The 51,570-nt window shown below is 36.3% G+C and carries 45 protein-coding genes, 2 tRNA genes and 2 rRNA genes (2 of these 49 cut by a window edge); 27 read left to right on the forward strand and 22 right to left on the reverse strand.

What is annotated here, in order from left to right:
- The 3 genes in view from KBP46_RS16840 to KBP46_RS16850 are tightly spaced (at most 6 nt apart) and all read left to right on the forward strand, a layout consistent with a single transcriptional unit that may run on beyond the window.
- On the forward strand, positions 1-44 hold the 3' portion of the coding sequence (locus KBP46_RS16840) for a C45 family peptidase (protein WP_253297065.1). It extends 1,645 nt beyond the left edge of the window; 44 of the gene's 1,689 nt are visible here — the last part of the coding sequence; its start codon lies off the left edge, out of view; its stop codon occupies positions 42-44.
- On the forward strand, positions 41-406 hold the full coding sequence (locus tag KBP46_RS16845) for a hypothetical protein (RefSeq protein WP_216443750.1): 366 nt from the start codon (positions 41-43) through the stop codon (positions 404-406). Before KBP46_RS16840 ends, KBP46_RS16845 begins: the two co-directional genes overlap by 4 nt.
- Positions 407-412: 6 nt before the next feature.
- On the forward strand, positions 413-1,666 hold the full coding sequence (locus KBP46_RS16850; RefSeq protein WP_253297066.1) for a DUF3887 domain-containing protein: 1,254 nt from the start codon (positions 413-415) through the stop codon (positions 1,664-1,666).
- Positions 1,667-1,734: 68 nt separating this feature from the next.
- Here the strand turns inward: KBP46_RS16850 and KBP46_RS16855 are convergent, their stop codons facing one another.
- The 17 genes from KBP46_RS16855 to KBP46_RS16935 form a co-directional block, all read right to left on the reverse strand.
- Positions 1,735-2,907 (reverse strand): DUF2062 domain-containing protein, encoded by a 1,173-nt coding sequence (locus KBP46_RS16855; RefSeq protein ID WP_216443752.1) that lies wholly within the window; start codon positions 2,905-2,907, stop codon positions 1,735-1,737.
- Positions 2,908-2,911: 4 nt separating this feature from the next.
- Complete coding sequence (locus KBP46_RS16860; protein WP_062675959.1) at positions 2,912-3,388, reverse strand: hypothetical protein; 477 nt, start codon at positions 3,386-3,388, stop codon at positions 2,912-2,914.
- Positions 3,336-3,764: a 3-hydroxyacyl-ACP dehydratase gene (locus KBP46_RS16865; RefSeq protein ID WP_216443753.1), complete on the reverse strand. Its 429-nt coding sequence runs from the start codon at positions 3,762-3,764 to the stop codon at positions 3,336-3,338. The genes KBP46_RS16860 and KBP46_RS16865 overlap by 53 nt, the downstream gene beginning before the upstream one ends.
- 4 nt (positions 3,765-3,768) lie before the next feature.
- Positions 3,769-4,368 (reverse strand): outer membrane beta-barrel protein, encoded by a 600-nt coding sequence (locus KBP46_RS16870; protein ID WP_062675958.1) that lies wholly within the window; start codon positions 4,366-4,368, stop codon positions 3,769-3,771.
- Positions 4,369-4,375: 7 nt separating this feature from the next.
- Complete coding sequence (locus KBP46_RS16875; RefSeq protein ID WP_062675957.1) at positions 4,376-5,011, reverse strand: hypothetical protein; 636 nt, start codon at positions 5,009-5,011, stop codon at positions 4,376-4,378.
- The gene (locus KBP46_RS16880; RefSeq protein ID WP_216443754.1) at positions 4,977-5,603 is read right to left on the reverse strand and encodes an outer membrane lipoprotein carrier protein LolA; all 627 of its coding nucleotides are present in this window, start codon (positions 5,601-5,603) and stop codon (positions 4,977-4,979) included. Before KBP46_RS16880 ends, KBP46_RS16875 begins: the two co-directional genes overlap by 35 nt.
- Positions 5,596-6,351, reverse strand: a complete 756-nt coding sequence (locus KBP46_RS16885) for a polysaccharide deacetylase family protein (protein WP_216443755.1) — start codon at positions 6,349-6,351, stop codon at positions 5,596-5,598. The genes KBP46_RS16880 and KBP46_RS16885 overlap by 8 nt, the downstream gene beginning before the upstream one ends.
- 157 nt (positions 6,352-6,508) lie before the next feature.
- Positions 6,509-7,570: a beta-ketoacyl synthase N-terminal-like domain-containing protein gene (locus tag KBP46_RS16890; protein WP_216443756.1), complete on the reverse strand. Its 1,062-nt coding sequence runs from the start codon at positions 7,568-7,570 to the stop codon at positions 6,509-6,511.
- Positions 7,567-8,766, reverse strand: coding sequence for a beta-ketoacyl-[acyl-carrier-protein] synthase family protein (locus tag KBP46_RS16895; protein ID WP_216443757.1), 1,200 nt, complete (start codon positions 8,764-8,766; stop codon positions 7,567-7,569). Before KBP46_RS16895 ends, KBP46_RS16890 begins: the two co-directional genes overlap by 4 nt.
- Positions 8,767-8,850: 84 nt before the next feature.
- Positions 8,851-9,108 carry a phosphopantetheine-binding protein gene (locus KBP46_RS16900; protein WP_034692439.1) on the reverse strand — a complete coding sequence of 86 codons (258 nt, stop codon included), beginning with the start codon at positions 9,106-9,108 and terminating at the stop codon, positions 8,851-8,853.
- 99 nt (positions 9,109-9,207) lie between these two features.
- On the reverse strand, positions 9,208-9,747 hold the full coding sequence (locus KBP46_RS16905; RefSeq protein ID WP_120233325.1) for a 3-oxoacyl-ACP synthase: 540 nt from the start codon (positions 9,745-9,747) through the stop codon (positions 9,208-9,210).
- Between the two features lie 10 nt (positions 9,748-9,757).
- Positions 9,758-10,897 carry a beta-ketoacyl synthase N-terminal-like domain-containing protein gene (locus KBP46_RS16910; RefSeq protein ID WP_216443758.1) on the reverse strand — a complete coding sequence of 380 codons (1,140 nt, stop codon included), beginning with the start codon at positions 10,895-10,897 and terminating at the stop codon, positions 9,758-9,760.
- Complete coding sequence (locus KBP46_RS16915) at positions 10,894-11,322, reverse strand: thioesterase family protein (RefSeq protein WP_062675951.1); 429 nt, start codon at positions 11,320-11,322, stop codon at positions 10,894-10,896. Before KBP46_RS16915 ends, KBP46_RS16910 begins: the two co-directional genes overlap by 4 nt.
- The gene (locus KBP46_RS16920; RefSeq protein ID WP_216443759.1) at positions 11,312-12,580 is read right to left on the reverse strand and encodes an ABC transporter permease; all 1,269 of its coding nucleotides are present in this window, start codon (positions 12,578-12,580) and stop codon (positions 11,312-11,314) included. Before KBP46_RS16920 ends, KBP46_RS16915 begins: the two co-directional genes overlap by 11 nt.
- Positions 12,567-13,325 carry an ABC transporter ATP-binding protein gene (locus KBP46_RS16925; protein WP_062675949.1) on the reverse strand — a complete coding sequence of 253 codons (759 nt, stop codon included), beginning with the start codon at positions 13,323-13,325 and terminating at the stop codon, positions 12,567-12,569. The genes KBP46_RS16920 and KBP46_RS16925 overlap by 14 nt, the downstream gene beginning before the upstream one ends.
- 1 nt (position 13,326) lies before the next feature.
- Entirely contained in the window at positions 13,327-14,322 is a 996-nt protein-coding gene (locus tag KBP46_RS16930) for a BtrH N-terminal domain-containing protein (RefSeq protein ID WP_062675948.1), read from the reverse strand.
- 61 nt (positions 14,323-14,383) lie between these two features.
- Positions 14,384-14,788, reverse strand: a complete 405-nt coding sequence (locus tag KBP46_RS16935; protein WP_062675947.1) for a hypothetical protein — start codon at positions 14,786-14,788, stop codon at positions 14,384-14,386.
- A gap of 359 nt (positions 14,789-15,147) precedes the next feature.
- Here KBP46_RS16935 and KBP46_RS16940 point away from each other — a divergent pair, with 359 nt between their 5' ends.
- Positions 15,148-18,060, forward strand: a complete 2,913-nt coding sequence (locus KBP46_RS16940; protein WP_216443760.1) for a pitrilysin family protein — start codon at positions 15,148-15,150, stop codon at positions 18,058-18,060.
- Positions 18,061-18,508: 448 nt separating this feature from the next.
- Here the strand turns inward: KBP46_RS16940 and KBP46_RS16945 are convergent, their stop codons facing one another.
- From KBP46_RS16945 to KBP46_RS16965, 5 genes are read right to left on the reverse strand one after another with little or no spacing between them, the layout of a single operon-like run.
- A complete protein-coding gene (locus KBP46_RS16945; RefSeq protein ID WP_062675945.1) occupies positions 18,509-18,952 on the reverse strand; it encodes a hypothetical protein in 444 nt (147 codons plus the stop codon).
- A gap of 6 nt (positions 18,953-18,958) precedes the next feature.
- A complete protein-coding gene (locus KBP46_RS16950) occupies positions 18,959-19,390 on the reverse strand; it encodes a hypothetical protein (protein ID WP_062675944.1) in 432 nt (143 codons plus the stop codon).
- A complete protein-coding gene (locus KBP46_RS16955) occupies positions 19,390-20,529 on the reverse strand; it encodes a beta-ketoacyl-ACP synthase III (protein ID WP_062675943.1) in 1,140 nt (379 codons plus the stop codon). The genes KBP46_RS16950 and KBP46_RS16955 overlap by 1 nt, the downstream gene beginning before the upstream one ends.
- Position 20,530: 1 nt before the next feature.
- Positions 20,531-21,445 (reverse strand): dialkylrecorsinol condensing enzyme DarA, encoded by a 915-nt coding sequence (locus KBP46_RS16960; protein ID WP_216443761.1) that lies wholly within the window; start codon positions 21,443-21,445, stop codon positions 20,531-20,533.
- A gap of 42 nt (positions 21,446-21,487) precedes the next feature.
- On the reverse strand, positions 21,488-25,141 hold the full coding sequence (locus KBP46_RS16965; protein ID WP_216443762.1) for an MMPL family transporter: 3,654 nt from the start codon (positions 25,139-25,141) through the stop codon (positions 21,488-21,490).
- A gap of 193 nt (positions 25,142-25,334) precedes the next feature.
- Here KBP46_RS16965 and KBP46_RS16970 point away from each other — a divergent pair, with 193 nt between their 5' ends.
- The 23 genes from KBP46_RS16970 to KBP46_RS17075 all read left to right on the forward strand — a co-directional run.
- Complete coding sequence (locus KBP46_RS16970) at positions 25,335-25,754, forward strand: hypothetical protein (protein ID WP_216443763.1); 420 nt, start codon at positions 25,335-25,337, stop codon at positions 25,752-25,754.
- Positions 25,755-25,893: 139 nt separating this feature from the next.
- Entirely contained in the window at positions 25,894-26,340 is a 447-nt protein-coding gene (locus KBP46_RS16975) for a hypothetical protein (RefSeq protein ID WP_216443764.1), read from the forward strand.
- A gap of 1 nt (position 26,341) precedes the next feature.
- A complete protein-coding gene (locus KBP46_RS16980; protein ID WP_228436860.1) occupies positions 26,342-27,481 on the forward strand; it encodes an EpsG family protein in 1,140 nt (379 codons plus the stop codon).
- Between the two features lie 204 nt (positions 27,482-27,685).
- Positions 27,686-31,078 (forward strand): T9SS type A sorting domain-containing protein, encoded by a 3,393-nt coding sequence (locus tag KBP46_RS16985; RefSeq protein WP_216443765.1) that lies wholly within the window; start codon positions 27,686-27,688, stop codon positions 31,076-31,078.
- 275 nt (positions 31,079-31,353) lie between these two features.
- Positions 31,354-33,927 carry a type I DNA topoisomerase gene (topA, locus tag KBP46_RS16990; protein ID WP_216443766.1) on the forward strand — a complete coding sequence of 858 codons (2,574 nt, stop codon included), beginning with the start codon at positions 31,354-31,356 and terminating at the stop codon, positions 33,925-33,927.
- A gap of 147 nt (positions 33,928-34,074) precedes the next feature.
- The gene (locus KBP46_RS16995) at positions 34,075-35,145 is read left to right on the forward strand and encodes a formimidoylglutamase (protein ID WP_062675936.1); all 1,071 of its coding nucleotides are present in this window, start codon (positions 34,075-34,077) and stop codon (positions 35,143-35,145) included.
- Positions 35,146-35,148: 3 nt separating this feature from the next.
- Positions 35,149-36,150, forward strand: a complete 1,002-nt coding sequence (locus KBP46_RS17000) for a glycosyltransferase family 2 protein (protein WP_216443767.1) — start codon at positions 35,149-35,151, stop codon at positions 36,148-36,150.
- A 103-nt stretch (positions 36,151-36,253) separates the two neighbouring features.
- Positions 36,254-36,562 carry a hypothetical protein gene (locus KBP46_RS24140; RefSeq protein ID WP_367397880.1) on the forward strand — a complete coding sequence of 103 codons (309 nt, stop codon included), beginning with the start codon at positions 36,254-36,256 and terminating at the stop codon, positions 36,560-36,562.
- Entirely contained in the window at positions 36,562-37,371 is an 810-nt protein-coding gene (locus KBP46_RS17005) for an MraY family glycosyltransferase (protein WP_367397881.1), read from the forward strand. Before KBP46_RS24140 ends, KBP46_RS17005 begins: the two co-directional genes overlap by 1 nt.
- A gap of 36 nt (positions 37,372-37,407) precedes the next feature.
- A complete protein-coding gene (locus KBP46_RS17010; RefSeq protein ID WP_123277690.1) occupies positions 37,408-38,298 on the forward strand; it encodes a polysaccharide biosynthesis/export family protein in 891 nt (296 codons plus the stop codon).
- A 2-nt stretch (positions 38,299-38,300) separates the two neighbouring features.
- Positions 38,301-40,805 (forward strand): polysaccharide biosynthesis tyrosine autokinase, encoded by a 2,505-nt coding sequence (locus KBP46_RS17015; protein WP_216443768.1) that lies wholly within the window; start codon positions 38,301-38,303, stop codon positions 40,803-40,805.
- A 227-nt stretch (positions 40,806-41,032) separates the two neighbouring features.
- A complete protein-coding gene (locus tag KBP46_RS17020) occupies positions 41,033-41,908 on the forward strand; it encodes a DUF6089 family protein (RefSeq protein WP_216443769.1) in 876 nt (291 codons plus the stop codon).
- A 1-nt stretch (position 41,909) separates the two neighbouring features.
- Positions 41,910-42,659: an isoprenyl transferase gene (locus tag KBP46_RS17025; RefSeq protein ID WP_062675930.1), complete on the forward strand. Its 750-nt coding sequence runs from the start codon at positions 41,910-41,912 to the stop codon at positions 42,657-42,659.
- Positions 42,660-42,687: 28 nt separating this feature from the next.
- Entirely contained in the window at positions 42,688-45,222 is a 2,535-nt protein-coding gene (gene bamA / locus KBP46_RS17030; protein ID WP_123277696.1) for an outer membrane protein assembly factor BamA, read from the forward strand.
- 8 nt (positions 45,223-45,230) lie between these two features.
- Positions 45,231-45,785: an OmpH family outer membrane protein gene (locus KBP46_RS17035; RefSeq protein WP_120233324.1), complete on the forward strand. Its 555-nt coding sequence runs from the start codon at positions 45,231-45,233 to the stop codon at positions 45,783-45,785.
- A gap of 65 nt (positions 45,786-45,850) precedes the next feature.
- The gene (locus KBP46_RS17040) at positions 45,851-46,354 is read left to right on the forward strand and encodes an OmpH family outer membrane protein (protein ID WP_062675929.1); all 504 of its coding nucleotides are present in this window, start codon (positions 45,851-45,853) and stop codon (positions 46,352-46,354) included.
- Between the two features lie 70 nt (positions 46,355-46,424).
- Positions 46,425-46,910 carry a thioesterase family protein gene (locus tag KBP46_RS17045; RefSeq protein WP_062675928.1) on the forward strand — a complete coding sequence of 162 codons (486 nt, stop codon included), beginning with the start codon at positions 46,425-46,427 and terminating at the stop codon, positions 46,908-46,910.
- A gap of 47 nt (positions 46,911-46,957) precedes the next feature.
- Entirely contained in the window at positions 46,958-47,818 is an 861-nt protein-coding gene (gene rfbD / locus KBP46_RS17050) for a dTDP-4-dehydrorhamnose reductase (protein WP_062675927.1), read from the forward strand.
- Positions 47,819-47,828: 10 nt separating this feature from the next.
- Complete coding sequence (locus KBP46_RS17055) at positions 47,829-48,506, forward strand: hypothetical protein (protein WP_120233191.1); 678 nt, start codon at positions 47,829-47,831, stop codon at positions 48,504-48,506.
- A gap of 881 nt (positions 48,507-49,387) precedes the next feature.
- A 16S ribosomal RNA gene (locus KBP46_RS17060) occupies positions 49,388-50,904 on the forward strand.
- Positions 50,905-51,124: 220 nt separating this feature from the next.
- Positions 51,125-51,198 (forward strand) — tRNA-Ile (locus KBP46_RS17065).
- An 87-nt stretch (positions 51,199-51,285) separates the two neighbouring features.
- Positions 51,286-51,359 (forward strand) — tRNA-Ala (locus tag KBP46_RS17070).
- Between the two features lie 153 nt (positions 51,360-51,512).
- Positions 51,513-51,570 (forward strand): 23S ribosomal RNA (locus KBP46_RS17075) (it continues 2,697 nt past the right edge of the window).
- Together the 16S and 23S rRNA genes with 2 tRNA genes alongside form the textbook arrangement of a ribosomal RNA operon.

Raw genomic sequence — 51,570 nt, forward strand, 5'->3', positions numbered from 1 at the left:
ATGTTGAAAAATACCTGAAGAAAACTTTAAAGAAACTGAAATGATCCCCAAATATATAAAACTGCTGTTCTGTATTCCTTTTGTTATTATTATCTGTTATTCTGTGTATTTGTGCACCGTTTACAGCTCAATACCTGACACCATCACTATTCACGGGTACGGAAGTATGAAAGACAATTATGGAAGCAAAATCTTTCTTGTGTTTCCTGTAATGATGAATCTCGCTGTTCTTTTATTTATCTGGTTGATCATCAGAAGGCCTGATAAAATAAAATTTACTTTTGAAATCAATGAGGAAGAAAGAGAAAAAATATACCATATCACCCAGCTCGCCCTGGTTATTATTTCGATATTTGTTACCATAATGATGACACCACTATCATTCGCTGATGTGGTCTTTAAATAATTGATTATGAAAAAACTTTTAACCTTATTCTTTACCGCATTCGCTCTGTTATCATTTTCTCAGGACAGAAAAGATATCGGAAATACTTTCATTAAAGCCTTGCTGGTTGATAAAAATATAGAAAAAGCACATGCTTATTTTGATCCTACCGTAGCGGGACAAATTCCGGTGGAACAGCTCAAAGCGATTCCGCAACAACTTCAGGGGCAGATTGGAGGACTTAAAAATATCCTTGAAGTAAATAACGAAGGAAACACCTATTATTACTATTCTGAATTTGAAAAGGAAAAACTGGATGTTCAGCTTACTTTTAGTGAGAATAATAAATTGCTGGGTTTCTTCTTAGTTCCTCACAAAACATTTGAAAAAAGAGATGAAAAATCCACACTGAAAATAAAAAGTGATGCTATTGAGCTGAACGGAACATTATTAATTCCACCTTCCAACAATAAAAAGAGATTGGTTATTTTCGTTCACGGCTCCGGACCTCATGACAGAGATGAAACCATTGGAGAAAACAAGCCGTTTAAAGACATTGCAGAATATCTTTTAAACAACGGAATTGCTTCCTATCGATATGATAAAAGAACCTATTCCCACCCTGAAGCATTCACGGAAAAGTCTACTGTAGAAGAAGAAACCATCAATGATGCTGTAAACGCAGCTCTTTATTTTAAAAATAATGCTGATTACAAAGGATACCAGATTATCATTCTTGGGCATAGCCAGGGAGCATATATGATGCCTAAAATTGCAGAAAAGGCACAGGTTTCAAAATATGTTTTTATGGCCGGAAATGCAAGACCACTGCAAGACCTGCTTGTTGAGCAATATGAATACCTTCATACGATTGACCCGGCTAAAGTTCCAGCTGAAGCTGTTCAGGAAATTAAAAAGCAGGCTGCTTTTTTAAACTCATCCCAATTTAACTTACATTCTCCTTCATCAGAGCTTCCTTTGGGCCAGTCTGCCGCATATTGGAAGTATTTGAAGGATTACAATCAGCTTAACGAAGTTAAAAAAATAAAAGCTCCGATGTTTTTTGCACAAGGGGGAAGAGATTATCAGGTAACTGAGAAAGATTTCAGCCTTTGGAAAGAAACATTGAAAAATGATAAGACTGCTGTATTTAAGTTTTATCTTACATTAGGTCACTTATTTATTGCAGGTTCCGGAAAACCATCTCCAAAAGATTATGAAACAAAAGGAAAAGTGGATGAACAGTTTTTAAAAGATTTGGTTCAGTTTATTCTGCAATAATGTATTCCGTGTACAATAGAAAATAATAATTCATTGTGATAGGCCTGGAACTTTGTTCCGGGCTTTTTTTAATTGTTTTCCGGGCTTACCTTATTCAGAAACAGAAAAGAGGTCACTCCTGCAATGGCCGAAAGTGTAATACTTAAGATAAAACTACCAATCACATATTGCAAAAGATTGTTCTTGATCAGTTCGAAATTTAAATCCTGACTTAGAATATCGCTGTTTCCACTTACAAAGGGAGCTCCCAGAAACAGAGAAGCGGCAATAATGAAAGGGATAAAAGGAGGAAGACTCACATTGGAAGCTACAAATGCAAGGACTTTATTAAGCTTAAAAAGTACAGATAAACTGATCACCAGAAGCGTTTGGAATCCCCAGAAAGGAGAAAGCCCTATAAACACTCCCAAAGCTATGGAAAATGCTTTTGTTCGGTTACTTCCGTCACTTTCTAAGACATCTTCCTGTATGAATCTTTTAAAGCTTTTTTTTTTGAAATTATTCACGAAATTTCTCGGAATAATATAAAATAGAGTAATCGTTACCAGAATTGTATTCAGAATACTGATTCTTGTGAAATCTTTGAAAGGTCTGAAATGGGAAACCCGCTCCACCGGATCATATAAAACCTTGATTGGAACATTTTTTACCGGAACATGCCTCCATGCAGTTCTTACAATAATTTCTATTTCAAATTCAAACTTTGGGGTAAAATATTTCTTTGGAATTTTATGCAAAGGATAAAGTCTGTAGCCGGACTGTGTATCTTCAAGCCTGATACCGGTTTCAAACCAAAACCAGAAATTGGAAAAACGGTTTCCGAAACTACTTTTCTTAGGAATCCCATCCTGAGACATATTTCTGTTTCCGATAAGAAGAACTTCCTCTTTTTCCTGAAGAAGAGCTTCTACAAATACCGGAATATCATCCGGATAATGCTGACCATCCGAATCAATGGTGATGGCGTAATGATATCCTGATTTCTTTGCTGCTCTGAAACCCGTTTTTAGGCCGTTTCCTTTTCCTTTATTCTCCGATAAGGAAATTACAGTGATCTGAGGATATTGAGCAAGAAGCTGAGGCGTGGAATCCGTAGAACCATCATTGACCACAATAATACTTTCGGTGTAGTCCAGAACGCCGTCAATAACCCTCTTCAGGGTTTTTTCATTATTGTAGGTAGGGATTAAAACGCATATCTTCTTTTCAGAAATAGCATTTTGTACTTCAGCAAGAAACATTTTTTTATTTTAAAGTGGCTTTTTCCGCCTCTGTCATGGTTTTAGATTGCATTGCAAACCTTTTGATATAGCCCTTCAGAGCTGTATTCTGTTTGCTGTAATTATTCAGCAGGAAAGCTTTATCATCTTTCAAACTTCCACGATATCCTACAATTTTCGGAATATTTTCCTGAACACTCATTCTGATAAGACGAAGTTCTGCATTGTTAGGATTACTTTTAATAATGCCTTCAAGACTTGTAGCACCTGTCTTTACCAGAGCTTTTCTGTTGCTTTTGGCAATTTTGGCTTCCATAATCTTTGCTGCGGCCTTGTATCCTACAGTTACAGCATCAGAGCCGGATTGTTTTTCCGCAGTTTCAATAAAGCTCGCAGTATTGGTAGTGGATTCATTCGCCTTAGCATAGCTGTTTCTCAGCGTTTCAAGATCAGATTGAAAGAAAAAAACAAATGCTGCTATGAATGATAAGATTAGTTTCATGACGATATTTTTTATAGCTTACAGACAATTTCAATGCAATAGTCTCGCCAAAAGAAGTCGTGTTTTTTACTTTAACATCTTCTTCATTTTCAGCAATATCCAGTTGAAGTACCAGATCAGGGGTTTCAAAAGGATTGATAATCGCCATGAACTTTACATTGGAAGCTGTTTTCAGAAATAACTTTGAACCTGTAAATTCCTCAGTCAGTTCCTTAATAATTTGCATCATACAAACACCGGGAGTTACCGGATTTCCAGGAAAATGGCCTTTGAAAATATCATGGTCTTTATTAAGATGAATATTAGCAGTAAACTTTCCGTCTTCTGCCTTATCGTATGATGTTAAAGTATAAAAGTCTGTAAGAATCGTTTGCATGATCTTATTTTTTAAGATTAAATGTATAATACATTCCCATCTGGAATGTTACGTTGGTATTGTCATTGTTAATATGCACAAAACCTTTTTTAATTCGGGCCTCTACGCCTATATTTTTTGTAATATCATAACCGGCTCCAAATAACAGTCCCAAATCTGCCTCAATAGGCGAATCGATATTTTTATGATCTGTCAGAAGTTCCAAGGTCGGACCAAAATGAATATTAAACTTTTCAAAATAGAATTTATTCACTACTGCTCCTCCTACATAAGAAAGTGTCGCTGTTTTTGAAGAAACAGCAGGATTCTGGCTTTCAAATCTTGCGCCCTGGCGGGTATAATAAATTTCCGGCTGAAGAGCATAGAATTTTGCAAACCGGATATTGGCCTGGAAACCTATGTAGAAATCCACTTTTGATTTGATATCATAAGCATTGGTACCATAGTGATATCCCTGATTGTCATTATAATAAAAGGACTCATAAGCAGGTCCGTCAGATATATGTGAAATATTGGCACCTACTCTGATTCCCGGATTGAAAGTGACCTGGGCAAAAGATAAGGCGGAGAAAAGTGCAAAAAGCAAGAAATATATTTTTTTCATGTGAAATTTATTCCGTCTCGGTTATTTGAAATAGCTTTATATTGATCTTAAAGTCCTTATGCTGCAGGTTTAAGCTGTCTGCGAAGATAGGTTTTTTTGCATCAAAAGTGAAATCGATTTTCTCTTTGTTATTTTTCGTGTAAACAATCTCTTTCAGTAAGCCATTTTCTTTGCTGAAGAACAGATAGTAGCTCTTCTTATCGATTTTTGAAAGGTAGATTTTAGCATTTTTATTTTCAAAACTTTCACTGACCGGATATTTTCTTTTCAGAAGCTGCTGAAAGTCATTTTTTAGAAAGTTGATCACTATTTTTTTATCCAGATCAGGAAGTACATAATTCAGTCTGAAATCATTATCAGAGACTTCAAAATCTATCAGTTTATTCCCGAAATCAGAAGTTAAGGCGACACGGTGCGTTGTTTCATTCAGTTTTTTGATGATCAGAATTCCACTCACATGGTTTTTATATATGTCCATCTGGCATTTGTATACATAATCTTCAGTAGACGAAAAGTATAAATTTTCAACCATCTTTTCAGAAGAAGAAACAGGTTTTGCTTCTGTTAACTGGTATGTTTTACAGGAAACAGCCAGGATCAGAATCAGGCTATAAAGAAAACTCTGACGCAGGAATGGAAGCATTGATCTTGGTATTTTTGAAAACAATATTCGTAGTATCCCCGGAAGACTCCGTCATATTGACCTGTGAAACTGTCGACTGGTTTTTAGGGAAAAACAGTTCAATCTGTTTAATATATTTCAGCAACTGAGAAGTCTTTGGGATAAACTTTGCCACATTGTAATTTCCGTTCTTAAAGTAGGTGACGGTAAACTCAGGATCATTAAACATGGTTCCATTCGAACTTCCTACAATAAGTTTATTGATTTTTTCAAATGTTTTGCTCTTCGCATCTACAGAAGATTTTTTTCCCTGATCATTGATGAAGATTTTATTGCTTTTAAAAACAATACTGTACTGATACGGTTTAGTGTACTTCCAGCTCAGCATATTGGGCGTCTGCAAAGACATTTTCCCATAGGTGACAATGCTTTTATCAAGGAAATCCATTTTTTTGGTCTGGGTAAAATCGCTCTGTAACGTTTTAATTTCTTTCGTGTCTGAGGAAACCTTCGATACAAATGCTTTGGCTTCAGCTCCTGACATTGCTGTGTTTTGCGCAAAAAAGAATCCTGAAACCAGTAAGAATGCTCCGAAAGCAATATTTTTAATCATTTCTATTTGAATTTATCACTGTATCAACAGTAAAGGTTGAATATTTTTTATCCTTCAAAAATACTAATAAATTGGTCAGCACCCGAAAGGTCTTTTCCGAAGTGTCATGAAGAAGGATAATACTCCCATTTTTCAGACCTTTGGTCACTCTGTTGTAGATCTTTTTTTCATCATCAATGATGGTGTCCAAAGAGCGTACATTCCACCCGATGCTTACTTTATTGGTTTTTTTGATTGCTTTTGCAATATTAGGGTTCGTCACTCCGAACGGCGGTCTGTAGAGATTGGTCTTAATATTTCCCACGTTTTTCATGATCTTATCACACTTTTCAATCTCTGTAATCATTTTTGAAGTCGATAAAAATCCTGTAGAATTGGAATGTGATAAGGTATGATTTCCAATCGTATGACCTTCTGCAATAATTCTCTGAAACGTCTCAGGATATTTTTCAATCTGTTTTCCAATACAGAAAAAAGTTGCTTTTATCTGATGTTCTTTAAGCAGGTCTAAAAACTTTGGGGTAAATTCAGTAGGTCCGTCATCAAATGTAAGGGCCACTTCTTTTATTTTGGTACGCCTATGAGTAATACTGTTCACAAAATATCCCAGCTCAATGTCAAAAGAACCCCAGACAACTACTGCAGAAAAAGCAAAAAAACAAAACAGATATACCCAAATACTTCCGTGGAACGCATAAATAAAAACGTTACAGAAAAGGTAGAATAGGATGAAGGGATAATGTTTCATTGCTGATTGTTTTATTACAAGTTTTATAGTCGTAATATTTATTGTATACCATTGTCACACTCCGTAGGAGTCCAGACTAATTTCTAATTTAGATTCCACGCTTCACTGCGTTTCGCTCTGAATGACAAATAGACCGTATAATTTTCAATTTCAACAATTATGCCTTTTCCAATAACACCAGGCTGTGATCATCACCAGCCAGATGGTTGTAAAGAAGTATATTCTTTATACTTTCCTTTTTTTCTGCATTGATCATCATAATTTCCGGGATCTGCTGTTCCTTCAGGATATGACAGGCCATAAAGGTTGAAAAACCACTTGCTGTATTGAATTCTCCACTCAAATGTTTATAATACAGCTGTGCTGAATCCGGAAACAGATTCATTGCTTTTGTATAATACATATCTGATTGTGCATCTCCACTGAATCCTAAAATAACCGCATCAATATCATGAGTGGAAAGATTGTTTTGAACCAGGAAATTCTGGATAAAATCCTTTACTTCATTCAATTCAACCTTGTTGCTGATCTGGATATTCTTAAGCTTAGCGTAAGAGTTTTCGGTCTTATCTTTTCCAATTACAAAAAAGCTGGCTCCTTCGCCCCAGATTACGCCATTGGTATTAGAATTCAAATAATCTGCAGGAAGATCTGCTTCTTTTTTGATCGTATTATTTAAGCAGTAAAGTTCCATGGTTCTGTCCGTCTGTTCGTCTGTAGAACCTACCAGAACATTTTCTGCTTCTCCGTCATTGATCTGAAGCTGAGCGTCCAGTAACGAAAACTCCAGTGAAGAAGAAGTATTTACATACGTGAAGTTGTAAGCATGACACTGTAATCCCAGAGCAATCTGTCCTGCTACCGTATTGTGAGTAGACTGGATGAAAAAGGTAGGCGTAAGGAACTCTTCATGATTATCAATCACGTTTTTTAGGAACTTTTCAGAATCCTGAGAGCAGCCCATTCCGGTTCCTACAATGATAGCATCCGGTTTTTCAATTTCAGCTTCCTTCAATGCGTAGTGAGATGCTACGGAGCTCATTTTTACGGTTTTAGACATTCTTCTGATCATCGCAGGCGGAATGAACTCTTTGTAATTAGGTTCTATCGCTTTAATGATGTTTGAAGAATTTTTAACAGTAAGGTTTTGAAGAATATTGTCGTTTAAAGTGTCCTGAACCGAGATACAGGATGCACTGTTGATGTATACTGCACTCATGATTTTGAGAAAATTAAGGTGGAACAGTTTCCTCCAAATCCAAATGAATTGGAAAGCACATGATTGATGTTTTTCTCTTTCAATTCGGTAACAGGAGTAAGGTCAAACTCTTCCATTTTTGTTTTAAAATTCAGGTTCGGGAAAATCACACTGTTTTGCATGGCTAGAATTGAAAATACGGCTTCAATTCCTGCTGCTGCGGCCAAAGTATGTCCTGTAAATGCTTTTGTGGAGCTGAATTCAGGGACCCGATTTTCTCCGAAGATTCTTATCATGGCAATTCCCTCAGATAAATCGTTGTTAGGAGTAGCTGTTCCGTGAACGTTGATATAATCTATATGCTCTTTTTCCACGCCGGAAATTTTCAGGGCTTGCTGCATTGCTAAAAATGCGCCCTGTCCGTTTTCCGAAGATGCGGTCTGATGGTGGGCATCATTAGCATTTCCATATCCGGAAAGATAAGCGAGAACCTTTTTGTTTTCTTTTTTGACCATTTCTTCAGATTCAAGGACTAAGAAAGCCGCAGCTTCCCCAAGATTCAGCCCTTTTCTGTTGTTGTCAAAAGGAGTGTTGTAGGAATCCGTAAGAATCATCAGGGTATTGAATCCGTTCAAAGTAAATTTTGAAAGAGAATCTGTTCCTCCTACAATCACACGGTCCAAAACCCCGTTTTTGATGAGCTTTGCGCCCATCATAATAGCATTGGCTGCTGATGAGCAGGCTGTACTAATGGTAGAAACCATCCCTTTTAATCCCAGATAACCGGCAATCGCCAATGAGGAATTTCCGGCATCGTGTGCGTCAATATACTTTTGCTTTTCAGGGAAGTCTTCGTAAGAGTAGAAGTATTTTTCAGTGATATCCATTCCGCCTACACTGGTAGAAGAAATCAAGCCGGTTCTGTAACCATTGATATCTGAAATTCCTGCACTTTCTACAGCTTCCTTTGCAGCGATCATTCCCAATAAAGAAGTTCTTGTTACGTTATTGTCTTCATCAAGCTGAAGCTGTTGTACAAGTTCTTCATTGGATAATTTTATTTCACCCGTTTTAATGGCTCCGGCATGACGGGTTTCAAACATTTCGATATCTGAAATTCCATGTTTTCCGGATTGCAATGAAATAAAATTTTCCTCCACATTGTTTCCGATGGAGGAAATGATGCCCATTCCCGTTATGGCAATTTTTTGACTCATGGTATTCAATAATGTAACAATGTATCAATCGAATAATTTACCAATAATTGCTACATTGTTACACTGTTATATTGTTATATTAATTTATTTTGTTCTGTTGTCCTCGATGAATTTTGCCATCGTATCGATAGATTGGAAAATCTCTTTTCCTTTTTTAGGATCTGCTAATTTTATTCCATAGTCTTTATCAAGAAGAACGATCAGTTCCAAAGCGTCGATAGAATCTAATCCTAATCCACCTCCGAACAGTGGATCAGTATCTTTGATCTCTTCTACAGATACATCTTCAAGGTTAAGAACTTCGATAATTTTGTGTTTCAATTCTGTTTTTAAGTTTTCCATAAATAGTATTTTAATGTAACAATATATCAATGTACCAGTTGACCAATGGTTGTTATTGCCTTTAGCATTGGTACATTATTCGATTGGTACATTGTTAAATTATAATGTGAGCAAATATACAAAAGCTTTGTAATTTTCCTGATACAATTCCACCCAGCCACACAATACTTTGTCAGCTTTTCCGGATAGAAGAATCTGTTCAGAATAGTCATTCAAAAATTCTTCATCAAAATCATCCAGTACGAAAAAAGCATTTTCTGTCTGCATTTTGTGTTTAATGCTGATTTCACCTACACAGATGTTGGGTAAAGTATACACAAAAACGGCAGGACTCGGATAGAAATTATCCTGATCGTTGATGCTTTCCTGATATTTGAAATCCGTATCCAGACTGGACGATCTGTTGGCAAAAACAATGGCTGTTCTGCTGTGGTCTTCATCTTTCAAAATGGTTTCAGCGGAAAGAAAGGCCAATTTACTCAAATGATCCATTTTATGAAACTTTGGATAGCTGAGGTCTAAACTTTTATAGGCTTCTTTGGCAAATTCCTGAAAGGTTTCGCTTGGGCTTTCAAAAATAAGATTTCCGTCAACGGTTATTTTTGAATGTTCTATGGTACAGGTATTTATTTTCTTCATCACTTTCAGTTTAACATTTTTCCAGTACAACAGCTGCATTACATCCACCAAATCCAGAAGCGGTCTTTAGAATATATTTAATGTCTGCAGTTTGATTTTTCTTGATGATATTCAAAGGTTGGGTTACTCCCATTTCTTTAAAATTCTTTGAAGGAATCAAAATGCTGTGAAGAGCACTTTCCATAGAAATAATACTTTCCAAAAGACCGGAAGCACCCAGGCAATGTCCGTAATAGCCTTTCATACTGTTGAGAGGAATATTCTGGAGATCCATTCTGTTGAAGGCAATGGCTTCCATTTCGTCGTTATATAGAGTAGCCGTTCCATGGGCAGAAATAAAATCAATCTGTTCCGGAGAAACCTTCGCTTCAGTCATAGCATTTTTGATACTGGCATATAAACCGTCACCGGTTCTTGAAGGTCCGGAAATATGATTGGCATCATTCACTGCTGAATCTCCCAGTACTTTAAATCTGAATTTTTCGTTTCCTGTTGACATTGAAGTGATATAAGCAGCAGCTGCTGCTTCACCAATATTAATTCCGTTTCTGTTTTTATCATAAGGTTTACAAGGTCCTGATCCTATTGCCTGAAATGAATTGAATCCTGAAATAACAAATTCAGAAAGCTCATCACCTGCAATCACAAAAGCATCTTTATATTTTCCTGCCTGAATCATATTTTTAGCAACAGAAATCGCCATTACCCCTGAAACGCAGGCATTGGAAACAATAATCGGTTTGGTTTTAAATCCAAAGAAATAAGCAATTTTTTCTGCTAATTTTGATAAATAAACACCTTCCGGTAATTCCGGCTGGTTTTTTAACAGACTGATATTTCCTTTTGTTGTGGAAAGGATGAAAGCCGTACTTTCCGAAACGGTATGTTTTTCAACAAGAGGCTGTAAGCTTAAAAGAAGCATCTTCTCCAGTCTTGTGAAATCAATTGTATGCTGAGCGAAGAATCTGTTGAACTCTTCATTCAGTTCGTCAGAATCAATCATAGAAGCATAAAAAGCCTCCTGATTGTCTATAATTTTATGTAAAGCAACTCCTGACTGTCCTTCTAACAGAGCGTTCCAGTTGGAATCAACATTGAAACCTAAAGGAGTTACACAATTGTAGTCTGTGATATAAATTTCCTTTTTCATGATAATCCCATTTTATCTTTCCAGTTTTGAAAAAATTCCGGATTGTAAAGGCATAAGCTTCCATTGCTATCAAGAAATACCTGAATGGTTTCTCCGCTGCATACCAGTTGATCTTCCTGATTGAAAAGCTCATATCTGTAAATAAGTTTGGCAGATACAGAATTGATAAAAGTCGTTACGATCTTAAATGTCTCTCCATACTTTAAAGGAAGAAAATGCTCACAGGTACTTTTTACAATAGGCGTTACATATCCTGCATTCTGGATATCAAGATAGGTAAGACCATGCAGACGACCGAAAGCTTCTCTTCCGTCTTCAAAATACACGATATAATGCCCATGCCAGACAATGCCCAGCGGATCTGTTTCATTGAAGCGTACTCTCACTTCTTCAGTACAGGTTAATATATTTTCTTTAGACTGCATTTTGTTTTTTTTCGTAAAAAATAGAAATAGCTACAGTGGCAATATAGAATAAGAAGAGGAAAACCAGTTCTTTGGCAATTCCACCAATTCCGCTGTTTCTTAAAATAATATCATAATAGGCATTCAGCCCCCAGTTCATAGGAGAAAATTTAGCTACAGTCTGCATAAATTCCGGCATTAAAAATACAGGAACCCAAATCCCGCCAATAGCAGCTAAAACCACTACAGAGGTTGCTCCAAATGGGGCAGACTGTTCCTGCGTATCGGCTATAGTTCCCAATAGAACTCCAAATCCAATTGCGGCCAGTCCTGCAAATAGTGTTACTACCACAAGCTGGAACATTTTTCCGGATACATCAAAGGCCGGAAGATCCATATAAGGGAAAAGGTAAATTCCAACGGCAACCATCAGTAAAAACTGAATAAGGCAGATGATAAGATAGGTAAATGTTTTTCCTAAAATATGGACAAAGTAAGGAGTAGGGCTTATTCTTGCTCTTACACTTGTGCCCTGACTTTTTTCTTTTACCAGATTGATGGATAAAGGGACTACAATAAAGAAGATGGCAAAAAGTGTCCATGCAGGAACGTTGTGCTGAACAGAGTTCGGCATCACATCCATTTCTCCTTTTTTGGGAGTGATTTCTTTAAAACTGATCAGGTTTTTATTTTCGTCAAGATTTTCTGTTGTTCCCAGCTGCTCCTGAAATGCCTTGTAAATCTTTTTATTTTCAATCTCAAAAACCATTTTATTCACAGAATTCATCACGGAGTTTTTGAATCCGGCATTGGTAGCGGGATCAAAATACAAATGAATTTCTTTTGCCTTTGGAGCTGCTGTTTTTACTTTTGCCGAATCTCCTTCCAGTCCGAATGAGCTTACAATGGTCTGAACTTTAGAGTCAATATTGGAATTTAAATCTTTCGTTAAATTTTCAGGAATGACAATCGCCATCTGGTAATCTCCGGAGAAAACAGCATCCTGGGCCGACTTTTCATTGAAGTTGGTCAGCAGTTGAAATGTTTTGCTGTTTTCAAGCTCTGCTTTTATGTTTTTTGATACCTCAGATTTGTCCTGATCGATAAAAATAATAGGAATCTTTGATCCTTCAAGGTTTTTAAAGGTAGAATCCTGAATAAGGGTAATGGTGACAATCAAAAGCAAAGGCATCACAAAGATGATGACGATTCCTCCAATATCTCTTTTTAGCAGAAGAATTTCCTTAATAAAACTTCTCCACAGTTTATACAACAACATCTCTTAATTCTTTTCCGGTTAATGAAATGAAAACGTCTTCCAGGTTTTCGGCATTGGCAATCTGCGAAACAAGTTCTTCAGGGGTTCCTACAGCATGAATTTTTCCATGATCGATGATGGCAATTTTTGTGCAGAATTCTTCAGCCTCAGAAAGGTGATGGGAAGTATAAATAATGCACGTTCCCTGTTTATTTAAATCCAGAAGATAATCAATAATTGCTTTTTTAGATTGAACATCCACACCTACAGTAGGTTCATCCAGAAAGAGAACTTTAGGATTGTGAAGGGTGCCAGCGATGAGGTTGCAGCGGCGTTTCATTCCTCCTGAAAATTGCCCTACCTGCTTGTTGGCAAATTTTGAAAGCCCCATGATTTCAAGGGATTCATCAATGGCTTTTTTAAGCTGATTATGCTTTAAACCATACAGGCTTCCAAAAAACATGAGGTTTTCTTTGGCTGTAAGTGTTGGGTATAAGGCATATTCCTGTGGAACAATTCCGATAATCTGTCTGATTTTAAAGCCGTCCTTCTGTGGAGATAAACCATTGATGGTAAAATGTCCTGATGTAGGTTTGATTAATCCTGAAAGCATGGAAATCAAGGTTGTTTTTCCAGCTCCGTTGGGGCCAAGAATACCATAGATTTCATTTTTACTGATGCTCAAAGAAATATCATTTACCGAAAACTCATCAGAATTTTTGTATTTTTTGTATAAGTTTTTAATCTCAATCATATTTTCTGCCATATCAGATCGCTTTTCTCAGTTTTTTATAGAAAGCTTCTTCCAGGTCTGCAATATGCAGCATTGTTTTTGAAAGTTCGTTATAGATATTGCTTTTGGAGTTTCTGTTTTTATAAACACGGGCAATATCCACGGCAAAGTCTCTCCAAAGGTCACCAATAGAAGTAATTTCTTTTGATAATTCCTTCAGCTCATCATTTTTAAGAATAACAGCCGCTTCCTGAAGAAATGCACCATAGATAAACCTGAAGCCTCCGCCTCCGGTTCCGATTTCTTCCTGCATCCTGATCAATTGTCCCAAATAATGGTTAGTCACTTTTGTACCTTTCTTTTCAGCCCATTTCGGGATGCTTTTGGCTACCCATCTCATAGCTTTTACTCCGATAAGCGGTACTGGCGCCAGCATATTTTTACAGGTATCCTTGATTCCTTTTTTGATGGCATCTTCAAGATTCACATTTTCCGGAACATACACAGGATAGTACATATGTCCTTTTGGAGGAAGTGCTCCTTTGGCGTATCTTACTTTTTCCAGTTCTGCTTCAGAAAGGGAAGTGGTATAATCCATTACCGGATCACTGATCAGAAATTTTCCGTCTTCTTTTCCGTATACCACAAGGTTGTGGGCATTGAAGTGAAATTTATATTCTTCAGGAAAATAAGTAAGGTTGAAAACGCCCACCTGAAGTCCTGTAGGAATATTTTGTTCCAGATTTCTTTCAAGCGCTTTTTGGGCATCCTGAGGATTGGAGAATTTTTCTCTTTTGATTTTAATTCCTAATCTTTTAGCTGCTTTACTGAAAATAGCACCCGGCATCGGACGATAGCTGAAGCCCGGAGCAAAATTCACCTTCAGAAAAGGAAGATAGACAAAAAACAGTCCTGAACCGATCCCGAAGATCATAGGTTCGCTTAGTTTCAAGCCTTTGTTAAGCAGTAGATTAGAAGCAACACCGTTTTCGCAATGCGCAGTCTGATGGTGTTCAAAGTTTAATTTCATTTGCAGATTGTATCTTTTCTCTGGTCAAATGGAACGGGCATTATTTCTGGCCCTGTTTCATTTATTTTCCGTTGAAGTTTTTTAATTCATCCACTGAAATACCGAATGCATCGGCATATTTTTTCAGTGCATTTTCGCTTAGTGTTTTGAATATTTTTGGTTTAAAATGTCTTTTTACCCTCCATTGCCACATTCCTACATATGAAGCCAGAACGCCAATATCCATTTTGTTCAGTTCCATAAAATAGGCAATAGGGCTTGCTATATTATGGGCAACATTTTGTTTTGCTTCCTCAATTCTCTCATAAATAAGTTCCATAGATTCATCCAGAGCAGCTTTCTTGGCATCCCAGCCTGTACTGTTTGCTGTCGTGTAGTTGTCGTTCTCATCCGTTACGTACAGAACTTCAGTCATGTTGGCGGATTTCAGGTTACTTTCGTCTTGAGGCAGGTCTTGTTTTTTCATCTAAATAATGTTTATATTTTTAGATTCCAGATGACATAAGGCTCACCTGTTTTTTGATTCTTTTAATCAGGTGGCTAAAATAGTGAAAATACATTATATGTAAATCATATTAAATTTGAGGGAGTTATTACCATGAAATAGAGACTGTATCATCAATAAATCTCCAGAATTGTTATAGAACCGTTTTTATTTTTCCGTGTTTCGAAAGAAGCTTTTAACTAATTCTATATAAAAGAATCTTAAAAGAATCCTATAAAGCTTATTGTTTCTGTTGGTAACGGTTCCTTTGTAACAAGTGTTTATATAAATAAGACTAATGGATGGAAATTTGGATTGAAAAATAATATTAAATAACTACTATGAAAAAGATTTTTATTTCGGTTTCGCTTTTCTGTATGATAAGTGCAATGGCACAGAAATTTGAGACTCAAAAACAGACGGATGCTCAAGGGTATACCTATGAAACGGTAAAGAATGACCAAACCGGAGTGCGTGTGTATACACTGAAAAACGGATTAAAGGTTTATCTGGCAAAAAATGATGATGCACCGAGGATCCAGACGTACATCCCCGTAAGAACGGGATCTAATAATGACCCAAGTGATAATACGGGTTTAGCGCACTATCTGGAACATATGGTTTTCAAAGGAACTTCGCACCTGGGAACTCAGGACTGGGCAAAAGAAAAAGTCTTATTACAACAGATCTCTGATCTTTATGAGCAGCATAAAGCAGAAAAAGATCCTGAAAAAAAGAAAGAACTTTATAAAAAGATTGACGAAGTTTCCCAGGAAGCCTCCAAATATGCTATCGCTAATGAATATGATAAAGCAATTTCTTCATTAGGAGCTACAGGAACGAATGCTCACACTTCACTGGATGAAACGGTTTATAAAAACAACATCCCTTCCAACGAATTGGAAAAATGGTTAAGAGTAGAGAAAGAGCGTTTTTCAGAATTGGTATTGCGTCTTTTCCACACAGAGCTTGAAGCGGTATATGAGGAATATAACAGAGCTCAGGATAATGACAGTCGTCTTGTATTCTATTCATTGATGCAGGCTCTTTTCCCAAAACACCCGAACGGACAACAAACGACAATCGGAACTTCAGAACATTTGAAGAACCCTTCTATGGAGGCGATCCACAAGTATTTTGATACTTATTATGTGCCTAATAACATGGCTGTAGTATTGGTTGGAGACCTGGATTATGATAAAACTATAAAATTAGTTGATCAGTATTTCGGTGCATTCAAATACAAAGAACTTCCGATGAAAAAGATGGTTACGGAAGAACCAATGACCAGCATTGTTACCAGAACGGTAAAAAGTCCTACTACGCCAAGAATGACTATTGCATGGAGAACAGATTCTTATGGAACTCAGGAAGCAAGACTGGCAGACGTAGTATCTGAAATTTTAAGTAACAGAGGAGATGCGGGATTAATTGACCTTAACATCAACCAGAAGCAAAAAACGCTTGGAGCAGGAGCGTATGAGTCGCCTTACAAAATGTATGGTACATTTGGATTAGTGGTAACGCCTAAAGAAGGTCAAAGCTTTGATGAAGCTAAAAAACTTCTGATGGATCAGCTGGATCTTGTGAAAAAAGGACAGTTCCCGGACTGGATACTGAAAGCTATCGTAAATGATAAAAAAGTTCAGCGTATGAAGAGCTGGGAAACAGCTGATGGACTAGCTACTGAGTTGTATGATTCCTATATCAATGTAAGAACATGGGAGCAGGAGCTGGATGAGATCAATCAGTATGATAAAATTACGAAAGCTGACGTAGTGAAGTTTGCCAACGATTTCTTTAAAGATAATTATGTTGTTATTTATAAAGAAAAAGGGGTGAATGATAAACTTGTACGTGTACAGAACCCTGGAATTACCCCGATTAAACTGAACAGAGAAGCTCAGTCTCCTTTCCTTAAAGATATTCTGAATACAAAAGTACCGGAGAGTAAGCCTGAATTTATTGATTTTAAAACAGCCATTCAGACTTCAAAGATCAAAGATAAGACGATAAGTTTTGTGAAGAATAAATATAATGAGGTTGCTCAAATCAGTTATATTTTCCCTTTCGGAACAGATAATGATAAAGAACTTTCTATTGCAGGAACTCTTTTCGAATATCTTGGAACCGATAAATACACTCCGGAACAGCTGAAAGAAGAATTCTTTAAACTGGGCGTAAGTTATAGTCTGAGAACTTCCAATGACCAGATGATCATTACATTAAGTGGTCTTGAAAGTAATATGAAGAAAGCTGCAGAACTGATGAACCACTGGATGACGAATGTAAAAGCTGATAAAGCAATTTATGCTCAAACGGTAAAAACAATTCTGGAATCAAGAGCTTCTGCAAAGAAAGATAAAGTGAGAATTATGGCTGCTCTTTCAAACTATGCTAAATACGGTAAAAATTCAAGAATGACAGACATTGTTTCGAAAGAACGTCTTGAGAGCATTGACGCCGTAGAATTGATGAAGAAAGTGAAAACGTTGAACCAGTATCCTTATCAGGTACTTCTTTACGGACAGGATCAGTCAGGATTGGAAAAAGCGGTGAAACCTTTTATCATTAATACAAGCCTTCAGCCTGCACAGGCAAAAGAATATGCTGAACCGGCTACTGAAGGAAAGGTATATTTCACAAATTATGACATGGTACAAATGGAAATGTCAAAAGTAGCAAAAGCCAGTACCGTAAACCTTAGTAATTTCGGGAAAGCAAATGTTTTCAATGAATATTTCGGAAGAGGATTATCTTCTATCGTTTTCCAGGAGATCAGAGAAAGTAAGTCATTGGCTTATACTGCCTATGTTTCTTATGGAAATGCTTCAGAAAAAGGGAAAGCAAACTATGTTACAAATTATATCGGAACACAGGCAAACAAGCTTCCTTTAGCTGTAAATGCAATGAATGACTTAATGGTATCTTTACCACAAATCCCGGCACAGTTTGAGAATGCAAGAGGTTCTGCCTTAAAACAGATTGCTTCTAACAGAATCAACAGAACAAATATTTTCTTCAATCAGTTAGCATTGAAAAAACTAGGGGTTGACTATGATATCAGAAAAGATATTTATGCTGAAATTCAGGGATTAACATTACCACAGCTTACAGGATTCTACAACACTGAAGTAAAACCTGTAAAATACAATACCGCCATCATCGGCAAGAAAGAAAATCTGAATATGGAGTCTATCAACAAAATGGGAGAATTCCAGGAAGTATCTCTTGAAGAGATCTTCGGATACTAATCCTTTGTTTAAAATAATGATAAAAGCGGGACAGAAATGTTCCGCTTTTTTGTTGTTTAAAACTCTTTCTCCCTGACCATCAGAGTTTCACGGATTTATAAAATGTTTCACGTGAAATAATTCATCTGGTGATGAGGTTTTCCTGATTGTAATTAACTGATTTTCATTTTGTTTATGAAGAAGTGATGACTGTGTAAATAAACAAAAAACGGACGTTTTTCCGTAAAATCATTGTAATCAATTCAATAGGAGTGGGCTTTAGCCCGCTTAAAAAAAGAGAAAAATCAATTGGCTTTAGCCTAAACCTATATTTTAAACACGAATAACACAAATGAATAACACAAATGAATGCACAAATGTTCACAAATCTATTAGAGAATATAAAATTGATTTAAAAGAAAAAGCTGTACATTTTGTACAGCTTTTCTATTCTATTTTTAATTGATCATTACGATTTTACTTCCTGAATAAAAAGGTTGATCTCCGCTCTGATCAATAATTCATCATGATGAAATGTTTCACAGAAAATATGGCAAATGTTCTCAAACTGTGAAATAAGTGAAGCTTTGGAAATGATTTTGTCATGTACTTTTGGAAGAGCGAAAATCTCGATCTTCTTGATATTGGTAATGAACCCGATCACTTTAGTATCAGCTTCGGGATTTTCAAAGAAGCTTTGTCCAAGGATAGAAGAGCAGGTTTGGGCCATATTTTCGATTAAGCCGGCTTCTGCAAACTGATTGTTGTGAACAAATATATTATCTTCTTTGATTTCAAAGGAAGTCACTACTTTTTCTTTGGTCAGCTCCAGGATATAGTCTGCCATCAGCATCGGTTCACGATGCGGTAAAAAGTTGTGTATATTGATGATATTTTCTTCCTTTATCTCCATTTCAGTTTATTTTACAGCGGTTTTCATTTGAGATTTTGCAATCACTTCACCGTTCAGTTTGGTAACAATATCTACAAGGGTTACTCCCATTACTTCATTAAGGATGGTCACCTCAGATTTCAGGTGGTCTCCTACTTTAGGTAGTATTTCGGCTTCAAAAGATTTGATAGCTCCGATATATCCCGTAGGTGCATCTTTTCCCAGCAGATAATATTTATATCCTGTATGCAGGGCAACGCTCTGCGCCTGATGCTCAATCAGTCCTGAAGCCTGGAATAATCCGTCCTGGATAAAAAGGTTATCTTCTTTTATTTCAAAACCAGACAGAAGATGATTCTCAGAATATTCTGATAATTCATGTACCATCACAAAAGGAAACCTTTGCGGAATAAGGCTTTCTACAAAATCTTTATCGGATGTTGGCAGTCTGTGTTTCATTAGCAAACCGTTAATAAAGCACAAGAATAAGCAAATCTTCCACTTTCAGGAACACAAAGAAGTACTTTTTCTCCTTTTTTTAGTTTTCCTGAATTCATCAATTCTTCAAGGGCAATAAATATAGATCCTGCACCGATGTTTCCAACCTCAGAAAGGTTATAGAACCATTTTTCTGCAGGGAAATCCATTCCTTTTTTAGCAAACTCTTCTTTCAGTCCATCTTTGAAATATCCTGAAGAAATGTGAGCCAGTACGTGGTCAATTTTTTCCGGATCCAGATTATGCTTGTCAAAAGATGATCTTAAACTTTCTGCTCCTTTTACAAGAATATATTTATCAAGGATTTTAGTGTCTTGTTTGATGGCAAAAATAGATTGCTTCAACCATTCATCAGAAGGGTAGTCGGCCCATGATTTCAGACTTCCGTCTTCCAGCTTATCACATCCTGCATACATACATGCTTCAATTTCGTGAGCATAAGAATAGAAATCAATGAATTCTATTTTTAGGGAAGTACTGTTTTCTCTCGGTTTATTTTCTAAAAGGAAAGCGCCTGCTCCATCAGAAAGCATCCATCTCAGGAATTCTCTTTTGAAAGCAATGATAGGTCTTTCCTCCAGTAATTTTAAATTTTCTGCTTCATGGTTGAATTTGTCAGCAGTCATCCATGCAGACATTCTTTCAGAACCTGCACATACTGCGTTGTCCTGTACACCGGCTTTTACAGAAAGGAATCCATAGTTGAGCGCATTCATTCCTGAATTACAAAGACCTGTTGAAGTATTAATTTCAATAGATTTTCCGATGTTAAGCTCACCATGCACCATAGAAGCGTGAGAAGGCTGGATCTGATCTGGTGAAGTAGTTCCTACCGATAGTAATTTCATATCTTCCTTTTTGAAATTTTCATCAAAAAGTCCTTCGATTGCTTTGGCAGTAAGCTGTGCATTAGAGTGGGTAGGATTCCCTTCTTTGTCTAAGGCGTAGTATCTTGTTGTGATTTTATTATTTCTTAGGATAAGTGATTTTGCTTTAGATGGCGCATCATTGATAAGCCCAAGATAAGTCTCCATTTCATCATTCGCTACCGGCTCATTGGGTAAGTATTTTGATGCTTTTGTTATAAATACGTCGTACATTCTATTTTAAATTAATTCCTTGTAAATATCTTTTTTGTTTTTGTCTTTTAAACCAAAATATAGGGGTTGTAAGCAGGTGTAAAACCAAAACGACAGGTGAGATAATCCATATCGCTGCCATCAAATATACCTTAAAGAATTTTATCAGCAATGGACGTTTCTCTTTTTTCTTGATAATCAGGTTAGACCATACTGTAAAAATTTTGTTTCCTACCTTTTCTACACGCACTAAAAACGCACGGATTTCAATCGCTCCGTTTTTCACAAGATCTGGTTGCAAACTATTAAGGTCGTCATTATTAAAATGTCTTTCAATAATCTCGCCATACTTTACAGAACCTGCGATTTCTTCATTGGAAACTCCTGCGGCAGGAAGCATTCCTGATTTTTCTTTCTGACCTGTGGTAAGCCATCGGAGAATCGTTAATACGCTGGTGTAATTGTCATGTCTGTCTACCAAAGCAATATTTCCTACGAGTTTAGCCTGTAAATCCCTTAAGTAAACCTTTAATTTTTCCTGGGAAAGCATCCACATATTTCTGGTTCCTGAGATCGTAACCACAGGAGTATCTTTAAGGATTGGTTTTGCATAATCACTCTTTAAAAAAGAAATAATAGGAATGGATGGTGTGAGATACCATACCTGATACCCGAATAGGATAAGGTCGTACTTTTTGTTCAGAATTTCTTCTGAAGGAGGAAGGATTTCTTTTGGAATCTGTAGATAAGATTCAGGAAAAGTGTTGAAAAAAACATCACTTGGCCAAGGAAACGGGAAGTCTTCTTTCAGTTTAATATTATAATAGGTAACATCATATTTCTCCTTTTGAGCTTCAAAAGGCCTGGCGATGTTTTTCACAATATCTTCGAGTTGCCCGGTTTGTGAATAATATATGACAAGTATATTTTTCTTCATTAGTTTTCTTTAGCGTTTACAAAAATATGTTTTTCATATTTATTATTTGGTTTTAAATACTTTTAATGATTCTGAACTAAATTTTAGTGTATAATGATCACTTTTAAAAGAATCATTTTTTGTATTTACAAAAATGATCGTTTCCGGCAGCTCCTGAATATCATTCCATGTAAAACGATCATGGGAGATGAGGAGTACATCAATCTTTTTGTTTGCCTCAGAAAGGTCTTTTATATACTGAATCTTTCTTCTTTTTACCAGATAGCTGTGTGCTGCTGTTGCTCTTTTTTCATCATTCTGAATCAGAGAAAAAACTCTTCGGCTTGCCTGGTATAAAGTTAATAATGCATCCTTCTGCCCAAAATCATCAGCTAAATGAAGAATATTGGCGTCATTCGGAATATGCTTGTTCAGTTCGAAATAAACAGATTTGTTGGCATTAAAATCCTCTTTTACTTCTTTTACCACTTCACTGTCTTTGTAAAGATAGCTCAGGAATAATTTCTTTCTAAAATAATTCTCATCCTCAATCTCTTCACGCAATCTGGCAAATTCTTCCCTGAACTGAGCGTTGATCTTCTTTGTTCTCTCAGAATAGTTTTTACCAAAACTCATGTTGTCTTTGCTGATTCTGTTCCCCACTTTTACCGTAATGCTTCCGTCGTAGATAATGAAGTCTCCTTTCGGCAATACCTCAGAGTTTCCGTGGATGTAAATAGGAAGAATATCCAATCCGAATTGTTCTGCAAGATAAAACGCTCCTTTATGAAACCTTTTCACATCATTGATGTAAGAACGTTCTGCCTCAGGGAACACAACGAGTGAATATCCCTGGTCAACTTTTTCTTTCAGTTTGTCCATTCCGTTCTCGATTCCCTGTGAAACGGGATAAAAGCCCAGTGCTCTTACCAGTTTTCCAAAAACAGGAGACTGATATACCCAGTCATTCACCAGATAAATAATTTTGTGGGTCGCCATTGCAATAGCCAGCGTATCGAGGAAAGAAGTATGATTGGCAATGATAACTGCAGGTTTGCTGAAATCTTCAGATGTATTTTTAATGACCTTCTTCTTTACAAAAGGATTAGAATAAAGAACGGAAGTTAAAAATCTGGCTAAAATAAGTTTGATAATATTCAGTGTCTGCCCATTGGAATTTTTAACAAAAAAACTTCCGAAGGCAGAAAACAGCAATCCACCCAATCCGTAATAAAGGAATGAGAATACTGACCATACAAACAATCTGAATGTGATGGGAGAAAGTCCTTTTTTCGCCCTGTTGGTAATGAATAATCTGAACCAGAAAGGATATAGGGTAGAGGTAATGATAATCACAGAGAACATTCCTATCAAAGCAACCAAAGCCAGGGAATGCAGGGCAGGATGCTTGGCAAAAATCAGAGAGCCAATTGAAAGGATCGTCGTGAAAACTGCAAGGATAATCGAAATTCTATACGTGGGTAATTCATTCTTTCCGGTAGTATGTTCTTTCTGCATAGCCTGAGTCAGGAAAATACTGAAGTCATCTCCGACTCCAAATACCAGCGTACACACTACGGTACTGAAAATATTTAATTCCAATCCCAGAAAATAAAGGATTCCGGCTGTAACAACTCCCGTTAAAACAATCGGGAACATGGTGAGAACCGTTAATTCAAAATTCCTGAAGAAAACGATGATCGTTAAAATGATGGCAAGAAGAGAATAATTGATCAATGTATTGAAATCTCTTTTCAGCAGGCCAAGGAAATTTTCGTTCATCTGCTGGCGGTCAATGGCAATGGCATCATGCTTCTTCTCAATATCCTTGATGAAAGTGTCCCGTTTTTTTTCATCTACTTTTACCACATTGGAAACCGTGTAAAAACCATTTTCGCTGCTCATGAATTCTGAAATCTGAAGCGCTTTTACTTTTTGATAATCTTTCAGACTCAATGCGGAATAATTTTTATGCAAAACTTCATTAAAACCATCAAAAGCGGAACTGTTGAAACCGAATTTATTTCCGTTACTGATCAGTTCGGAAATGGCTAGACTTTTCTTCTGGTCATTCCAGAATCGATTCCATTGCTCAATTTTTTTCTGTTGGTCTTTTTCTGAAAGCACCACACTTCCGATAGAGTTATAGCTTAAAATTTTGCCTTCTTTTTTCTCTTTTTCAAGGAAGCTGCTCAGTTCAGAATTTCTGCTTAAAGCCTGTTCTTCAGAATCACCATAAGAGATAGTGTAGATTGATTTTGAAGTAATATCTGAAAGTTTCTGAAGTTTTGCTTCACTGATTTTTAATTCTTTTGGAATATAATTCAGATCGCCGATATCTTCATTGAAACCTACATGTCTGAATCCAAAAAGGCAGGCAAGAATAATAATAGAGCATCCTATAATCAGAGGCTTGTTTTTCTCGTACGGATAAGATCCGATCTTGTCAATAAAGTTAGTATTAGGCTGTTCACTCTTCTCTTTTGGTTTATAAAGCTGAGGAACAATAATCAATGCTGTGATTGAAGAAAGAATCACGGTGATCGCTGCAAAAAGTCCTAAGTCCTTCAATGCTTCAGAACGAACAAAAACCAGACATAAGAATGAAACGGCCGTCGTTGCACTACTCAATATAATAGGCTGCGTAATTTCTTTGTAGAGCTCTTCAATATTATTGTTGTGTTTATAATGGGTAAGAATATGCAGGGCATAATCAATGGTAATTCCAATCAGAATAGCTCCCACACTGAGTGAAATTGCCGAAATCTTATCTTTAATAAAATAAAGAACCAATAAAGCAAGCAATACAGAAAATACTGTTGGTAAAAAAACAATGATGGGAGTAAAGACATTTCTGAAATAATAGATCAGTAGAACCAGAAGAACCGTCATGGAAATGACTACTGTGTTCTGAATATCTTTTTTGATCTGCTTTGCATTGGCTACAGCAATTACAGGAGAACCGAAATAGCTGATCTCTGTTTTTCCTTTGAACTGTTTGTTGATTCCGTCTTTGATGGAATTAAGCTGATCTACAAAGGCCTCATTCGCTTTCGTGTCATTACTTTTGTTTTTAGGATCAATGAAAAGCAAGAGGTTATTACCGTCTTTCGTTACAATATAGTTGTCTTCGAGTTTGAAATCTTTACTGATGTTTAAAGCATTTAATTTTTTGATTCCCAAAAAAGTAAGCCCCAGAGGATCTTTTTTAATAAACTCTTTGGTAACAAGACTTGTTGGAGAAACCAATGATATATAATTATTTTCTACCTGTCTGGCAATGCTGTCTTTCTGAAGTTTCCGGTCAATTTCCTTATAATCACTCTCATTAAGGAATAGAGGTAAATTCTGATTGACAAAATCAAAGGTTTCGGAGATTTCATTATCATTCACCTTACCCTGAACAGAACCGATGTATTTTTGTAAAGGCTCAATTTTTTTCAGAAACGTATCTGCTGTTTCGGAAAGCTGGAAGCTGTCTTCGCCGGATTTGTTCTCAATAATAACAATAATCTTATCCGAAAAATTAAGCTGTTTAAGAACCTTTGCCGTAAGATCTGACTTTTCATTTTTAGGAATAATCTGATTGATATCTTCCTCAAAATTGATCTTTGACGCAAAGAAAATGCATAAAACGGCAATTCCCAGAGCTGCAAATACAGACAGGATTTTATTTTTGGAAATCAGGTAATATAAAAATATAAAAAAGCGATGCATTGCATTTAAATCAAGTCTGCAAATTTAATTTTTTAAGCATTAGTTCAAAATAGTTAACGAGAAGTTTTCACTGAAAATCAATAAAATATTCTAGGAAGAATGAAAAAATATTCTACTTTTGCAAAAGTTCCCTTTTGAAAAAATGTATTTTAAATCACCATTATTATTAAAAAAATAAGAATCTGTTTTAGATATGTTGAAAAGAAATGATGAAAAAATAAACGGATTTCTATTTGTAATAGTACTTCCGCTTCTGTTGTTTGCTATGTCTTATTATGGATTTGAATCTTCCTATACAAGACTGAAAACATCAGAGACAACCCCTGACTTTTTATTTTCCTCGGTATATGCTTACAGAGTGATTCCCAATTATCTGAGTGTACAGATGACAGATTTGATGTACAATCTGATTAACGGACCTCTTTCTTTCTTCAAAGATTTTTTGTCAAAAAACGGAACCCCTTTTTATCATGGGCTTTTCCTGATGAACAGTGTGTTTTTTATTTTGTGTTCTTTGATTTTGAATGCAATTTTCCGCATGAAATCAACGGGACTTCTTCTGAATCTTAATGCAAGAAGGATTATTCATCTCTTATCCGTATTTTTATTGTGATCACACAGTATGCACCTACAAACTGTGACACCATTGCTCTTTTCTGTTATCTGGCAGGTGTATTTTTAACCTTGAAATATTTAGATACCCAAAAAATATTTTCTTTTTTATTCTCATTGGCCTTATTGGAATCTCTACTTTGGTAAGAGAAACGGCTTGTCTGAATATAGCCTTTTTTGCAGCAGTATTTTTCAATATAGAGGAGTTGAAAAAAGGAAATTATCAGGTAATCTGGAAAATTATACCGTTAGTTATTGCTTTTCTGATTCCCTATCTTGGATTGAGGGCTCTGCTTGTTCAGGATGAAACTACTTTTGTGGAAGGGTTTTATATTAACAGGAACTTTTCCAGCCCTTTCAACCTTGCAGGACTGCTGTTTGCATTAATTGTGATTTATTTTATATATGGTCTTTGTACAGAAGAAGAAAACAGAAGTGTTTTTGGAAAATATTTTTTCTTTTCCATTCCTTATCTCCTTATGATTACTTTAGTAGGACTTTTCTGGGAAGTGAGGCTTTTCCTGCCTTTAATTCTGACAGGAATAATCACAGCATATCATCAGTTTAAAAAAACATCAGAGATTTAGCATGAGTTTACTACATCCATATTATATAATTGCAATCGTCTATATGCTGTTCTTCAGTGTTCAGGAAGTATATGGAAAAAAGGTTGATAAAAAGTGGTTCTGGTTCCTTGCTGTTTATTTTATTATTATTGTCGGTTTTAGAGACAGTGTAGGCCCGGATTACGGAAGTTACAAAGGAATCTATATTTACTCTGATACCAAAAGCTACTACAGTATATTCATGAAGATGCTCCATATGGAAGGAACGGAAACTCTGGATGTGGAATGGCTGTATACCTTGATTAATAAAGTTCTTCTCAACTTTTTTGATGCACCTTTTTATATGGTAACATTCGTCATTGCTGTTTTTGCGATGATCTTTAAAGTAGAATATACAGAAGACAATACTTTTTACCCGTTTACTTTTACTCTCTTCATGTTTATTCCCAACTTCTTTATCGGGGAAAGTGGGCAGATCAGACAAAACCTGGGAACTTTTATCGTTTATTTTGCAATACGGTATATTAAAGAACGAAAACTCTGGCATTACCTGTTTTTTATATTCATAGGATCAGGTATACACAGTGTTTGCTATTTATTCCTGCCGATGTACTGGCTGGCTCGCATTCCGCTGAATAAAACGATGATGTTGATTATGATTGTAGGTTCTGTCTTTTTATCTCCTTTTGAAATCTATAGGAGTTTTGGAGGTTTCTTAGATGGTATGGCCTCTAACAGTACACTTGTAGAGGGTTTTAATGGATATATGGATGAAACGGTACAGCGACTTAACGGGGGAATTGGTATCCCGGAGGTCATGATGGCTATCCTTACCTTCTTCCTTTTTGTTTTTGATAACAAGATGAAAGAACTCTATCCCTACTATGAATACCATAGGAACTATGCTGTAGTCGGGATATGTCTTTACTTTATTTTTAGAAATAACCCTATCTTCTCATCAAGACTTGCAGGAGCATTTATTGGATTCTCGTATATCATTATTCCGAATGCAATGTATGTTGTTTCCGGAAGGGTTAAAAATATGATTTATGCATTTATCATTGCACTTGTGGTCTTCAATTTTGTTATTTTCTCTATGTTTAATAATATCAAAGCCGGACGATTCTCGATTGATCGTTATCAAAACCATATTCTTCCGTAAAATTTTGAAGGTTAAAATATAAAGGCAGCTTGAGGCTGTCTTTTTTTTGTGTAAAAGGTTTGTTAAGACTTGTTTTGTTTATTAGATTTATGTTAAATAATTAATAATGTAATTTAAATATGATGATGTTATTTATAAAACAAATCACTTTTTATTGAATAAGGCTTAAAAATTGCATTCGCTAATGACACTAAAACCTAAGGTATGAAAAGATTAGCTGGAAAATTAGCGGCAGTCATCTGCCTGATGTTATTTGGAATCATTTCCAAAGGTAATATCAAAGGAAATCTATGGCTTAATGAGAGTAAGGACTCATTGAAAAGACCACTGAATGAATTGACACCATTATTTCTTCCCGACTGGAAAAAAGCACCCAACAGTTACATCTTTGATCCAAATCAGAACAGCGAAGGATTGTTGGTTCCTGTAAAAAAAGCTTATGCGATGTGGGAAGGAGGCGGATATCTTAACGGAAGCGGCATTCCGGCAGGAACGGTAACTGCAGATGTTTTGTGGGAAGATGTTCATGGACTTATAAAATCAGGAGTAAATTATGCTCTTGAAATAATAGGAACCGGGCAGGATGCTAAGATAAAAGTCCCTGTCAATAAGACAAAAAAAGGGAATGCTGTGGTAGCTCTCAAAGTAAACGGAGAGATTTATTGGAGCTGGCATATCTGGGTAACAGATGATCCTACCAATGGAGTTGCCTATAAAAGTTTCAACAACGTCAAAAGGATGAAATCGGACGGAACAACAGAAGTTATCCCGGATTCCGATTGGAAATGGATGGATAGAAATCTTGGAGCTATCACAAGTTCTATCACAGCATCAGACTGGAATAAGAGTATGGGGCTTCTTTATCAGTGGGGAAGAAAAGATCCTATACCCCCTTTAGTAACCAGAGGAAATGATTTTTATGAAGCTTCAGGATCTATAGGCAGAGTAAGACATAGAGGAGCTAAAAATATGACCAACGCTGTAAGTATTGATGATCTCAGGAAATTTGTTCTGCTTTCCGCTGCAGAGGTTACCAATAATATAAGACTCTCTGTAAAAAATCCTTTGAGTCTTATTTATGTTAATAAAGATGATAATTCAGGTCAGGCTTACTACAACAATAATCTCAATCTTCCGGTCAATTGGTTTGGTAAATCTACGACTTTGTCGAGTAACAGGCTTTCAGAACTCAATCTGTGGTCTGATAATGCACAAGGGAAAATTGAGACCGTCTATAATACCGATGATAAGACGAAGCCTTATAGAGATAAGTCCCCTTATGATCCTTGTCCCAATGGATGGCGTATCCCTTCTATGTTGGTTGCAAATTTGGCTTCTCCCTCTTATGTAGATGATATCAGAATAGATTTTTCACCTTTTGGAGTCAAAACCAATATGGCAAAAAATGTTTTTGAAACCAATAAGTATCATATTATAATGCCTACTGATGCTGGAGTTCCTGCCTTCATGACGGGATTTAGAATTTATCCTAATCTTGGGTTTGATCTATCGGCTGTAGGTGGGTATAATATGGGGGTTTTTCCTGGAAATGGGCAGCTTATCAGGGGAGCGCATTTAGGACAATATAGTGATCAGCATCACATTGCATTGTGGACAGCAACTTTAACCCGGTTGTTCGATGCTTCTCCTGCTGTTACTGTAAGAGGGCTTTCCATGATTCCGGATAAAGGACAGCCAGATATTCCGGATGCTAATTATCCTAATATCAAAGGACGTTATTATTACTTTCCTATGGCCGGAATGTATACTTCAAATGCCAATGGCTGCAGATGTATAAAAGATCCGCTATATACAATTAATGATTATGATTTTCCAACAGAATATCTACCTGCAGTTACAGAGTACAAAGAAGGTTTCAATAATCCGAATACTTACCAGATCGTTAAAAAACCAACGGTTACAACCATTGACATTCCAGTCAGTAAAGCATTCTCTGTACAAAGCCAGTTACTGGGTAACGCTGATATATTAAATACTTCCAGTTTTAGTAATTTAAAAACTAATGTTCTCTGGTCAACCAATACAGCTCTTATCAGTAGAATTTCAATGGTAAATCCTTCACCTTCGTCATTGCAGGATATCGGTAATTCTAAAATATCTGTAGAAATTGCCCCCAATGAAAGTGGAAATGCTGTTGTTACATTACATAATGGGAGTATATCTTCGCCGGTATATTGGAGCTGGCATATATGGGTTACGGATTCTCCCGTGGAATCTTATACTTATCTTACAGAAACTCCAATAGCTGTCACAAATTACGTGAACTATGTTAATAAAGCTGATGCTGTATTGCAGACCACTTTCATGGATCGTAATCTTGGAGCAACAGATGCTTTTCCTAGTGTAGCCAATCCTCAGGCACCTACAACTGATGAGCTGCTGAAAATACGTGCTTCTACAGGATTGCATTATCAATGGGGAAGGAAAGATCCTATTCCTGCATTCCAGTATGCGGATAACAGAAGCTTTTACAATGTGTTTTTGGGAACCGTAGCTGCTAATGGAACAGTGGCTTACAGTACACTTAATCAGTCGGATTATAATAATCTTTCAGGAAACTATATTATACCTTATGACACATATGCGGGAACATCAAACGTACAGATAACGGATAAACCGGCAGACAGAATCTCCAAAATAATATCCTATTCTGTGAAGAACCCTCTGGTATATATGATCCCAAGTACTTTTGCTCCTTACAACAGTACAACTCCTAATTATACCAATGGTACAGACTGGTTGGCGCAAGAACCTAATCTGGCTTCTGACAGATGGGGTAGAGGAGGTAAGAAATCCCCTTTTGATCCTTGTCCTGAAGGATGGAGAGTGCCGGATCTTACAAGTGTAGCTCTGGTTTCAGGAGCGGATTTTGGACAAACTCCCTGGTATAAAAAAGATAAAAATGTAGCAACTTCATACAGTATTGCTACAGATTATTCAGGAATAAGAGTGAGAAATTCTGCCAATGCTACAGTGGGATATGTTTTTAATAATCCGGCATATCTTGTAGGGAATTATCCTGATTCCGGTTCAAGAGGATTCAGAAGTGTAACAGCCAATCAGACTGCGCAGGGAACATTTAATGTGCTCAACTTTCAGTATCCGGCAGTATGGACCGCTGCTTTAAATTCAAACTACATTGGACGATCTATTAATGTATTGTTTGATGCGGCCTCTACCACCAATAGAATAATCGTCTTTCATGATAATAATGATCCGTACTTCGGAACAGGATGCCGATGTGTGAAAATAAAGTATGATGCCAATGGTAATGAAGAAGGTCCTGCATCAGGAATTTCGGTTATATCTAATAGGCCTGCATTGATGAAAGAAAATGTGAAATCTAAGGCGGTCAGTAACAAAATTTCTATCTACCCGAGTCCTTTTTCCAATATTCTTTACATCAGCGCCACAGAAAATAAAGAATATAATTTTCAGATTTTTAATGTTCTGGGTCAACTAGTAAGGTCCGGACATTTTATCAACAATCAGACAGATCTTTCATCTTTAAGCGCAGGAGTATATGTAATAAGAATAAACAACTCCGAAGCAGTTGCGAAAATTATAAAACAATAAATCTTAAAATAAGGGACTAAAAGCAGAATGAGGCTTCTTGTTCTGCTTTTTTATAAGATAGCATATTTCTTACATCTATTATGGCTGATGAAAAATTCTATATCAATGAATGTTGATAATTGTATATCAGTCTAAAATCCATACTGCAAACGGTTTGTTTCTCCAAAAAATGAATATTGAAAGATGCTGTAAAGCGACCTGATTATTAAATTAAACCTGTTTAACAAAAAGTATATAATAAAAAAGCTTTACTTTTGCAAAAATTTTTAGTTAGAATGTCGAAAAATTTAGTAATCGTAGAGTCCCCGGCAAAAGCAAAAACTATTCAGAAATATCTAGGAAAGGATTTTGAAGTGAAATCCAGCTTCGGACACATCCGTGACCTTCCTAAAAAAGGAATGGGTATAGACCTTGCCACATTCAGTCCTGATTACGAAGTTTCAGCAGACAAAAAGAAATTGGTAACCGAATTAAAGGCTGCCGTAAAGAAAGCTGATATGGTATGGCTCGCTTCCGATGAGGACCGCGAAGGAGAAGCTATTGCATGGCATCTTGCGGATGAATTGAAACTAAAGCCTGAAAACAGAAAAAGAATTGTTTTCCACGAGATTACCAAAAACGCCATTCTAAAAGCAATCGACAATCCAAGAGATATTGATCAGAACTTAGTGAATGCACAGCAGGCGAGAAGAGTGCTGGACAGAATTGTAGGTTTTGAAATGTCTCCCGTTTTATGGAAAAAAGTAAAACCGGGACTATCTGCAGGTAGAGTACAGTCTGTAGCAGTAAGATTAATCGTTGAAAGAGAAAAAGAGATCCGTGAGTTTAAACCAAAAGCAAGCTTTAAACTGGATGGGATCTTTTTAAATAAAACAGAGCAGGAAATTGCTGCCAAGCTGAAAAAAGACTTTGAAAAGGAAGAAGAGGCAGAGAAATTCCTGGAGCAGGCAAAGACTACAGAATTTAAAATTCTCAATGTTGAAACCAAACCAGGTACCCGTTCAGCTTCAGCACCATTTACAACCTCTACATTGCAGCAGGAAGCTTCCTCAAGATTGGGTTATAATGTAACCAATACTATGCGTCTCGCACAGAGGCTATACGAAGAAGGGTTTATTACTTATATGAGAACGGACTCTGTAAACCTTTCCCAGGAAGCTATTGAAGGAGCTAAAAAACAAATTATATCAGAATATGGAGCAGAATATTCTTCTCCAAGAAATTATACTACAAAATCAGCTTCAGCACAGGAAGCTCACGAAGCGATCCGACCTACAGATTTTGGAGTGAAAACTGTAGCTGATGCCCAATTAAACAGGCTATATCAATTAATTTACAGAAGAACACTTGCTTCTCAGATGGCTAATGCCAAAATTGAAAAGACAGTGATTGAAATAGGGAATGCATCATTGCCACATCATTTTGAAGCACAGGGAGAGGTTATTATATTTGATGGTTTCCTGAAAGCTTATGGAATTGTAAAGGCAGAAGATGATGATGAGGAAAACAACGATAAATTGCTGCCGAAAGTAAGTGTGGGAGAAGTCTTGAACTATAAAACCATTACTGCTACTGAAAAGTTCACAAGACCAAGTGCAAGATACACGGAAGCTGGTTTGGTAAGAAAACTTGAAGAATTAGGGATTGGTAGACCGTCTACTTATGCCCCTACCATTCAGACGATTCAGAACAGAGAGTATGTAGATAAAAGAGAAATCGAACCACACACCCGTGAAGTGATCAAAATGTCTTTGACAAAAGATAAGATCAAAAAAGTAGTTCTTGAAGAGAAATTTGGTGGTGATAAAAATAAATTCGTTCCTACGGATATTGGTGAAGTAGTCAATGATTTCTTAACAGATAATTTCAGAGAAATCCTTGATTATGGTTTCACAGCAAGAGTAGAAGAAAGTTTTGACGAAATTGCAAGCGGTGATCAGAAGTGGAAAGAAATGATGACGAATTTCTACTCTAAATTCCACCCGAGAATTGAAGATGTAGAAGAAAATGCAGATCGTGCAACCGGAGACAGACTATTAGGAGTAGATCCAAAGACTGGTAAAAATGTTCATGCAAGAATCGGAAGATTTGGAGCGATGATCCAGATTGGAGAAACGGATGATGAAGAGAAACCAATCTTTGCTTCGTTAATGACGGGACAGAATATTGCAACCATTACTTTTCAAGAAGCATTGGAGTTATTCAAGTTGCCTTTCGACTTAAGTGAAGTTGACGGACAGCCGGTTTCTGTAGGAGTAGGAAGATTCGGGCCTTATGTGAAATGGGGAGAAACCTATATCAGTATTCCGAAAGGTGAAGATCCGCTTTCTGTAGATCAGAAACGTGCTGAGGAGATTATCAATGAAAAGAAGATTGCTGATGCTCCAATTGCTACGTATAAAGGAGAACCTGTAACCAAAGGATCAGGAAGATTCGGACCATTTATCAAGTACAAAGATATCTTTGTGAATGTTCCCAAAAGATATGATTTCGAAAACCTTTCACAAAGTGATATCAATGAACTGATTGACGCTAAATTGGAGAAAGAAGCCAACCGATATATCCAGCAGTGGGAAAAAGAAAAAATCTCCATTGAAAACGGAAGATGGGGACCTTTCATCAAGTTCGGAAAAGCCATGTTTAAAATTCCGAAAAAAGCAGATGATACAAAATATGAAGCTGACGAACTGAAAGAACTTTCTTTAGATGAGGTTAAAAAATGGATTACAGATCAGGATCCGAAAGCTTTTGCAGAAAAGAAAAAACCTGCAGCAAAAAAGGCAGCGACTACTAAGAAGACTACAGCTGTTAAAAAACCAGCTGCTAAGAAACCTGCAGCTAAAAAATAAATAATTTTAAGATTGAAATACCAAGCCGTTAACACCTGTTGACGGCTTTTTTTATGAACAAATAGAAACAGTCTTACTCAGTTCCTGTGTTTTTTGTATGTTTGTTACATCAAGCGATTAATCAATTATTACATTTTAAATTAAAATATGGACTTCGAAGACTTTATCATTTCACCAAGAAATTTTAAAACAGAGAGCTGGCAGATAGGAAATCGGATTACAAAAGATATCAGAGAAGACAGTATTGTTCTTTTGTTTGTATCAGACTATAGAGGAGCAGGCGGAGATGCGGAAGTGCAGGATTTTACGGCAGTAAGAAAAGAATTTTACAAGCTTTCACAGATGGACTTCGAAATTCCGGTTGTAGATCTTGGAGATCTGGTGTCCGGAAAATCTGTTCAGGATACTCATTATATCTTACAGGAAGTGCTGTCGGCATGTCATTATAAAAGAGCCATTCCGGTAATTATTGGCGGATCCAATGATTTTGCTTTTTCATTATTTTCGGCATTGAATTTCCATAAGAAAAGCCTCAATTATACCCAGATCAGTAATATTATCTCTCTTCAGCAAGGAGAAAGCATCAATGAACATACTTTTTTAAGCAAGATTTTCGGAGCCAAAAATTTCTCCATTAAAAACTACCATCATCTGGGTTACCAGAAACATTTGAATGAAATGGATTCCGTAAGGCTCATCAAAGAAGTAGAGTTTGATATTATCCGACTGGCTGAAATGATGAATTCTACAGAAAAAACAGAACCGTTCTTCAGAAAAGCAGATCTGGTGACCGTAAACTGTGATGCTATTGAAAGCTTTAGTGAACCCTTTTCAATGAATCCGCAGGTAAATGGGTTGAACAGAAGAGAAATCTGTGCCTATATGAAGGAAATCGGATTGAGTGAAAACCTGAAATCTGTCGGGATTTTTAATTATAATATTTATTCTGAAAACCAGCTGAATCATCAGCTTTTAGCACAAATGCTGTGGTATCTGATTGAAGGAATCAATATCCAGCATTCCCATCCTAAAGAAAGGCATTATGAACTGTTCTATGTTTTGATAGATGACAGGCAATATGCATTCAGGCGTGATACTTTCAGTAATTTGTGGTATTTTGGTGATGATGAAAATATAGAAAACTGCATTCCCTGCTCCAGAAAGGATTTTGATGAAGCTAAAAAAGGCTGGTTGAATGCAAGACTGACGAAAATTTAATGTATGACAAATGTTCCCTCAAGAGTATCCATTATTGTTCCCGTTTATAATGTAGAAAATTATTTGACAAAATGCCTTGACTCCCTGGTGAAGCAGAGTCTTCCTGATATTGAGATTCTTGTAGTGAATGACGGAAGTAAAGATAATTCTGAACAAATAATTAAAGAATTTGCACAAAAATATCCGGATAAAATAAAAGCTTTTACCAAAGAAAACGGAGGGCTAAGTGATGCCCGTAATTTTGGAATTGATAAGGCTACCGGTGATTACATTGGTTTTGTAGACAGTGATGATTATGTCACCGAAACTATGTTTGAAGAAATGCTTCTTTTAGCAGAAAAACACCAGGCGAAGATGGTGATCTGTAATATTCAGAAAGTAGACGAAAATGGAAAAATTATCCAAAAACTGACCCAGCTTCCCAATATGCCTGAGAAAATACTACTTGGAGATTATTTTTCTGTTTTTTCAGATATCAGCTATTTTGCATGCAATAAGCTATTTAAAAAGGAGCTTTTTAATCAGAAAAGATTTAAAAAAGGAATTCATTTTGAAGATATTCAGCTTATTCCACAGCTTTTGCTGGAATGTGAAACCATAGCGCAGACTCAGAATTTTCATTACCAGTACCTTGAACGTACTGATTCTATTACAAAAACCCATACGGAAAAAGGGATTGATATGTTAAAAGCCGTGTCTGATGTGGAAAAAATATTCAGTAAATCCCCATATTCCCACAAAAAAGAAGAGTTGAAAAATTTTCAGATTTTTGAAGGCGTATACTCATTTTTAGCCTATCTGGCCTTTGTTAAAAAAGAAGAAATATTTTATAGTATGTCGGATCAATTAACTCTTTTTATGAAGGAAAGACAAATAAAAATTCAAGATATATTGAAGTATAGTCGTTTTGGTAAGAATTATCTTTTATCTTTGCCTTTGAAGAAAAAGATTTTTTATCTGTTGTTTTTTGCAGGACAAAAAAGATTGATAAGAAAGTTGATTTAGTAAACACAAATGTAAGTACTATTGTTTCGGTCAATAGAAAATGATAATAAAGTTCCTATTATGATTTTTTATTTTGGAGATACAAGTGCTGAATTAGAAAAGAATGAAAAACTTTGAATTGTTCTTAAGCGGATCGGGGATACCTATTTTCTATATAAAAATAGGATTAGGTTTCGTATTCTCCTTTTTAATTACATTTTTCTCTATTCCTACCATTGTCAAGATTTCAAGAAGAAAGAATCTGATGGATGAGCCTGGAATAAGAAGCTCGCACCTTAGAGAAATTCCCAATCTTGGTGGAATTGCCATCTTTTATTCAATTGGAATCTGTGCCTCTATTTTTGCCTATGAATTGTTTGATCTCTACAAATTTTTATTTGCTTCATTAATTATCCTGCTCTATGTGGGGTAATGGACGATATTGTTGTAATGAGGGCTTACAAAAAACTTGTTGCACAAATTGTTGTGTCTTCCCTGATTGTTATTGGTTCGGATATCAGAATAAGAAGTTTATTCGGAATCTTCGGCGTATACGAACTGGAGTATTTCGTAAGTGTGATATTCAGTATCGTAACATTTATTATTCTGATTAATGCGTTCAACCTGATTGACGGGATAGATGGGCTTGCAGGAGGTTATTCCGTTATCTGTAGTGCTTTATTTGGAATAAGCTATTACCGTTTGGGAGAATATAACTATCCGCTCGTAATACTATCTGTTGTTATCATTGGGACTGTATTGGCATTTTTGTATTATAATTTGTCAAACTACCGTACCCGAAAAATATTTATGGGAGATACCGGTTCTATGCTCCTTGGCTTTTTATTGGCTTTTACATCTATTTGTTTTATAGATATTTTTATAGATAAGAAACTCATCGATGTTCCAAGATATCACCTTCAGTCTGCTCCTGTAGTTGCGGTGGCCATTTTGATTCTTCCAATCGTAGATACTTTAAATGTAATTATGATCAGACTTTACAATAAAAAATCCCCATTTGATGCCGATAAAAACCATATTCATCATAAGCTGTTAAAATTGAACCTTACCCATAGGAGATCAACTTTCTATATTATCCTTTACTATTTGATGATTGTTGGAGTAGCTTATTATTTAAGACATATTAATGTCAATCTTTTATTATTGGTGATCCTTTCAATAGGTTTTTTGGGTGCTTATCTGCCAGATTTGCTATATCGATTAAGAAATAACAAAAATTAACAATTAAATATTACTTTTGTAAACAATATTATATATATGATGAAAAACTTTAAATATTTATTTTTAATATTCCCTCTTTTAGTTACCTCATGTATTACAACAAAGGATGTAAGATACTTACAGCCAAGTGAGAGTCTCGTAATTAATGAAGAAGGTCTCGTTCCCTACAATATTCCTGTATACAGGATTACCAAAAATGATATCCTCAATCTTAACATTGTAACAACTCCCAAAGGAGATGCTGCACAGTTTTATTCTTCTTACAATTCCTCAGGAGGAATTGGAGCAGGATCCGGAACCGCAATAAGCCCTGCCATGTCTGGAGGCAGTTCTGTAGGAGGTGGAATTGGGAATAGTTCCAGTGCGAGCAGGGGAGGAAATATGAATTTTTATTTTAATGGCCTGAAGGTAGACTCTAATGGTGATATCAATGTTTTTGGAATTGGCTATGTAAAAGCCGAGGGGAGAACATTAGAGGATATCAGAAAAGAAATTCAGGAAAAAGTAAATGAAAATTTCCAGGAAGGAAAGTCTGAAGTAAGACTGAATACAGACGGTATCACCTATTATATTCTTGGTGATGTAGAAACAACAGGACTTTCAGGAGAGAAAGTAGCCCATAAAAATACCCTTACCATTACTGAAGCTTTAGCTATCAATGGTGGGCTGAACAGAACGATCGACAAAAAAGAGATCGTTATCCACAGAAAACTTCCGGAAGGAATCAAAATTGCCAAAATAGATCTTACCCGCGAAGATCTTATGAACTCTCCTTTCTATTATGTGCAGAATGGTGATGAAATTTATCTGAACACAAGAGCAAAAAGCTTGAATGGATTCGGAAAGGACCCTATTCAGACTTTGACAACAGGAGTTTCGGTGATTACTACAGCATTGTCTATTTATTTACTTCTTAAAAATCTTTAGTCATGATTCCAGAAAGAGTAAACGCTGCAGAGAAGAATAATTCTCAGAAAGAAAAGTATGGATCATTTGCATTATTTGATTTAGAACACTTTTTAAGAAGGGTTCTTAAGAACTGGTATTGGTTTGTATTCATGTTTTTTATTGGCTATACGCTTGCATGGGGATACACTCACTACTATGCACAAAATATTTATGCATCAGATTTATCATTAAGTACTTCCAGTAAAGGGTCTGAGTTTTTACCAACACAGGCTAATCAATCTATCAACTTCATTTGGGGAGATACCGGAAATCAGGATGGACTTTATCTGAAGAAAATGCTTTTATCCAGATCGCATAACGAATTTTTGGTAAAAGAACTTGACCTTTTTGTCAATTATTCTACTAAAGGACTGATAAAATCTACCTATCTGGATAAAGATGACTCACCTGTCTTTCTTCAGATCGATAAAAAACATCTTCAGCAGATTAATTATCCTATTACCCTGATACCCAAAGGAGATGGAGCCTATCAAGTAGTTTTACCCGAAGAAGGAGAATCTACCAACTTGTATAATTATGAGATTGAAGGCTTCCAGAGTATCAACGCATATAGCAGACCCGCTGATAAAATCATTAAAATCAATGAGTGGTACAATTCCCCAAACCTGAGATTCAGACTGGTTAGAAATCCTGTTCCCACTAAAATCAAGTTGGATAATATCATTGTAAAACTGAACTCAGTAAATGAGAGTGTAAATGAGATTGTTTCTACTACAGGTGTTGACTTTGATAAAGAGATCAGATCCATTATGATTATTACCAAAACAGGATATAATCTTAATAGTACAGTTAATTTCCTTAATAAATCTGTTGCAGAATTACAAAAAAAGAGATTGGCTGATAAAAATATAGTTAATAAAAACACAGACATCTTTTTAAAAGAAAATCTGGATAATATCCGTAAAAAGCTTGATTCAAGTGCTAATGTGCTGAATTATTTAAAAACCTCAGAAAAGCTTTATAATATTAAAGACAGAGATGAAAAATCTCTTGAGAAAATAAAAGAGTTGGAAGCTAAAAAAGCTGATATCATAAGCAAAATCAATTCACTTAACAATATAAAGAACACGCTGCAGTCTCAAAATTTTGATAAAATGATCGGAACCAATGCTGCTGGTTTTGAAGATGGCGTATTCTCAGCAACCGTTTCTGAACTGAAAGCTCTGTATACCAAAAAAGCAGAAATGGCTTCTATTTATAAGCCTTCATCAGAGCCGATGAGAGAAATCAACAGGCTTATTGATGAAGCAAGAATGGGATCATCGAATAGCTTAAGAGGATATTATAGCAGATATTATGATGAGATCAACAAAATTGACCGTGATATTTCAGGAGCCAATTCAGATTTAGCATCTTATCCTGAAAAAGAAAGAAGATATCTGGATGCAGAAAGAGGTTATAATATGATCGAGGCTACTTATAATAGTCTTCTGGGAAGACAGAGTGATACTAAGATGAGAATGGCGACCAATCAATCCGATATTACAGTGATTGACCCTGCAAAAAATCTGGGACAAAGACCTATCGGGCCTAATGTCAAGTTAGCGAAAACTGCCATTATCTCTGGATTGTTGCTGCTTCCATTACTCTTTATCTTTGTAGGTGAAGTATTAGACAGTAAAATCAGAAATATTAAAGAGCTTTTAAGTGCTACAAAAATTCCACTTCTCGGAGTAATAGGAAATAACAGCAATGAAAATATGCTTACCGTTCTGGAGCAGCCAAAATCATCTGTATCAGAAGCCTTCAGGGGAATAAGAGCCAATATGAGATTCCTGATGGACAATGAAAGTGAAAAAGGAAAAGTTATTTTGATTACTTCATCCATTGGGGGAGAAGGAAAAACTTATATCTCTATCAATCTGGCATCCGTAATAGGATTAAGTGATAAAAAAACAATCTTATTAGGAATGGACCTTAGAAAACCGAAAATCTTTGGAGACTTTAAGATTGATAATAAATATGGGATCTCAAATTATCTTACAGGTGAAGTAGATATTGACCAGATTATTAACAAAACCAAGATCCCTAATCTTGATGTTGCTACTTCAGGTCCTATCCCTCCAAATCCATCTGAGCTATTAATGAGCCAGAAAAATATCAGATTTATAGAAGAACTTAAAGAAAAATACGATTTCATTATTATAGATTCACCACCTGTAGGGCTTGTGGCGGACTCCTATGAGCTGATGAAGTATTCGGATGCTAATATTTATGTTGTACGCCATGAATACACAGAAAAATATATGCTTAAAATGATTACTGAAAAGTATCATAATGACGAAGTTAATAATTTAGGACTTGTCTATAATGACTATAATACCAAGCAAGGCTACGGATATGGCTATGGTTACGGTTATGGATATGGCTATGGTTACGGTTATTTTGATGAAGATAAAAATTATAAAGAGCCATTACTGATAAGGATCAGAAATAAAGTACAGGTATTATTCAACAAAAAATAAAGCATTAAACCCTCATTTAATGGGGGTTTTTTCATATTTAAAGTATTTTCATTCTATGAAAAAAAGAATATTTTTGCCACTTTGCCGTTTACTTTATAACAAATTATGTTTTTTTGTTTATTTTTAACTAAACATTAAGATTATCATTAATATAAAAATGTTTTATATTTGCAAAAATTAAATTTTAAAATAACCATAAATCCATATTCTTTTATGAATAAAAATTATTGTTTAGCTTCCTTGCCTTCCTTGGAGTGGTAAGTGTTAAAGCACAAAGAAACGAATTGGGAGTTCGTCTAGGTATGAGTAACCTAGTGGGAGATGTAGGAAGGACAAATTATATTTTACAGAAGCCGTTGGATTTAAGCAGAGCGTCAGATTGGGGCATCCCATTTTATGGTGGTTTATTATATAGATTTAATTTTAATCCGCATCAGACCGTTAGATTGGATTTGGGATACAATCAGATTCAGTTTAGTGATAAAGCGGCGAAAGAAGATTATAGAAGAAATAGAAACTCATACGGAAAAAACAATGTGTATGAGGCGAGTTTAATGTTTGAATATAACTTTTTCCCTGTAAATAATGAGCAGATCAGCATGGTGAGCCCTTACATCTTCGGAGGTATCGGTGCTTTGATGTTTGATGCTCCTAAAGCTACTCTTGTAAATGATTTCAGGAGAGATGCTGATGGTGTAGCACAAGCTCCGATCAATGAATTGGATTTTACAACCACCACAGATTATTCACTAGGGAAAAAAGTAACTATGCATATTCCTTTTGGGGTGGGTTTGAAGTATAAATTCAACCATTCCTGGGCTATATTTGCAGAAGCTACATTCAGATATACATTGACGGATCAGTTGGATCATAGTAAGATCCTTTCCAAAGATGTAAAAACTTCTTTTAATGCTGATATTTTGGATCCCGCTACAGGTGGTTCATTATTACAGTCAGGAAATTATTATGCGGTTTCTAAAGAAAGAGAAGCAGAGTTTATTAAAAAGAGAAATATTGGAGATGGAAGATCCAACGACTGGATAAATACTTTCAGTTTAGGACTTACATATTCGTTCGGAAGACCTCCATGTTATTGTGAATAATATGTCGTTGATTAAAGAAAAAATAAATTCTGAGAATTTACCAAAACACGTAGCCATCATTATGGATGGTAATGGGAGATGGGCAAAATCTCGTGGCGAAGAAAGAACTTTCGGTCACAAAAATGCTATTAATGCGGTAAGAAATGCCATTAATGCATGTAATGAGATTAATATCCCTTATTTAACACTGTATACATTCTCTTCAGAAAATTGGAATCGTCCAAGTGAAGAAGTGAATACCCTTATGAATCTGTTGGTAGAGACCTTACTGCTGGAAGCAGAAGAGATCTTCAGCAAAGGATTGAGAATGCATGTTATAGGGAATCTTGAGAAACTGCCTACAATAGTAAAAGAGCAGTTGGAACGTGTGGTAGAGCTTACAAAAGAAAACACAAAAGGAAACCTTGTATTGGCTATTAGCTATGGCTCGCAAAATGAAATACTGGAAGCCGTAAAAAATATAAGTTCTGATGTAAAAGAGGGAAAAGTAGAGATAGAAAATATAAACGAAAGTTTATTCGAAAACTATCTTTATACAAAAGATTTTCCTCCTGTAGATTTACTGATCAGAACCAGCGGCGAAATAAGGATAAGCAACTTCCTGCTTTGGCAGATTGCTTATGCAGAATTACAGTTTTTAAATGTTCTGTGGCCGGATTTCACCAAAGATATTTTCTTCCAATGTATTGTTGATTATCAAAACAAGGAAAGAAGATATGGTTTAACCGGTGAACAGGTAAATGGCCAATAAAATTTTAAGAAAAGAAAGACTCGATAAAATGAAGTTTAGACTATTACCCATCATTATGTTTGCTGCTTCTGCACATTTTTATGGACAAGTAACTCCACAAGACAGCACAAAAGTAAATAATGCTGTACATGCAGAAAATGAGGCAGGAACTTATACACTTAAAGACATCGTTGTAGATGGGGTAAAAAAATATACACCAGCTCAGATCTTAAGATTTACGGGCCTTACAAAAGGAGAAAGTGTAGACATTCCGGGACAGAAAATCAGCAACGCTGTAAAAAAGCTTTGGGATACCCAATCTTTTTCTGAAGTGGAAGTTTATGTTCAAAGTATTGAAGGACAAACGATTGTTCTGAAATTTCATCTGCAGGATCTGAAAGAACTTGGAGAAGTTAAATTTGCAGGAAAAGGAATCGGTAAATCTAAAAGTGAAAAACTGGCAAAGGATAATAACCTTAAACCAGGAACTAAGATTACTCAGAACTTAGTTTCAAGCCTTAAAACCCATGTTCCTAAAGATTATATCAAAAAAGGTTTTGCAGATGCTAAAATCACTATTGAGGATAAAGTCAATGCAGGTGATCCTTCTTTGGTAGACTGGACAATCAATGTAGATAAGGGTAAAAGAATCAAAATTGATCATATTGAATTTGAAGGAAACGATAATGTAACCGATAGAAAACTTAGAAATAAAGCTTTCAAAGAAACTAAGCAAAAGCGTTTCGGTATCGGTGGAATATTAAAGTCCTCAAAATTCATTGAAGATAAATATCAGGAAGACAAGCAAAGTCTTATCAGTTATTACAACTCCCTCGGATACAGAGACGCTAAAATTGTTTCAGATTCAGTATGGAGAAACAAAAGAAATAACTACGAAATCAATGTAAAACTTAGCGAGGGTAAAAAATATTATATCGGGGATGTTACATTCACGGGTAATACTGTATACGCGACAGAATATTTACAAAGATTATTAGGATATAAGAAAGGTGATATCTACGATGCTGTAGGTTTCAACAAAAAAGTTGGTGAAGACGGAGGTAAAGAGGATGATTCAGATATTAAATCTGTTTACATGAACAATGGTTATCTTTTCTCAAACGTAACACCTGTTGAAAAATCAGTAACAGGAGATGCTGTAAATCTTGAAGTGAGAATTAATGAAGGTGAGCAGGCTACCTGGAATAAGGTAACATGGCAAGGGAATACAACAACCCATGATCACGTAATTCTTAGAGCACTAAGAACAAAACCAGGAGAGCTATTCAAGAAAACAGAAATTAAGAGAACCTATTTCGATTTAGCAGGGATGTCATTCTTTGACCCTCAGCAAATCGGACAGGATATCCAGCCAAATCAGGTGGATAATACTGTAGATATCAACTGGAAACTAGTAGAAAAAGGATCTTCTCAGGTTCAGCTACAGGCAGGTTACGGTGGTAACAGCTTCATCGGTACTTTAGGATTAACATTTAATAACTTCTCATTAAAGAATTTCCTTAAGTTTAAAGATTTCAAACCGGTACCTCAGGGAGACGGACAAACGTTCTCGGTTCAGGTGCAGGCAGGACAGTACTTCCAGAACTATGGAGTATCATTCACTGAACCTTGGCTATTTGGTACAAGACCAACAGCTCTTTCTGTAAGTTTGAATAACTCAAGAGTAAGATATACAGATCAATATGGAGACGCTCAGAAATTGAACATTTTCTCTGCTTCAGTAGGTCTGAACAGACTATTGAACTGGCCGGATGACTATTTCTCTCTTTATACTGGTTTACAGTTCCAGAAGTATGACTTCAAAAACTATCCATTCCAGTTTGGAGATTCCACTGAAAATAATGGTACTGCCAATAACTTCAGTGTCAACTTAGGATTGAGCAGAAACTCTGCAGGTATTGACCCAATTTTCCCAACAACTGGATCCAATATCGAGCTTTCAGCAAAACTGACTCCTCCATACTCATTGTTTAAGAAGAAAGATTACTCCACAATGTCTGCCATTGACAAATATAAGTGGATGGAATTCTATAAAATCAAGTTTAAAGCAGATGTTTACAATGAAATCATTGGAAAACTGGTCTTGAGATCTTCTGCAGAAATGGGATTCATGGATGGATATAACAGCCAATTGGGTGCTCCGCCATTCGAAAGATTCTATATGGGAGGAACAGGTCTTTTCGGAGGTCGATATGATGGTAGAGAATTGATTCCTTTAAGAGGTTATGAAAATGCCACTACAGAAGGAGGCCAGGCAGAAGATATTACACAGAAAGGAGGAGGTACAATCTATAACAGATTTACTTTAGAATTAAGATATCCGATCTCAATGAGCCAGACTGCAAAAATCTACGCATTGACATTCGCTGAAGGTGGTAACGTATGGAATTCATGGAGTTCTTACAGCCCATTCCAGTTGAAAAGATCTGTTGGAATTGGTGTAAGAGTTTATATGGGAGCATTTGGATTGATCGGATTCGACTTTGCACTAGGTCTTGATAAGACTATTTCTGGTGATAAGTCTGGATGGAGAAACCACTTCTTGATGAACCAAACATTATAATTATAAATATGAAGCACTTTAAAATAATTTTCACGTTCGCATTCCTCTTGCTTTTCGGGTTGAACAATGCCCAAAAAATAGGAGTAGTGGATACTAATGAAATTTTGAATAAATTACCTCAGTATAAAGAAGCTGAAGCTAGGTTGAATTCTCAGATTGATACCTGGGAATCTGAACTTCAAAGCCTTCAGTCTGAATATGAAAGAAAAAAGGCTGCTTTTGAAAGTGAAAAAGTTTTATTGATAGGTGACCAGCTTAAACTTAGAGAAAAAGAAGTTACCGATCTTGATAAAAATATTAAAACAACAACAAGCTTACGTTTTGGAGCTAACGGTGAAATTACAAAACTGAGAACAAATCTTGTTCAGCCATTTCAGGATCAGATTTGGGGAGCTATCAAAACAATGTCCGAAAAAAATGGCTTGGGCATAGTTCTTGATAAAAGCAATAACATTAGTGTTATTTTCCTTCAGTCAAAATATGATTACACCGAAAAAGTATTGTCTATTCTATTAAAAGGGACAGACAAGAAGGAAAAGACAAATAGCAAAGGCAAAAAATAATCAGAGAATTAACTTTTGCTATATTTTAAAATCTAAAAACAAATTAAATTATTTATTTACCAGTTATGAAAAAATTAAGTGTATTATTTGCAGCAGTAATGATGGTTGTATCTGTAGGTATGGCAAAAGCTCAAAAAATTGCTACTTTAGATGTAATGGGAGTTCTTAACGCAATGCCGGAGAAAAAGAAAGCAGATGCTGATCTTAAAACATTCTTGGATACTAAACAAGCTGAGATTAAGAAAAAAGCTGACGCAGCTCAAACTAAATATCAGCAATACCAAACTGAAGCTCCTAAGAAAACAGCTGAGGAAAACAATGCTAGAGAAGCAGAAATGAAAAAATTAGCTGAAGAAATCCAGCAAATGCAGGAAAAAGCTCAAAAAGATCTTCAGTCTAAACAAGATGTAGCTTTCGCTCCTATTGAGAAAAAATTAAACGATGCCGTAGAAAAAGTAGCTAAAGCTAGTGGATATGATTATATTATGGATGCAAACTCAACAGCATTCCTTTATAAAGCAGGACCAGACGCAACTCCAGCTGTGAAGAAAGAACTAGGAATTCAATAATTTCAGCAAATTAACAAAGATTTATAAAACTAACCACCTCTTTTAGAGGTGGTTTTTTTATTTTTGCCGAATGGAAAAAGAAGTATCAACTACGGTCAAAGTTAGGTTTAGTGACTGTGATCCAATCGGACATTTGAATAATGTAAAATATCTTGAGTATATGTTCAATGCCCGGGAAGATCATGTAGAAACATTTTATGGATTTACCTATGAAGAATATACCAAGCAAACCGGCTGTACCTGGATTGCTATTCAAAATGAAATAGCCTATCTGAAAGAAGTAAGATATAATACACAGGTAGTGATCAGCAGCAAGACCATCGATGTACAGGATAGAACAGCAAAAGTCGAAATTCTGATGAAAAGCCTTGATGAAAAAACAATTCATGCTGTACTTTGGGTAACCGTTATTTATTTTAATGTCAAAACAAGAAAATCTGAAGTTCATCCCGAAGATATCAAAGAAATTTTTGATAAATTTTATGTAGATCTTATCCAAAAAGACTTCCAGTCAAGAGTGAAGTTCTTAAGATCTCAGAATGCCAAGAACTCTTAAACCTACTTCTTGTTGAAGGTCCCAATTTAAAAATTAATAATAAACAAATGAAAAAAATAGCAGTAATAGGGAGTAACGGACAATTAGGAAACTGCATAAAAAAGATTGCTCCGGATTTTGAACATCTATATGAATTCTTATTTACAGACTCATCCATTTTAGATGTTACCAATGAAGAGCAGGTGAATGATTTCTTTTATGATAACAAACCTGATTATTGCATCAATGCCTCTGCATATACCGCAGTTGATCTGGCGGAAAAAGAAAAAGAAAAAGCCTTTGCCGTAAATGCTGGTGGAGTAGCTCATCTTGCTCAGGCATGCGCAGATTATAAATCTGTTCTGATTCATGTTTCTACAGATTATGTTTTTGATGGTACCACAAATCTTCCATACTCTGAAGATGATTTTACAAACCCGATAGGAGTATATGGTGCATCAAAAAGAGAAGGAGAAGAGCTTGCTCTGGAAATTAATCCAAAAACAATCATCCTAAGAACTTCATGGCTGTATTCTGAATTTAATAAGAATTTTGTGAAAACAATGTTAAATCTTTTCTCTCAAAAAGAAGAGCTGGGAATCGTTGCTGATCAGTTTGGGCAGCCTACTAACGCAAACGATTTGGCAGAAGCTATTATGAGGATTATTGAAACGCCACAGAAAACCTATGGGATTTTCCACTTCTCAAACTATCCGGAGACAACCTGGTTTGAATTTGCCAGAAAAATTGCTGAATTTTCAAAATCATCAATAAAATTAAATCCATTAACAACCGAACAGTACCCAACACCTGCCCAAAGACCTGTAAGAAGTACAATGTCTTTGGATAAAATAGAGGAAGTTTACAAAATAGAACCTAAGCATTGGGAAAACAGTCTTGAAGAATGTGTCGATATCCTTTCACACTAATACTATATATATGAAAAATATTGCAATCCTCTTTTCCGTGTTATGTATCCAGTTGTGGAGCGCACAAAATGTTTATATGACCAGAGTTGAAAAAACAAATGACAACTCAGATAAATTCTTACTAAGAAAAGAAGCCGTAGCAGATGCTATTTATTTAGGAGAAGTAGAAGTACAGGGTTTTTCAAAAGATGATGCACTCGTATTTTCTCTGGTATATAAAAAAGCAAAAGAGATTGGTGCCAATACATTCGAATTAAAACCTTTCGAAAATGTTGATGGTACACCTCAGGCATTCAATGCTGCCAATTATAAAATCGCTTTATATTATACACCCAAAGAAAAACTAGCAGCTAAACATGGTGAGATGTATATATTTGCCTCTTCTGAAAAAGATCAAAAGATCAACATCAACCGTAAAGATTATACAATCTCTCCAAGATCTTTTTTAAAATTAAAAATTGTCCCGGGAGAAATTTATACCATCTCAACCAAAAAACTTTTAGGCTCTACGGTGAAAGTTCAGCCAAAAGCTAATGATGACAACCTCTATTTTCAGGTTTCTTCTCTAAAAGTAAAACCAGATAATTCAGGAGTAGGAGGTTTGAATCTGAAATCCGGGGATATTATTGGCCTGGAGAAGTCCTACGCTGAGTTTTTGAGCGTAATATATAAGGAAATCAAACCTTAGAAACATTCTATACTAAACAATTGTAGGTTTTGGCCTATATAAATCAACAATAGGAACGGGCTTCAGCCCGTTCTTTTATATAATCTTTGTACTGAGCTTTAGCTCAAATGTATTTCCAGTCACATTTTTTACAGGCTTTATTGAAAATCTTCCCTTATCTTATTATATATATCAATAGGAAACGGGCTACAATCCTGAGCTTAGTCTAATGAATCCCATTTAATAAAGATACTCCCTCCATCTGAATTCAATTCAAACCTGCACCTTATTATTATAGATACCTTATTTGATGTTCCACCCCCAAAATCCCACATCTCATCGGCCGAATAATCCCCTCTCGTCCATTCCTCCAAACAAATGTTTAAAATTTTTCTCTCTGCCTTCCAGCTGATTAGGATAAAAACCTATCCGAATATGAAATTTATGTTAAATAAACTTGTTTTGCGTTGTATGAAGTTACTATCTTTGCCCCACTGAAAAACGAAAGACATTCAGTAGCGCAGAAGAGCCTTTAGATAGGTAGAAACGATATTACTTTAAAAAAGAGACGGACGAAAAAAACTTTAAAATTTTTTGTAAAAAAAGTTGTCAGTTTAAAAAGAGTTTGTATCTTTGCAATCCCAATTAGAGGGAGCGCAGGAGTATAGAGATTGAAGTTTTGAGAAGGATTAAGGTTACTTAAAAAACTTTAAAATTTTCTTCAAAAACATTTGGTCATTAAAAAATAAAGTTTTACTTTTGCACTCGCAAATACGGAGCGACACTGACAGAGAGATTGCTTCGTTGAAAAGCGAAAGATATAAAGATCATTGACATACAATATAACAACCAAGTAAGGAAAAACTAAAGCGTTAAAAACTTTGAGTGAGTCAGACAAACATACAATGGAGAGTTTGATCCTGGCTCAGGATGAACGCTAGCGGGAGGCCTAACACATGCAAGCCGAGCGGTAGAGATCTTTCGGGATCTTGAGAGCGGCGTACGGGTGCGGAACACGTGTGCAACCTGCCTTTATCTGGGGGATAGCCTTTCGAAAGGAAGATTAATACCCCATAATATACTGAATGGCATCATTCGGTATTGAAAACTCCGGTGGATAGAGATGGGCACGCGCAAGATTAGATAGTTGGTGAGGTAACGGCTCACCAAGTCTACGATCTTTAGGGGGCCTGAGAGGGTGATCCCCCACACTGGTACTGAGACACGGACCAGACTCCTACGGGAGGCAGCAGTGAGGAATATTGGACAATGGGTGAGAGCCTGATCCAGCCATCCCGCGTGAAGGACGACGGCCCTATGGGTTGTAAACTTCTTTTGTATAGGGATAAACCTACCCTCGTGAGGGTAGCTGAAGGTACTATACGAATAAGCACCGGCTAACTCCGTGCCAGCAGCCGCGGTAATACGGAGGGTGCAAGCGTTATCCGGATTTATTGGGTTTAAAGGGTCCGTAGGCGGATCTGTAAGTCAGTGGTGAAATCTCACAGCTTAACTGTGAAACTGCCATTGATACTGCAGGTCTTGAGTGTTGTTGAAGTAGCTGGAATAAGTAGTGTAGCGGTGAAATGCATAGATATTACTTAGAACACCAATTGCGAAGGCAGGTTACTAAGCAACAACTGACGCTGATGGACGAAAGCGTGGGGAGCGAACAGGATTAGATACCCTGGTAGTCCACGCCGTAAACGATGCTAACTCGTTTTTGGAATGTAAGTTTCAGAGACTAAGCGAAAGTGATAAGTTAGCCACCTGGGGAGTACGAACGCAAGTTTGAAACTCAAAGGAATTGACGGGGGCCCGCACAAGCGGTGGATTATGTGGTTTAATTCGATGATACGCGAGGAACCTTACCAAGGCTTAAATGGGAAATGACAGGTTTAGAAATAGACTTTTCTTCGGACATTTTTCAAGGTGCTGCATGGTTGTCGTCAGCTCGTGCCGTGAGGTGTTAGGTTAAGTCCTGCAACGAGCGCAACCCCTGTCACTAGTTGCCATCATTAAGTTGGGGACTCTAGTGAGACTGCCTACGCAAGTAGAGAGGAAGGTGGGGATGACGTCAAATCATCACGGCCCTTACGCCTTGGGCCACACACGTAATACAATGGCCGGTACAGAGGGCAGCTACACTGCGAAGTGATGCAAATCTCGAAAGCCGGTCTCAGTTCGGATTGGAGTCTGCAACTCGACTCTATGAAGCTGGAATCGCTAGTAATCGCGCATCAGCCATGGCGCGGTGAATACGTTCCCGGGCCTTGTACACACCGCCCGTCAAGCCATGGAAGTCTGGGGTACCTGAAGTCGGTGACCGTAACAGGAGCTGCCTAGGGTAAAACAGGTAACTAGGGCTAAGTCGTAACAAGGTAGCCGTACCGGAAGGTGCGGCTGGAACATCTCATTTTAGAGCGTCTTAGGACGTTAAACAAAATCAGTATCGTAAGATACAAAATACTTACTTAAAGCATAGCTTTAGTTTTTTGTTTGGTTGATATATAAAAATACAAAACCCACTAGAAATTAGTAAAGGGATTGAGAGAGGCAAAGAAGATAAAAGCAGAGAGAGAAAGACGAAGAAATTAGTCTGTTATCTATCAGTCTATCATCTTTTACGTCTAAAAGACAGTCTCGTAGCTCAGCTGGTTAGAGCGCTACACTGATAATGTAGAGGTCGGCAGTTCGAGCCTGCCCGAGACTACTAATTGAAAGACAGGAAGAGATCAGCTATTAGACATCAGACATTTAGGTCTGAGATCTGGAATCTGATATCTAAAGTCTACTAGAGGGGGAATTAGCTCAGCTGGCTAGAGCGCCTGCCTTGCACGCAGGAGGTCAAGGGTTCGACTCCCTTATTCTCCACAGTTTTGGAGGACTGATTTAAAAGTTACGAATGGAGCCAAAAACAACATTTGTTCATCAGTTTGAAAGAAAGAAATTAAGATCATTGACATTAACGGTAAAGACATCACAAAGAGAAAACCGAGCGCATAAAGCGCTTGAGTAACCAATAGGAAAGAAATCGTTAAGGGCGTATGGCGGATGCCTAGGCTTTCAGAGGCGACGAAGGACG

This window comes from Chryseobacterium sp. PCH239 (genome assembly GCF_018924625.1).
GTDB lineage: Bacteria > Bacteroidota > Bacteroidia > Flavobacteriales > Weeksellaceae > Chryseobacterium > Chryseobacterium cucumeris.

Excerpts from the sequence above, each read along its gene's own strand:
- KBP46_RS16885 (WP_216443755.1), bottom strand. The coding sequence starts at position 6,351 with ATGAAACATTATCCCTTCATCCTATTCTACCTTTTCTGTAACGTTTTT.
- KBP46_RS16970 (WP_216443763.1), top strand. The coding sequence starts at position 25,335 with ATGTTGAAAAGAAATGATGAAAAAATAAACGGATTTCTATTTGTAATA.
- KBP46_RS16960 (WP_216443761.1), bottom strand. The coding sequence starts at position 21,445 with ATGAAGAAAAATATACTTGTCATATATTATTCACAAACCGGGCAACTC.
- KBP46_RS17040 (WP_062675929.1), top strand. The coding sequence starts at position 45,851 with ATGAAAAAATTAAGTGTATTATTTGCAGCAGTAATGATGGTTGTATCT.
- KBP46_RS16865 (WP_216443753.1), bottom strand. The coding sequence starts at position 3,764 with ATGCAAACGATTCTTACAGACTTTTATACTTTAACATCATACGATAAG.
- KBP46_RS16905 (WP_120233325.1), bottom strand. The coding sequence starts at position 9,747 with ATGAAGAAAATAAATACCTGTACCATAGAACATTCAAAAATAACCGTT.
- KBP46_RS16940 (WP_216443760.1), top strand. The coding sequence starts at position 15,148 with ATGAAAAAGATTTTTATTTCGGTTTCGCTTTTCTGTATGATAAGTGCA.
- KBP46_RS16945 (WP_062675945.1), bottom strand. The coding sequence starts at position 18,952 with ATGGAGATAAAGGAAGAAAATATCATCAATATACACAACTTTTTACCG.
- KBP46_RS16890 (WP_216443756.1), bottom strand. The coding sequence starts at position 7,570 with ATGAGTGCAGTATACATCAACAGTGCATCCTGTATCTCGGTTCAGGAC.
- KBP46_RS24140 (WP_367397880.1), top strand. The coding sequence starts at position 36,254 with ATGAAAAACTTTGAATTGTTCTTAAGCGGATCGGGGATACCTATTTTC.
- KBP46_RS16955 (WP_062675943.1), bottom strand. The coding sequence starts at position 20,529 with ATGTACGACGTATTTATAACAAAAGCATCAAAATACTTACCCAATGAG.
- KBP46_RS16915 (WP_062675951.1), bottom strand. The coding sequence starts at position 11,322 with ATGCAGTCTAAAGAAAATATATTAACCTGTACTGAAGAAGTGAGAGTA.
- KBP46_RS16895 (WP_216443757.1), bottom strand. The coding sequence starts at position 8,766 with ATGAGTCAAAAAATTGCCATAACGGGAATGGGCATCATTTCCTCCATC.
- KBP46_RS17010 (WP_123277690.1), top strand. The coding sequence starts at position 37,408 with ATGATGAAAAACTTTAAATATTTATTTTTAATATTCCCTCTTTTAGTT.
- KBP46_RS17035 (WP_120233324.1), top strand. The coding sequence starts at position 45,231 with ATGAAGCACTTTAAAATAATTTTCACGTTCGCATTCCTCTTGCTTTTC.
- rfbD (WP_062675927.1), top strand. The coding sequence starts at position 46,958 with ATGAAAAAAATAGCAGTAATAGGGAGTAACGGACAATTAGGAAACTGC.
- bamA (WP_123277696.1), top strand. The coding sequence starts at position 42,688 with ATGAAGTTTAGACTATTACCCATCATTATGTTTGCTGCTTCTGCACAT.
- KBP46_RS16855 (WP_216443752.1), bottom strand. The coding sequence starts at position 2,907 with ATGTTTCTTGCTGAAGTACAAAATGCTATTTCTGAAAAGAAGATATGC.
- KBP46_RS16900 (WP_034692439.1), bottom strand. The coding sequence starts at position 9,108 with ATGGAAAACTTAAAAACAGAATTGAAACACAAAATTATCGAAGTTCTT.
- topA (WP_216443766.1), top strand. The coding sequence starts at position 31,354 with ATGTCGAAAAATTTAGTAATCGTAGAGTCCCCGGCAAAAGCAAAAACT.
- KBP46_RS16925 (WP_062675949.1), bottom strand. The coding sequence starts at position 13,325 with ATGGCAGAAAATATGATTGAGATTAAAAACTTATACAAAAAATACAAA.
- KBP46_RS16930 (WP_062675948.1), bottom strand. The coding sequence starts at position 14,322 with ATGAAATTAAACTTTGAACACCATCAGACTGCGCATTGCGAAAACGGT.
- KBP46_RS16860 (WP_062675959.1), bottom strand. The coding sequence starts at position 3,388 with ATGAAACTAATCTTATCATTCATAGCAGCATTTGTTTTTTTCTTTCAA.
- KBP46_RS17005 (WP_367397881.1), top strand. The coding sequence starts at position 36,562 with ATGGACGATATTGTTGTAATGAGGGCTTACAAAAAACTTGTTGCACAA.
- KBP46_RS16965 (WP_216443762.1), bottom strand. The coding sequence starts at position 25,141 with ATGCATCGCTTTTTTATATTTTTATATTACCTGATTTCCAAAAATAAA.
- KBP46_RS17000 (WP_216443767.1), top strand. The coding sequence starts at position 35,149 with ATGACAAATGTTCCCTCAAGAGTATCCATTATTGTTCCCGTTTATAAT.
- KBP46_RS16880 (WP_216443754.1), bottom strand. The coding sequence starts at position 5,603 with ATGATTAAAAATATTGCTTTCGGAGCATTCTTACTGGTTTCAGGATTC.
- KBP46_RS16845 (WP_216443750.1), top strand. The coding sequence starts at position 41 with ATGATCCCCAAATATATAAAACTGCTGTTCTGTATTCCTTTTGTTATT.
- KBP46_RS16935 (WP_062675947.1), bottom strand. The coding sequence starts at position 14,788 with ATGAAAAAACAAGACCTGCCTCAAGACGAAAGTAACCTGAAATCCGCC.
- KBP46_RS16950 (WP_062675944.1), bottom strand. The coding sequence starts at position 19,390 with ATGAAACACAGACTGCCAACATCCGATAAAGATTTTGTAGAAAGCCTT.
- KBP46_RS16870 (WP_062675958.1), bottom strand. The coding sequence starts at position 4,368 with ATGAAAAAAATATATTTCTTGCTTTTTGCACTTTTCTCCGCCTTATCT.
- KBP46_RS17055 (WP_120233191.1), top strand. The coding sequence starts at position 47,829 with ATGAAAAATATTGCAATCCTCTTTTCCGTGTTATGTATCCAGTTGTGG.
- KBP46_RS16850 (WP_253297066.1), top strand. The coding sequence starts at position 413 with ATGAAAAAACTTTTAACCTTATTCTTTACCGCATTCGCTCTGTTATCA.
- KBP46_RS16985 (WP_216443765.1), top strand. The coding sequence starts at position 27,686 with ATGAAAAGATTAGCTGGAAAATTAGCGGCAGTCATCTGCCTGATGTTA.
- KBP46_RS17045 (WP_062675928.1), top strand. The coding sequence starts at position 46,425 with ATGGAAAAAGAAGTATCAACTACGGTCAAAGTTAGGTTTAGTGACTGT.
- KBP46_RS17015 (WP_216443768.1), top strand. The coding sequence starts at position 38,301 with ATGATTCCAGAAAGAGTAAACGCTGCAGAGAAGAATAATTCTCAGAAA.
- KBP46_RS16980 (WP_228436860.1), top strand. The coding sequence starts at position 26,342 with ATGAGTTTACTACATCCATATTATATAATTGCAATCGTCTATATGCTG.
- KBP46_RS17025 (WP_062675930.1), top strand. The coding sequence starts at position 41,910 with ATGTCGTTGATTAAAGAAAAAATAAATTCTGAGAATTTACCAAAACAC.
- KBP46_RS16875 (WP_062675957.1), bottom strand. The coding sequence starts at position 5,011 with ATGCTTCCATTCCTGCGTCAGAGTTTTCTTTATAGCCTGATTCTGATC.
- KBP46_RS16995 (WP_062675936.1), top strand. The coding sequence starts at position 34,075 with ATGGACTTCGAAGACTTTATCATTTCACCAAGAAATTTTAAAACAGAG.
- KBP46_RS16920 (WP_216443759.1), bottom strand. The coding sequence starts at position 12,580 with ATGTTGTTGTATAAACTGTGGAGAAGTTTTATTAAGGAAATTCTTCTG.
- KBP46_RS16910 (WP_216443758.1), bottom strand. The coding sequence starts at position 10,897 with ATGAAAAAGGAAATTTATATCACAGACTACAATTGTGTAACTCCTTTA.